At 62.0% G+C, this 56,907-nt stretch carries 51 protein-coding genes (1 of these 51 only partly in view); 23 read left to right on the top strand and 28 right to left on the bottom strand.

Going from position 1 to position 56,907, the window contains the following annotated elements; translation table 11 throughout:
• Positions 1-155: 155 nt before the first annotated feature.
• From ACQ4WM_RS22260 to ssuE, 5 genes are read right to left on the bottom strand one after another with little or no spacing between them, the layout of a single operon-like run.
• On the bottom strand, positions 156-1,013 hold the full coding sequence (locus tag ACQ4WM_RS22260; RefSeq protein WP_436548836.1) for an ATP-binding cassette domain-containing protein: 858 nt from the start codon (positions 1,011-1,013) through the stop codon (positions 156-158).
• A gap of 12 nt (positions 1,014-1,025) precedes the next feature.
• On the bottom strand, positions 1,026-1,826 hold the full coding sequence (gene ssuC, locus ACQ4WM_RS22265) for an aliphatic sulfonate ABC transporter permease SsuC (RefSeq protein ID WP_436548837.1): 801 nt from the start codon (positions 1,824-1,826) through the stop codon (positions 1,026-1,028).
• Position 1,827: 1 nt separating this feature from the next.
• Positions 1,828-2,988, bottom strand: a complete 1,161-nt coding sequence (gene ssuD / locus ACQ4WM_RS22270) for an FMNH2-dependent alkanesulfonate monooxygenase (protein ID WP_436548838.1) — start codon at positions 2,986-2,988, stop codon at positions 1,828-1,830.
• 22 nt (positions 2,989-3,010) lie between these two features.
• Positions 3,011-4,003 carry a sulfonate ABC transporter substrate-binding protein gene (locus tag ACQ4WM_RS22275; protein WP_436548839.1) on the bottom strand — a complete coding sequence of 331 codons (993 nt, stop codon included), beginning with the start codon at positions 4,001-4,003 and terminating at the stop codon, positions 3,011-3,013.
• A 30-nt stretch (positions 4,004-4,033) separates the two neighbouring features.
• On the bottom strand, positions 4,034-4,660 hold the full coding sequence (gene ssuE / locus ACQ4WM_RS22280) for an NADPH-dependent FMN reductase (protein WP_436548840.1): 627 nt from the start codon (positions 4,658-4,660) through the stop codon (positions 4,034-4,036).
• A 254-nt stretch (positions 4,661-4,914) separates the two neighbouring features.
• On the opposite strand from ssuE, the gene ACQ4WM_RS22285 reads away from it, so the two are divergent.
• The 3 genes from ACQ4WM_RS22285 to ACQ4WM_RS22295 are packed head-to-tail and all read left to right on the top strand — an operon-like array spanning position 4,915 to position 8,367.
• Positions 4,915-6,123 (top strand): acyl-CoA dehydrogenase family protein, encoded by a 1,209-nt coding sequence (locus ACQ4WM_RS22285; protein ID WP_436548841.1) that lies wholly within the window; start codon positions 4,915-4,917, stop codon positions 6,121-6,123.
• Positions 6,124-6,151: 28 nt separating this feature from the next.
• Positions 6,152-6,979: a MetQ/NlpA family ABC transporter substrate-binding protein gene (locus ACQ4WM_RS22290; RefSeq protein WP_436548842.1), complete on the top strand. Its 828-nt coding sequence runs from the start codon at positions 6,152-6,154 to the stop codon at positions 6,977-6,979.
• The gene (locus ACQ4WM_RS22295; RefSeq protein ID WP_436548843.1) at positions 6,979-8,367 is read left to right on the top strand and encodes an LLM class flavin-dependent oxidoreductase; all 1,389 of its coding nucleotides are present in this window, start codon (positions 6,979-6,981) and stop codon (positions 8,365-8,367) included. The genes ACQ4WM_RS22290 and ACQ4WM_RS22295 overlap by 1 nt, the downstream gene beginning before the upstream one ends.
• A gap of 200 nt (positions 8,368-8,567) precedes the next feature.
• Here the strand turns inward: ACQ4WM_RS22295 and ACQ4WM_RS22300 are convergent, their stop codons facing one another.
• The 3 genes from ACQ4WM_RS22300 to ACQ4WM_RS22310 form a co-directional block, all read right to left on the bottom strand.
• Positions 8,568-9,587, bottom strand: coding sequence for a hypothetical protein (locus ACQ4WM_RS22300; protein WP_436548844.1), 1,020 nt, complete (start codon positions 9,585-9,587; stop codon positions 8,568-8,570).
• Positions 9,588-9,744: 157 nt separating this feature from the next.
• Positions 9,745-9,984 carry a hypothetical protein gene (locus ACQ4WM_RS22305; RefSeq protein ID WP_436548845.1) on the bottom strand — a complete coding sequence of 80 codons (240 nt, stop codon included), beginning with the start codon at positions 9,982-9,984 and terminating at the stop codon, positions 9,745-9,747.
• Positions 9,985-10,579: 595 nt separating this feature from the next.
• The gene (locus tag ACQ4WM_RS22310) at positions 10,580-10,852 is read right to left on the bottom strand and encodes a hypothetical protein (RefSeq protein ID WP_436548846.1); all 273 of its coding nucleotides are present in this window, start codon (positions 10,850-10,852) and stop codon (positions 10,580-10,582) included.
• A 214-nt stretch (positions 10,853-11,066) separates the two neighbouring features.
• On the opposite strand from ACQ4WM_RS22310, the gene bla reads away from it, so the two are divergent.
• Entirely contained in the window at positions 11,067-11,909 is an 843-nt protein-coding gene (gene bla, locus ACQ4WM_RS22315; protein ID WP_436548847.1) for a subclass B3 metallo-beta-lactamase, read from the top strand.
• A 75-nt stretch (positions 11,910-11,984) separates the two neighbouring features.
• A complete protein-coding gene (locus ACQ4WM_RS22320; RefSeq protein ID WP_436548848.1) occupies positions 11,985-12,458 on the top strand; it encodes an META domain-containing protein in 474 nt (157 codons plus the stop codon).
• A gap of 74 nt (positions 12,459-12,532) precedes the next feature.
• Here the strand turns inward: ACQ4WM_RS22320 and epsC are convergent, their stop codons facing one another.
• Positions 12,533-13,504, bottom strand: a complete 972-nt coding sequence (gene epsC, locus ACQ4WM_RS22325) for a serine O-acetyltransferase EpsC (RefSeq protein ID WP_436548849.1) — start codon at positions 13,502-13,504, stop codon at positions 12,533-12,535.
• Positions 13,505-13,695: 191 nt separating this feature from the next.
• On the opposite strand from epsC, the gene ACQ4WM_RS22330 reads away from it, so the two are divergent.
• A complete protein-coding gene (locus ACQ4WM_RS22330; protein WP_436548850.1) occupies positions 13,696-14,877 on the top strand; it encodes a multidrug effflux MFS transporter in 1,182 nt (393 codons plus the stop codon).
• Between the two features lie 72 nt (positions 14,878-14,949).
• Here the strand turns inward: ACQ4WM_RS22330 and ACQ4WM_RS22335 are convergent, their stop codons facing one another.
• Both ACQ4WM_RS22335 and ACQ4WM_RS22340 read right to left on the bottom strand, forming a co-directional pair.
• The gene (locus ACQ4WM_RS22335; protein ID WP_436548851.1) at positions 14,950-15,234 is read right to left on the bottom strand and encodes a hypothetical protein; all 285 of its coding nucleotides are present in this window, start codon (positions 15,232-15,234) and stop codon (positions 14,950-14,952) included.
• Between the two features lie 79 nt (positions 15,235-15,313).
• Positions 15,314-15,754 carry a carboxymuconolactone decarboxylase family protein gene (locus tag ACQ4WM_RS22340; RefSeq protein ID WP_436548852.1) on the bottom strand — a complete coding sequence of 147 codons (441 nt, stop codon included), beginning with the start codon at positions 15,752-15,754 and terminating at the stop codon, positions 15,314-15,316.
• A 94-nt stretch (positions 15,755-15,848) separates the two neighbouring features.
• Between ACQ4WM_RS22340 and pdxR the strand changes: the two genes are divergently transcribed.
• Positions 15,849-17,300, top strand: a complete 1,452-nt coding sequence (gene pdxR / locus ACQ4WM_RS22345) for a MocR-like pyridoxine biosynthesis transcription factor PdxR (RefSeq protein WP_436548853.1) — start codon at positions 15,849-15,851, stop codon at positions 17,298-17,300.
• Here pdxR and ACQ4WM_RS22350 read toward each other — a convergent pair whose 3' ends face one another.
• On the bottom strand, positions 17,301-17,888 hold the full coding sequence (locus ACQ4WM_RS22350) for a DUF1287 domain-containing protein (RefSeq protein ID WP_436548854.1): 588 nt from the start codon (positions 17,886-17,888) through the stop codon (positions 17,301-17,303).
• Positions 17,889-18,040: 152 nt separating this feature from the next.
• On the opposite strand from ACQ4WM_RS22350, the gene ACQ4WM_RS22355 reads away from it, so the two are divergent.
• The gene (locus ACQ4WM_RS22355) at positions 18,041-18,532 is read left to right on the top strand and encodes a hypothetical protein (RefSeq protein WP_436548855.1); all 492 of its coding nucleotides are present in this window, start codon (positions 18,041-18,043) and stop codon (positions 18,530-18,532) included.
• A gap of 24 nt (positions 18,533-18,556) precedes the next feature.
• Here the strand turns inward: ACQ4WM_RS22355 and ACQ4WM_RS22360 are convergent, their stop codons facing one another.
• From ACQ4WM_RS22360 to ACQ4WM_RS22370, 3 genes are all read right to left on the bottom strand, one after another.
• Positions 18,557-20,215 carry a methyl-accepting chemotaxis protein gene (locus tag ACQ4WM_RS22360; RefSeq protein ID WP_436548856.1) on the bottom strand — a complete coding sequence of 553 codons (1,659 nt, stop codon included), beginning with the start codon at positions 20,213-20,215 and terminating at the stop codon, positions 18,557-18,559.
• Between the two features lie 438 nt (positions 20,216-20,653).
• Positions 20,654-21,109 (bottom strand): thioredoxin TrxC, encoded by a 456-nt coding sequence (gene trxC, locus ACQ4WM_RS22365; RefSeq protein WP_436548857.1) that lies wholly within the window; start codon positions 21,107-21,109, stop codon positions 20,654-20,656.
• Positions 21,110-21,181: 72 nt separating this feature from the next.
• Positions 21,182-21,787, bottom strand: a complete 606-nt coding sequence (locus ACQ4WM_RS22370; protein ID WP_436548858.1) for a LysE/ArgO family amino acid transporter — start codon at positions 21,785-21,787, stop codon at positions 21,182-21,184.
• Between the two features lie 221 nt (positions 21,788-22,008).
• On the opposite strand from ACQ4WM_RS22370, the gene ACQ4WM_RS22375 reads away from it, so the two are divergent.
• Together ACQ4WM_RS22375 and ACQ4WM_RS22380 are read left to right on the top strand one after the other, a co-directional pair.
• A complete protein-coding gene (locus ACQ4WM_RS22375) occupies positions 22,009-22,920 on the top strand; it encodes a LysR family transcriptional regulator ArgP (RefSeq protein WP_436548859.1) in 912 nt (303 codons plus the stop codon).
• 101 nt (positions 22,921-23,021) lie between these two features.
• Entirely contained in the window at positions 23,022-23,966 is a 945-nt protein-coding gene (locus ACQ4WM_RS22380) for an alpha/beta hydrolase (RefSeq protein WP_436548938.1), read from the top strand.
• A gap of 32 nt (positions 23,967-23,998) precedes the next feature.
• On the opposite strand, the gene ACQ4WM_RS22385 is transcribed toward ACQ4WM_RS22380, so the two are convergent.
• From ACQ4WM_RS22385 to ACQ4WM_RS22410, 6 genes are all read right to left on the bottom strand, one after another.
• Entirely contained in the window at positions 23,999-24,313 is a 315-nt protein-coding gene (locus tag ACQ4WM_RS22385) for a DUF2628 domain-containing protein (RefSeq protein ID WP_436548860.1), read from the bottom strand.
• 7 nt (positions 24,314-24,320) lie between these two features.
• Positions 24,321-25,601: a YncE family protein gene (locus tag ACQ4WM_RS22390; RefSeq protein ID WP_436548861.1), complete on the bottom strand. Its 1,281-nt coding sequence runs from the start codon at positions 25,599-25,601 to the stop codon at positions 24,321-24,323.
• Positions 25,602-25,661: 60 nt separating this feature from the next.
• A complete protein-coding gene (locus ACQ4WM_RS22395; RefSeq protein WP_436548862.1) occupies positions 25,662-26,510 on the bottom strand; it encodes a creatininase family protein in 849 nt (282 codons plus the stop codon).
• Positions 26,511-26,653: 143 nt separating this feature from the next.
• On the bottom strand, positions 26,654-28,291 hold the full coding sequence (locus ACQ4WM_RS22400) for a methyl-accepting chemotaxis protein (RefSeq protein WP_436548863.1): 1,638 nt from the start codon (positions 28,289-28,291) through the stop codon (positions 26,654-26,656).
• 65 nt (positions 28,292-28,356) lie between these two features.
• Complete coding sequence (locus tag ACQ4WM_RS22405) at positions 28,357-29,466, bottom strand: patatin-like phospholipase family protein (RefSeq protein ID WP_436548864.1); 1,110 nt, start codon at positions 29,464-29,466, stop codon at positions 28,357-28,359.
• A gap of 287 nt (positions 29,467-29,753) precedes the next feature.
• Positions 29,754-30,665, bottom strand: coding sequence for a LysR family transcriptional regulator (locus ACQ4WM_RS22410; RefSeq protein ID WP_436548939.1), 912 nt, complete (start codon positions 30,663-30,665; stop codon positions 29,754-29,756).
• A gap of 105 nt (positions 30,666-30,770) precedes the next feature.
• Between ACQ4WM_RS22410 and ACQ4WM_RS22415 the strand changes: the two genes are divergently transcribed.
• From ACQ4WM_RS22415 to ACQ4WM_RS22460, 10 genes are all read left to right on the top strand, one after another.
• The gene (locus ACQ4WM_RS22415) at positions 30,771-32,282 is read left to right on the top strand and encodes an MFS transporter (RefSeq protein WP_436548865.1); all 1,512 of its coding nucleotides are present in this window, start codon (positions 30,771-30,773) and stop codon (positions 32,280-32,282) included.
• Between the two features lie 168 nt (positions 32,283-32,450).
• Positions 32,451-33,671: a maltoporin gene (locus ACQ4WM_RS22420; protein ID WP_436548866.1), complete on the top strand. Its 1,221-nt coding sequence runs from the start codon at positions 32,451-32,453 to the stop codon at positions 33,669-33,671.
• Between the two features lie 280 nt (positions 33,672-33,951).
• The gene (locus ACQ4WM_RS22425) at positions 33,952-34,962 is read left to right on the top strand and encodes a substrate-binding domain-containing protein (protein ID WP_436548867.1); all 1,011 of its coding nucleotides are present in this window, start codon (positions 33,952-33,954) and stop codon (positions 34,960-34,962) included.
• Positions 34,963-35,184: 222 nt separating this feature from the next.
• On the top strand, positions 35,185-36,825 hold the full coding sequence (locus ACQ4WM_RS22430) for an alpha-glucosidase (RefSeq protein ID WP_436548868.1): 1,641 nt from the start codon (positions 35,185-35,187) through the stop codon (positions 36,823-36,825).
• Between the two features lie 90 nt (positions 36,826-36,915).
• Positions 36,916-38,004 (top strand): ABC transporter ATP-binding protein, encoded by a 1,089-nt coding sequence (locus ACQ4WM_RS22435; RefSeq protein ID WP_436548869.1) that lies wholly within the window; start codon positions 36,916-36,918, stop codon positions 38,002-38,004.
• Between the two features lie 101 nt (positions 38,005-38,105).
• On the top strand, positions 38,106-39,326 hold the full coding sequence (gene malE / locus ACQ4WM_RS22440) for a maltose/maltodextrin ABC transporter substrate-binding protein MalE (protein ID WP_436548870.1): 1,221 nt from the start codon (positions 38,106-38,108) through the stop codon (positions 39,324-39,326).
• A 114-nt stretch (positions 39,327-39,440) separates the two neighbouring features.
• Complete coding sequence (malF, locus tag ACQ4WM_RS22445; RefSeq protein WP_436548871.1) at positions 39,441-40,952, top strand: maltose ABC transporter permease MalF; 1,512 nt, start codon at positions 39,441-39,443, stop codon at positions 40,950-40,952.
• A gap of 10 nt (positions 40,953-40,962) precedes the next feature.
• Positions 40,963-41,853 (top strand): maltose ABC transporter permease MalG, encoded by an 891-nt coding sequence (gene malG, locus ACQ4WM_RS22450; RefSeq protein ID WP_436548872.1) that lies wholly within the window; start codon positions 40,963-40,965, stop codon positions 41,851-41,853.
• 1 nt (position 41,854) lies between these two features.
• Positions 41,855-43,483: an alpha-amylase family glycosyl hydrolase gene (locus ACQ4WM_RS22455; RefSeq protein WP_436548873.1), complete on the top strand. Its 1,629-nt coding sequence runs from the start codon at positions 41,855-41,857 to the stop codon at positions 43,481-43,483.
• Complete coding sequence (locus ACQ4WM_RS22460; RefSeq protein WP_436548874.1) at positions 43,480-44,388, top strand: carbohydrate kinase family protein; 909 nt, start codon at positions 43,480-43,482, stop codon at positions 44,386-44,388. Before ACQ4WM_RS22455 ends, ACQ4WM_RS22460 begins: the two co-directional genes overlap by 4 nt.
• Positions 44,389-44,456: 68 nt before the next feature.
• Here the strand turns inward: ACQ4WM_RS22460 and ACQ4WM_RS22465 are convergent, their stop codons facing one another.
• The gene (locus ACQ4WM_RS22465) at positions 44,457-45,011 is read right to left on the bottom strand and encodes a hypothetical protein (RefSeq protein WP_436548875.1); all 555 of its coding nucleotides are present in this window, start codon (positions 45,009-45,011) and stop codon (positions 44,457-44,459) included.
• A gap of 288 nt (positions 45,012-45,299) precedes the next feature.
• On the opposite strand from ACQ4WM_RS22465, the gene ACQ4WM_RS22470 reads away from it, so the two are divergent.
• On the top strand, positions 45,300-46,598 hold the full coding sequence (locus tag ACQ4WM_RS22470) for an O-acetylhomoserine aminocarboxypropyltransferase/cysteine synthase family protein (RefSeq protein WP_436548876.1): 1,299 nt from the start codon (positions 45,300-45,302) through the stop codon (positions 46,596-46,598).
• Positions 46,599-46,604: 6 nt separating this feature from the next.
• Here ACQ4WM_RS22470 and ACQ4WM_RS22475 read toward each other — a convergent pair whose 3' ends face one another.
• From ACQ4WM_RS22475 to ACQ4WM_RS22500, 6 genes are all read right to left on the bottom strand, one after another.
• Positions 46,605-47,636: an AAA family ATPase gene (locus tag ACQ4WM_RS22475; RefSeq protein WP_436548877.1), complete on the bottom strand. Its 1,032-nt coding sequence runs from the start codon at positions 47,634-47,636 to the stop codon at positions 46,605-46,607.
• Positions 47,633-49,000, bottom strand: coding sequence for a phenylacetate--CoA ligase family protein (locus tag ACQ4WM_RS22480; RefSeq protein WP_436548878.1), 1,368 nt, complete (start codon positions 48,998-49,000; stop codon positions 47,633-47,635). Before ACQ4WM_RS22480 ends, ACQ4WM_RS22475 begins: the two co-directional genes overlap by 4 nt.
• A gap of 5 nt (positions 49,001-49,005) precedes the next feature.
• Entirely contained in the window at positions 49,006-49,599 is a 594-nt protein-coding gene (locus ACQ4WM_RS22485) for a hypothetical protein (protein ID WP_436548879.1), read from the bottom strand.
• An 86-nt stretch (positions 49,600-49,685) separates the two neighbouring features.
• Positions 49,686-51,464, bottom strand: a complete 1,779-nt coding sequence (locus ACQ4WM_RS22490; RefSeq protein WP_436548880.1) for a vWA domain-containing protein — start codon at positions 51,462-51,464, stop codon at positions 49,686-49,688.
• Positions 51,461-52,432, bottom strand: a complete 972-nt coding sequence (locus ACQ4WM_RS22495; protein WP_436548881.1) for a hypothetical protein — start codon at positions 52,430-52,432, stop codon at positions 51,461-51,463. Before ACQ4WM_RS22495 ends, ACQ4WM_RS22490 begins: the two co-directional genes overlap by 4 nt.
• Before the next feature lie 13 nt (positions 52,433-52,445).
• Entirely contained in the window at positions 52,446-54,023 is a 1,578-nt protein-coding gene (locus ACQ4WM_RS22500) for an AAA family ATPase (protein ID WP_436548882.1), read from the bottom strand.
• Between the two features lie 270 nt (positions 54,024-54,293).
• On the opposite strand from ACQ4WM_RS22500, the gene ACQ4WM_RS22505 reads away from it, so the two are divergent.
• Both ACQ4WM_RS22505 and ACQ4WM_RS22510 read left to right on the top strand, forming a co-directional pair.
• Positions 54,294-56,474 (top strand): protein kinase domain-containing protein, encoded by a 2,181-nt coding sequence (locus ACQ4WM_RS22505; protein ID WP_436548883.1) that lies wholly within the window; start codon positions 54,294-54,296, stop codon positions 56,472-56,474.
• Positions 56,471-56,907, top strand: partial view of a hypothetical protein gene (locus tag ACQ4WM_RS22510; RefSeq protein ID WP_436548884.1) — the 5' portion only. Its footprint extends 154 nt past the window's final position; only the first 437 of its 591 coding nucleotides appear in the window; it begins with the start codon at positions 56,471-56,473; the stop codon falls past the right edge of the window. The genes ACQ4WM_RS22505 and ACQ4WM_RS22510 overlap by 4 nt, the downstream gene beginning before the upstream one ends.

The following is a 56,907-nucleotide window of genomic DNA, read 5'->3' on the forward strand; positions in this document are numbered from 1 at the left end:
TAGGTCAGCGGCAAGTAAAAAGGCAGTAGAGTCCATAACTGCCCGAAAGTTAACATTATTTGCCGCTGTTTACAATCTGTCTTGAATCGAAAGGCTTAACTTAACGGCATTAGGGTCAGACCCGGCGGGTCTGACCCCGGAATCTGGCTTTCGGGTTAATTATGCGGCTCACTTAAGGGCACCGGGGTCTTCGCCAGCGCCTGTGGCCGCAGCACCCGCCCAAGAATAGCCTGCTCCAGTGCCGCAAATGCCGCACTGCCCCGTTGACGGGGGCGCGGCAAATCAACCTGCACGTCCAGCGTAATCTGACCATCTTCAATCAGCAGCACCCTGTCAGCCAGCGCCACCGCCTCGGCCACGTCGTGCGTCACCAGCACGGCCGTAAAGCCGCGCGCCAGCCACAATGACTCGATCAGCTGCTGCATCTCGATGCGGGTCAGCGCATCGAGTGCCCCCAGCGGTTCGTCCAGCAGCAGCAGTTGCGGCTCATGCACCAGCGCACGCGCCAGCGCCACGCGCTGTTTCTGGCCGCCCGACAGGGCCGCCGGCCATTCGTCGGCACGCTCGGCCAGGCCCACCGTCCACAGCGAGGCGGCAGCAGCGCCCACGCCACGCGGCAAACCGAGGGCCACGTTTTCCAGTACGGTTTTCCACGGCAGCAGCCGCGCTTCCTGGAACATGATGCGGATATCGGGTGCGGTTTTCCCCGATCCGACCGTGATGGTGCCCTGATCGATGCTTTCCAGGCCGGCGATCGAGCGCAGCAAGGTACTCTTGCCGCAGCCACTGCGCCCGACGATGGCGACGAATTCACCGGCGCCCAGTTTCAGGTCGACGTTTTTCAGCACCGGGCGCGTGGTGTAGGACTTGCTCAGATTATCGAGCGACAGCGGCACGCCGCTACGTTCAAGCGGCGCCAGTGGCGCCACCCTGGCGCGCACGGGAGGAACAGCGTCGTCCTGTGCGTAGTGGGCAAACAAATCCGTTTCAATCTGGATTGGCGCTAACAGCATAATGATTCCTTCTTATCGGTAGGCTGGATTCCAGCGCAGGCAATGACGTTCCAGCTTGCGCGAGAACAGGTCGGCGGCCTTGCCCAGCAAGGCGTACAGCAGGATGCCGACCAGGACGACGTCGGTTTGCAGGAATTCACGCGCATTCATGGTCATGTAGCCGATGCCGGCCTGCGCCGAGATGGTTTCGGCGACGATCAGCAGCACCCAGACCAGGCCCAGCGAAAAGCGCACGCCGACCAGAATCGACGGCATGGCGGCCGGCAGGATCACGTCGCGGTACAACGGCCAGCCCGACAAGCCATAGCTCCTGGCCATTTCGATCAGGCCCTGGTCGGCCGAGCGGATGCCGTGGAAGGTGTTCAGATATACCGGAAAGAACACGCCAACGGCCAGCAGGAACAGCTTGGCCGTTTCGTCGATGCCGAACCACAGGATCACCAGCGGTATCAGGGCCAGCGCCGGGATATTGCGCACCATCTGCAAGGTGGTGTCGAGCAGCGTTTCGGCATGGCGAAAGCTGCCCGTCAACAGACCCAGCAACAGGCCCAGGCCGGCGCCCACGCCAAAACCGACGCTGGCCCGCCACAAACTGGTTTTCAGATGCAGCCACAATTCACCCGAAACGGCCAGCGTCCAGAAGGCTTTTGCCACTGCCCACGGCTCGGGCAGGATACGGCTCGACAGCCAGCCCAGCTGCGAAGCCAATTGCCAGCCCAGCAGCAGCACCACCGGCAAGGCCCACGGTGCCAGGTTGTCGCGCCATGGAGTGGGCGCGCCCTTGTCCTTGCTCCTGATGGTCGCCGCCGCCATCTCAGGCCGCCTTTTTCTGGCTTGCCGCCGGCACGATATTGCTGGCCATGACTTCGCCGAACGGGCCGGAAAGGGACTGCTCGCCGATGGCCTTGCCCTTGCCCAGCAGCGGGAACACCAGTTCGGCAAAGCGGTATGATTCTTCCAGGTGCGGATAGCCCGAGAAAATAAAGGTGTCGATGCCCAGGTCGGCGTACTCCTTGATGCGTGCCACCACCGTTTCGGCGTCGCCCACCAGGGCCGTGCCGGCGCCGCCGCGCACCAGGCCCACGCCGGCCCACAGGTTCGGCGACACTTCGAGCTTGTCACGGTTGCCGCCATGCAGGGCCGCCATGCGCTGTTGGCCAACCGAATCCATTTTCGAAAACGCCGCCTGCGCCTTGGCGATGACCTCGTCGTCCAGGTGGCTGATCAGTTCATCGGCCGCGCGCCAGGCCAGTTCGCTGGTTTCGCGCACGATCACGTGCAGGCGGATGCCGAAGCGCACAGTTCGCCCGTGGCGGGCAGCGCGCGCGCGTATGTCGGCGATCTTTTCGGCCACCGCAGCCGGCGGCTCGCCCCAGGTCAGGTAGACGTCCATCTGCTCGGCTGCCAGCTCGTGCGCAGGTTCGGACGAGCCGCCGAAATACAGCGGCGGATACGGTTTTTGCACCGGCGGATACAGGGTCCTGGAACCCTTGACCTGGATATGCTTGCCCTCGAAATCGTAGCCAGCCGCACCACCCTCGCCGGCCAGGGTGGCGCGCCAGACCTTGATGAATTCGTCCGAGATTTCATAGCGCCTGGCATGGTCGGCGAACAGGCCGTCCGCTTCCAGTTCGCCCTGGTCGCCGCCGGTGACCACATTGATCAACAGGCGACCATTCGACAAACGATCAAAAGTAGAGGCCATGCGCACGGCCAGGCCCGGTGTCGACAGGCCGGGGCGTACGGCGACCAGGAATTTGAGCTTTTGCGTCACGCTGATCAGCGAAGACGCCACCACCCATGCGTCTTCGCAGGAGCGGCCGGTCGGCAGCAGCACGCCGTCATAGCCCAGCGTATCGGCGGCCACCGCCACCTGGCGCAGGTAGTCGGCATCGACGGCGCGCGCGCCTTGCGAAGTACCCAGGTAGCGGCTGTCGCCGTGGGTAGGAATGAACCAGAAAATATTCAATGACATGGTGTGCTCTATCTGTGTTGGTTTATTTGTTGGCGACTTGCCTGGCCGGCAGCAGCGCGTCCTTGACAACGATCGGTTTGGGGATCAGCTTCAGGTTGGAAAACGCGTCGGCCACCTTTTGCTGGGCCGCGATCACGTCGACCGACACCGGCTTGACGCCGTAGGCATAGCGCGAGGCGGCCAGCGCCACGACATCCTTGCTCAAGCCCGTCTGGGCCGACAGAATGGTCGCCACTTCGTCCGGGTTGTTGCGGCCCCAGTCATCGACCTTGGCCACTTCGTCCAGCACGATGCGCAGGATCTCGGGATTTTTTTCAGCATAGGTGCGCGAAGCCAGGTAGAACTGGTAGTTCGCCACCAGGCCCTTGCCGTCGGCCAGCACGCGCGCACCAATCTGTTTTTCGGCGGCCGCCAGGAACGGGTCCCATATGACCCAGGCGTCGACGCTGCCGCGCTCGAAAGCGGCGCGCGCATCGGCCGGCGGCAGGAATACGGGCTGGATATCGGCGTAGGCCACGCCGGCCTTTTCCAACGCTTTCAGCAGCAGGTAATGCACGTTCGAGCCCTTGTTCAGGGCGATTTTCTTGCCCTTCAAATCGGCCAGGGTACGCAAGGAGGACCCCTTCGGCACGACGATCGCTTCGCTGGCCGGCGACGGTGGTTCATTGCCTACGTAGACCAGATTGGCGCCGGCCGCCTGCGCGAAGATCGGCGGCGCTTCGCCGACGGTGCCGAAGTCGATACTGCCCACGTTCAGGCCTTCGAGCAGCACCGGGCCGGCCGGAAATTCTGTCCATTTCACGCCCACGTCCTGCTCGGCCAGGCGCTTTTCAAGGGTGCCGCGGCCTTTCAGCAGGGTCAAGGTGCCGTATTTCTGGTAACCGATACGCACCTCGGCCCTGGCTTGCGCCTGCACCATGGCTGGCATGCCGGCCGCCATGACACCGGCAACGGTGGCAAACAGCAAGCCCACGGTAGTGCGGCGGGATAGGCGTTTCTTCTGGCGATCGGTCATGGCGGTTTCCTGTGAATTGAAAATGGTGTATCAGGCGGTTTGCAAAGAGGGTGTGTACGGTTGCTGCTGCAGCGAGCGCCCGTGTGCTGGGGCTACATCGTTGACTGCAAGCGGCAGGCGCGCGCCCTGCAGGATGAACAGGCCGGCCGACACTTCGGCAATACCGGCCTGCACCCGCAGTTCGATAGCCGCGTCCAGGCTCAGGCCACGCTCTTCATGCCAGTCCAGCTGCTGCGCATTGGCGTAGATACTGGTAAACACCTGCTTGGCGCCCAGCGCGTGCAGCACCGGCCGCAGCGCATAGTCGAGCGCCAGGGTGTGGGCGTGGCCGCCACCGGTGGCCAGCGGCAGCACCAGCTTGCCGGCCAGGCCGTCCTGCGGCAGCAGGTCAAGGAAGGCTTTCAGCAGGCCCGTGTACGACGCCTTGTAAATAGGGGTGGCGATCACGATGGCGTCCGCTTCGGCCACAGCGCGCACGGCGCTGGCGATCTCAAGATCGCTGTAGTCGGCCTGCAGCAGCGCACGCGCCGGCAGGTCGCGTACATCGAGCTTGCGATAGCTGTGGCCATGCAGCGCCAGCTGTTCGCCGATATGCAGCAGCAGGCGGCTGGAGCTGGAAGGTATGTGCGGGCTGCCGCCCAGTAAAAGGATACTCATGTGATGTCCGTCCCCTGAAGGTTGTCGATAGGCGTTGCTGGATATGTGTGCAGCCTATCGCCATCAACGAGCGGATAAAACGAATGCTTTCGCGCTTCGATATGTGTTTTCCGACTAAAGCGCCACCACGCCCCGGAGCACTTCTGCAATCATCCAGATCATATTTTTTTGCATATCCATGCGCGCTTTTCTTCGTGTACGGCGCTTCAATTCCGATGCAATACTGGCTGCATCGATTTTCTGAAATGACTGCCATGACCGCTGCTTTTATCTACGCCACCGCGCCGCAAGCGCCTGTCTCGCCACCTGACGCCATCGCCGTCGCCACTGCGCTTGCCGCACGCCTGGCCGACACCGCCACCGTCCGCGACCAGGCCGGCGGCCATGCGGCCGAAGAGCGTGAATGGATACGCGAATCGGGCCTCTTGACCCTGTCGATTCCCCGGCAGTTCGGCGGCCAGGGGGCTTCCTGGTCGCTGGTGTACCAGGTGATCCGCATCCTGGCACGCGCCGACAGCGCACTGGCCCATGTCTTCGGTTTTCACCATTTACAGCTGGCGGGATTGCAGCTGTATGGCAACGCGCAGCAGCAGCGCCGTTTGCTGACACTGACGGTGGAAGAGCGCCTGTTCTGGGGCAATGCCCTCAATCCGCTCGACAAAAGAGTCACCGCCACCGACAGCGGCGACGGCTTTATTCTCGATGGCATCAAGAGTTTTTCGTCCGGCTCGGTAGGCTCGGACTGGCTGACGGTATCGGCCTGGCATGCACCCACGCACACGGCGCTGATCGCCGCCCTGCCCACGCGCCAGCAAGGCATCACCGTGCAGCCGGACTGGGGCGCATTCGGCCAGCGCCAGACCGACAGCGGCAACGTGCATTTCGACAAGGTGACCCTGCCGGCGGAGCTGGTGCTGCAGGCGCCCGCGCAAGCGGCCACGCCACAGGCCACCGTGCGCTCGCAGATCGCGCAACTGATCATGAGCAATCTCTACCTGGGCATCGCCGAAGGCGCTTTCGAGGCGGCCCGCAGCTATACCAGCGAACAGGCCAAAGCCTGGTTTGCCTCCGGCGTGGCGCAAGCGGCGGACGATCCATTGGTCCAGCACCGCTACGGCCAGCTATGGCTGCTGCTGCGCCCCGCGCAAGTGCTGGCTGACCTGGCCGCCCGGGAACTCGACACGGTGTTCGGCAAGGGTGCCCTGGTGACGGCGCAGGAACGCGGCCAGCTGGCCATCGCCGTGGCCGAAGCTAAAGTTTTGTCGCACAAGGCGGGCCTGGAAATCAGCAGCCAGATGTTCGAACTGACAGGCGCCCGCTCGACCTCGACCCGCTATGGTTTTGACCGCTACTGGCGCAACGTGCGCGTGCACACGCTGCACGACCCGGTCGACTACAAGCTGCGCGACCTGGGGCGTTATGCGCTATCGGGGACCGTACCCGAGCCGACGGCCTATTCCTGACACCCTTCCAACACACGGAGACACCGCCATGACCCTGACCCGCCGCACCCTTGTTCTCAGCGCATTGAGCCTCGCCCTGGCGACCAGCCTGGCCCACGCCAAAGACCCGAAAGACATCACCATCGGCGCCAGCGCCGGTCCGTATGCGGACCAGATCAAGCTGGGCATCAAGCCGATCCTGGAAAAGCAGGGCTACAAGGTCAGGCTGGTCGAGTTCAACGACTATATCCAGCCTAACTTCGCGCTGGCCGAAGGTTCGCTGGACGCGAATGCCTTCCAGCATATCGTCTACCTGAAAAAGTTCGCGCTCGAACACAAGCTGGCCCTGACGGACCTGGTGCAGGTGCCGACGGCGCCGATCGCCCTGTACAGCAAGAAGCACAAGTCGCTGTCTGAAGTAAAGGAAGGCTCGACCGTCGGCCTGCCGAACGATCCGACCAACCAGGCGCGCGCGCTGGTGCTGCTCGACCAACTGGGCTGGGTCAAGCTGCGCGACAATATCGACCCGGTGCGCGCCTCCGAAAAGGATATCGCCGTGAACATCAAGAAAATCAAAATATTGCCGCTGGAAGCGGCGCAGCTGCCACGCTCGCTGGGCGACACCGACTACTCCTTCATCAACGGCAATTTCGCGCTGGCCTCGGGACTGAAGCTGACGGAAGCGCTGCTGGCCGAGAAAATCCCGCCCAACTACATCAACCTGGTGGCCGTGCGCACCGCCGACAAGGACAAGCAGTTCGCAAAAGACCTGGCGGCCGCTTACCGCTCGCGTGAATTCCTCGACATCACCAACCAGCACTTTGCCGGCTATGTCAAACCGGACTACCAGCAGGCGCTGCAAACGGCATCGAAATAATGAGCAAAACCATCCGCTTCAACGCCTTCCAGATGAACACCGTCGGCCACCAGTCGCCGGGGCTGTGGACCCATGCGCGCGACCGCAGCCACCGCTACACCGACCCCGCCCACTGGACCGAACTGGCGCAGCTGCTGGAAAAAGGTCTGTTCGACGCGGTGTTCCTGGCTGACGTGCTCGGCGTGTACGACGTCTACCAGGGCAGCCTCGATGCGGCGCTGACGCACGGCGTGCAAGTGCCACTGAACGACCCGCTGGCGCTGGTGCCGCTGATGGCGCAGGCTACCACCCACCTCGGTTTCGGCGTCACCTGTGCCCTCACCTACGAGCATCCATATACGTTCGCGCGGCGCATTTCCACGCTCGATCATCTGACCGGCGGGCGCATCGGCTGGAATATCGTCACCGGGTATCTGGACAGTGCGGCGCGCAACCTGGGGCTGGACCAGCAGTTAGGGCATGACGAGCGCTATGACCTGGCCGACGAATATCTCGACGTGGTCTACAAGCTATGGGAAAAAAGCTGGGATGACGATGCGGTGGTCAACGACAAGGCGCGCGGCATCTATGCCGAGCCCACGCGCGTGCATGCCATCAACCACGTGGGCCGCCATTACAAGGTACCCGGCATCCACCTGTGCGAACCGTCGCCGCAGCGCACGCCGCTGCTGTACCAGGCCGGCACGTCGCCGCGCGGCACGCGCTTTGCGGCGCGCCATGCGGAAGCGACTTTTGTCAGTGGTCCCAGCAAGACGTTGGTGAAACGCTATGCGGACGACTTGCGCGCCGCCGTGCGCCAAGCCGGCCGCGATGGCGACAGCCTGGTCATCTATGCGCAGGCGCTGATCATCACGGCCGCCACCGAAGCCGAGGCCCGTGCCAAGCACGACGACTACGTCAAACATATCGATATCGAAGCGGCGCTGGTGCTGCTGTCGGGCTGGACCGGCGTGGACTTCTCACGCTACCCACTGGACGCTACCATCGACTATATCGATTCGGAAGCGGGCCGTTCGGCGCTGGCCTCGTTCAGCCAGGCCGACCCTGGCCGGACCTGGACCGTGCGCGAGGCGGCGCAGTATATCGGCTTGGGTGGCCGCGGCCCGGTAATTGTCGGCGACGCGCGGCAGGTGGCCGATCAGCTGGAAAGCTGGATGATTGATACCGGCATCGACGGCTTCAACCTGGCTTTTGCCGTCGCCCACGACAGCATGGCCGATGTGGTTGAACATATCGTGCCCGAACTGCAGCGGCGCGGCCGCTACCGCACGCAGTACGACGAGGGCAGCTTGCGCCACAAGGTTTTCGGCAACGGCGCGCGCCTGCCGGCAAGCCACGCAGGGCGGCAAGTGAGTATCACAAGCAACGCCGCCGCGCTGGCGGCTTGACTATACACATCCACTCCATCGCCAGCGCTCAGCCGGGGGCTGCCATCACATCAGTGTTGAGGAAGGACTGCTTCCGCCCCGAAGCGGACTTTGGAATTTCTCAACGCTTGAGATGGAAGTGCCTTCGATCCAAGACTTACCCAACCGTCGAAGCCGCGTTTGCAGGACAATGACAAAAATGCGGATCTCAACCTGCATACCTATTTAGCTTCCTGCTCCGCAGTTGGAAACTTTAGACGTGAAGCGTCAACGATGAGCTCGTACTGGACAGGACACACTGGTTTGGGCTCTACTTGCACCAACATCATCGGTGGAAAATCAGGCAAGGTCGCATCAATACAGCCGACTAACATCGTTTCTGCGAATTCAACTAAGGCCTCTACGATAATCGGCATCTCCTCAGCAATAGAAGTGGGCCTTTGTCCGTCCAAATACCACAAAGGAACATGTACTTCATTGGTCGGTAGTAGCTCAAAATTCTTAATTACGAGCTTTGCTCCCTTAGTTGTGGTCCCATGTTCTTGCCCGTTTCGAAACTCGATAATCCTTCTGATTATATCGGCTCTCTCTTTGAACCAGACGACCATTCGGTGTTCGTTGCCAAGACGGGGTACCAATTCCTTGTCGAGAAGATAGTCGAGTGAACTATGAGTTTGCTTCGTGCCCCAAAAGTGAACAGGAATTTGGCAAACCTCAGTAATGATTCGCCGAGCGGAGATAAGGAAATTCGTGACCGTTGATTCGATTTCGGGAACGACAGGGAAGTTTGCGTACGCTCGGGTGCCGCCTCCTTGAACTGTATTCGCAAACACCTCAGCTTGCTCTTTCTCAGCTTCAATGTAAGTGGCCGAGGAGTGGCTGCATTGCAGAAGATTGTTCTTGATCTTATGCATTAGCAGAAGCACGTTTCTTATCTTCTCAGGATCGCTTAACGGAATACGGCTTTTCAGCATGTCATATGCCATGATAAGTGTCCTTGCCACTATGGGAGAAGACGATCCAACATCTGCAATCTTTGCTGTAACCCACATTGCATGCGGATTTGCTCTTGCGGGATCTACTGATTCGGGACTCTGAACTTTAAACGTCTCTTCCTCAGTGAACATCTCGGCAAACTCCCCAAGTGGAATCATTCGCTGAATCGTCCCTTCTTTTTTAGAGGGCAATTCAAATGAGGCGGCGCCATCCCGTGGATACATTGGAACTCGGTTCTTGGTCATATAGACAATTCGAAATTAACGCAAAGTTATCTGAGCATAATCGCTAGCGATTATGCCATGCTGGCACGCCTATCAATTGGTATCAAAAACCCGATGAAGAGGAGTTTGATGAACGACCGCTTTTGGCCGATAGCTGTCACCCCAAAGCAGCCATACCTCATCGCTCTTGATTAGTTTTTTTCTGGAAGCGATCGCCATCCGGATCCAGATCCCGGTGCTCGCGAACAACCGGAAGCTGAAGCTTGAACCAGAGGTGTCCCATCATGTCACCAAGGCCGCGTAAATGCTCAGACCGCTCGTTCTCCGGCAGCGCCCGAATGATGCTATCCGCTTCGTTCATGACCTCGCCTATACGTTTGTAGACAGCCATCAGCGTCTGCGCCGTTTTATGATCCATTTTTTAGCTATTTTCCTAGTAGCCTGATCGGGAACTTACTTGTTCCAACGACCGCTCTTGTCCGAAAACGGACGCCAGGCAAGCTACATATCCTGCTTGGCTAAAGAGGCGCGCACGTTATGGGGCATGCGAAGCTGACACTGCTGGGGAGTTGTTGTTCACGCCATTTATAAAACCTTCCGAGAAATCGTCCCATGCGCCGGAGACAAGCCACAGACATGCTGCGAAGGTAAGTAGTTTTCGATTATTTTTCCTGAAACCGAAAACGAGCAGGGCAGCACCTGCGACAAAGAATAGGGGAGCAACAATATACATTCAGAGCCTTCGATTAATTATATTGCTAATTTTTACAAACAGGTAGACGCAATGCGATACCGTCACGTCATGCCCTAGGGGCTCGTCGTTATGAAAAGCAATAGAGAGTAACAAATTGCCAAGGGGGAAAAATCACACCTTGTCACGTTGGCGCGAATGGCTGCTTCTGGCCGAACCTGGCCGTTCGACCCAGCATAGCAGCTTGCAAGGTGAAAATCCGGTGGCTGCATCGTCAAGCTGAATTCGCCCCAATGCAGGCGTTGGAAAGTTGGGCGACGGTTTAATTATTGAGCTTGTATACTCGTTCGACCTCTGCAGGGGACAGGTTCGCCAAGCTCGCTTCAATAATTTCAGGAGCGACACCGAGTGGAAAAAACATGGTGATAATTTCTCCCCCCGGTCGCTCCTTGCTGATTCGATACTCGTATGCCAAATCGCATTCTTCGCCAAGGAAGTCTTCAATGAAGTCGAAAAGTTCATAATCCTCGACGACAATAACGCACCTGTTTCCTTCGTCCAGCCCAACGCTGATATATGGAAGAATTTGCTTCATGGAAAGTCCTCTTGGTACTCAATCCTTGGTGTGACGCGCAAGCCGGCCAGGCGCTGAATGCCAGTGCCCGGCGGCGGCCTCCAATTGCTGGCAAGACCCGGGCCGAAGCATGAAGCTGCAAGACCTGCTTGCCAATGTATAACACACCACCGCATTTGCGCAGCGCCCCGTTCCATGTCAGCATGGGCTACCCTGGCCACTGACAAGGACCGCAATGCCCCCTCTCCTTCCCCGCGTACTTGCCGTGCTGCTGGCCGCGCCGCTGCTGGCACAGGCGCAAAACCCGGCGCCGTTCCGCCTGTTTGCCAACACCTATTATGTGGGCACACAGGACGCCAGCTCGGTGCTGATCACGTCAAGCGAAGGCCATGTGCTGATCGACGCCGGCCTGCCTGACTCAAGCAGCACCATTATCGCCAATATCGCCACGCTGGGCTTTCGCATCGAGGACGTGAGGATGATCATGAATTCGCATGGCCATGCCGAGCATGCGGGCGGCCTGGCCGAACTGCAGCGGCGCAGCGATGCGCTGGTCTACGCCAGCCCGTCGTCGGCGCTGGACCTGGCGGCTGGCGAAGTGGGGCCGGACGATCCGCAATACCATGCGGCCGCCAAATTTCCACCCGTGACCGACATGCGTCTGGCGCGCGATGGCAGCCATTACACGCTCGGCCCAATCAAGCTCACCGCCCACGCTACTGCCGGCCATACGCCGGGCGGCATGTCGTGGAGCTGGCAATCGTGCGAGGCCGGCCGCTGCCTGGAGATGGTGTATGCGGACAGCCTGGAAGCCGTATCGCGCCCCGGCTTCAAATTCAGCGCCAGCTGCGAATATCCGAACGTACTGGACGACTTCTCGCATAGTTTTGCGCTGCTGGAAAAGCTGCCCTGCGATGTGCTGGTGTCGGCGCATCCGCAGGCATCAATGCTGTGGCAAAGGCTGGCGGCCAGCGCCGACAAAGGGGTTGACGCGTTTGTCGATGCTGGCGCCTGCCGCGCTTATGCCGCCGCCGCGCGCAACGCGCTGGCCACTCGCCTGGACAGTGAAAAACCGTAAATGCACTGGCATGCGTACGCGCCTGCCCGGCACACTTCTGCTAATCTGCCGCCATTGTTTACGATAAGGACCGCCATGTTGACATTTTCCCGCACCCTGCCCGTGCTTGCCGCCACGCTGCTGATCGCCGGCTGCGCGCAAAACCCGCCCGCCAGCCAGGCCAGCAGCGCGCCTGCCGCCAGCGCACCGGCCAAACCCGCGCCGCCACTGGCCGGCACCACCTGGAAACTCAAGCAGCTCAATGGCCAGGCAGTGAAACGCACGCTGCCGCGCCAGCGCGACGTGACTATCGTCTTCAACGACGGCCGTGTCAGCGGCTATAGCGGCTGCAACCAGATGATGGGCGCCTACGGCACCAACGGCAGCAGCACTTTGACGTTCTCGCAGTTCGCCGGCACCATGATGGCTTGCGAAAAAGACGACATGGACCTGGAGAAGCGGCTGCTGAAAAGCCTGGGCACAGTCAATGGCTATCGCTTTGACGGCCAGCAGTTGCTGCTGCTGAAGGATGGCGTGGCGGTGGCGCGCTATGAGGCGATGGCGCGCTAAACGCAACGCAAATCCGTTGGAAAACTGTACGCAACGGCAGGCTGGGGTCAGACCCGGCGGGTCTGACCCCGGTATTAATCATGTCGGCTGTGTGCCTGCGACACATTGCTGTTCGCCGGCACGCTGTGCGTCAGCCACACATTGCCGCCCACCGTCGACCCTGCGCCGATCGTGATGCGCCCCAGCACCGTGGCGCCGGCGTAGATCACCACGTCATCTTCGACGATGGGGTGGCGCGGCGTACCCTTGATCAGCACGCCCGATGCGTCGGCAGGAAAGCGTTTGGCGCCCAGGGTGACGGCCTGGTACAGGCGCACGCGCTCGCCGATAACGGCGGTCTCGCCGATCACCACGCCGGTGCCATGGTCGATAAAGAAGCTTGCGCCGATCTGCGCGCCAGGGTGGATGTCGATGCCGGTCAGGGTATGGGCGATGTCGGCCACCAGCCGCGCCAGGAACGGTGAGCCGAGCGTGTGCAGCCGGTGCGCCAGGCGGTGGTACAAAATGGCAATGGTACCGGGATAGCACAGCATGATTTCGGCCACGGAAGTGGCCGCCGGGTCGCCAGCGTAGGCAGCCTGCACGTCGGATACCAGCAGTGCACGAATCTCGGGCAGGCTGGCAGCAAACGCGCGCGTGATGTCGCGCGCTTTTGATGCCAGCGCGTCGTCGCTGGCGTCAAGGTGCACGTCGCCAGGCACCACGGAAAACAGCAGGCCACGCCGCACTTGCTCGCTCAGGCGGTTGAGGGTGGTGTTGAGCGTGTCGCCGACAAAATAATCGATGCTTTCATCGGTCAGATTGGGGCGCCCGTAATGGGTGGGAAACAGCGCTGCCGACAGACCGTTGACGATGGTGGTCAACGCCGCGCGCGACGGCAGTTCGCGCACGCGGCCATTGTGGCGGATCTTGTGCTTTTCTTCGCGCGACAAGCGCAGCGCCGCAATCACGGGTCCGAGATTCCACTGGACCGTGTCGTCAACGCTGGCCCCAGTATCGGCTGCGGTATCGACTGCGGTATCGGCCAAAATATCAATGCTGTGCATGGCTGTTCATTCCAAGGAAAACGGCGCGCACGCCGGGTCGCCCAAGCTTAGCGGCTGCTGCCTGCCAAACCAAGGAAGCAAATCATGCATCGATATGCGAAAAACAGATATCGACAGGCTAACCAGCGCACCCACCAACAACATCGTGTCCGCTGGCGTAAAATGGCGGACTGACAAAATCACTGTAGAACATGACTAAATTATTAACCTGGATACTGGCGGGCCTGGCGATGGTCGGACCGCTGGCCATTGATACCTATCTGCCGTCTTTCCCCGCCATCGTCACCGATTTTAACGCCAGCCCCCTGCTGGTGCAGCAGACCCTGAGCTTTTTCCTGTTTTGCTTTGCCTTCATGATGCTGTTCTACGGCACCTTGTCGGACTCGTTCGGCCGCCGCCCGGTGATCCTGGTCTCGCTGGTGCTGTATGTGATCGCCTCGGTCGGCGCCGCGCTGGCGCCGTCGCTGGCTTGGCTGCTGGCCTGGCGCGTACTGCAAGGGCTGTCGGCCGGCGCCGGTTCCGTGATCGGGCGCGCCATCGTGCAGGACCGCTACTCGGGCGCCGAAGCACAAAAAATCCTCTCGCACATCATGATGGTGTTTGCACTGGCGCCGGCGATTGCACCGGTGCTGGGCGGCTGGCTGCAGGTGGGCCTGGGCTGGCGGGCGATCTTCTGGTTCCTGACTGCCTTCGGTGTGCTGATGTTTGTTGTCGTCTGGCGCGCGCTGCCGGAAAGCCTGCCGAAACAACAGCGCCACGCTTTTCACCTGGGCAGCATCGCCGTCAATTACTGGAAGGTACTGTGCCACCGCCAGTTCCTGCTGCTGTCTACCGCCATCGGCGCGGCCTTCGGCGGCTTCGCCCTGTATATCGGATCGGCCGCCTACTTCATTATCAATATCCTGCACCTGCCTGAAACGGCGTTTGCCTGGCTGTTCATTCCTTTGATCAGTGGCATGGTGTTCGGTTCTGCGCTGTCGAGCAAGATTGCTCATCGCTACAGCCAGCGCCAGATGGTGTGGGCCGGCTTTGCCCTGATGCTGGTGGCGGCCGCCGTCAATATCGTCTACAACTACTTCTTTGCTGCCGAAGTGCCGTGGGCCGTGCTGCCGCTGTTCTTCTACTCGTTCGCGCTGTCGCTGGCGATGCCGCCGATGACCCTGATGGCGCTGAATCACTTCCCCAACAACAGCGGCCTGGCGTCGTCGATGCAGTCATTTATCCAGATGCTGCTGTTCGCGCTGGTATCCGGACTGGTCGCACCGCTGCTGTTCGACAGCGCACTCAATCTCGCGTATGGCGTGATGGGTGGGCTGGTGGTAGCGCTGATTTGCTGGGTGCTGGCGCAGGGAAAAGCTGACGCGAAAGTATAAGTAAAAACCCAGCGGCAAAGATCGGGGTCGGACCCTGCAGGGTCCGACCCCAGCCCTTCGATGAGGGTTTCCTCAAGGCCAAGGCGCAGGCGTGACGTCGCGGTACTGCGCGCCGCCATCCTCCGGCTCGGCTTCAGACTGTTGCGCGGGCTGGTTCAAGGGCCCGGCCGGCGAGCGCAGGCCGAGGATTTCCTTGCGCGACTCGACGAAGTCGGCCGAGCTCAATGGATGCTGCTGGTCAGGCCAGTGGCCCACCGCCCAGTCTTGCAGGGCTTCAAAACGGCGCCATAGTTCGGCGATGAATTCGCGGCGTGCTTCTTCCTGCTGCTGCGGCGTTTGGTCGGCGTGTGCTTCCATGACTGCTCCTGGCTGGTAAATCGTGGGATGAGCTTAAGCAGCGCCAGTAAGGTCGTCTGTACGCAAACGAACGTTAGCCTCAGACAGGCATCTTGCCAAAACCTACCGCCAGCCGGTTCCAGGTATTGATGGTGCCGATGGCGAGTGTCACGTTGACCATCTCGGCCGGCGTCAGTTCGGCTGCCAGCGCTGCATAGGCGTCGTCCGACGGATGGGCTTGCGCCATCAGCGTCAGCGCTTCGGTCCAGGCCAGTACCGCCCGTTCGCGCGCGGTAAAGAACGGCGTTTCGCGCCAGACGGAAACCGCATACAAACGGCGCTCGGTTTCGCCGGCCTTGCGCGCGTCGCTGGTATGCTTGTCGACGCAAAACGCGCAGCCATTGATCTGCGAGGCGCGCAGGCGTATCAGTTCCATCAGCGAATGTTCAATGCCCAGCCCGGCGATGGCCGCTTCCAGCGCGCGCATGGCCTTGACGGCGTCGGGCGAAGCTTGCAGGAAGTCGATACGTTGCTGTGTCATGATGATGCTCCTTGTGAAAAAAGATGCATCATTGTAGAAGCGCGGCGGTGGGCTGCGGCAGGCCAATATCAACAGAAAACAGCAGACCATCACCATGGAATTACATATCAGCCTGGAAGGCAGGCGCGACCTGGGCGGCCAGTTATACCGCCAGTTGAGCGAGGCAATACGCAGCGGGCGCTTGCCCGATGGCCAGCAGTTGCCGCCTTCGCGCCTGCTGGCCAGCCAGCTGGGGCTGTCGCGCAAGACCGTATCGGACGTGTATGACAAGCTCGGTTACGAGCAACTGCTGGTGGGCAAGGTCGGCGTCGGCAGCTTTGTGCAAACGCCGCAAACCAAACCGCAGCTCCGCCCTGGCGACGCCCTGCTTGCCAGCAGCGCTCGCCTGGCGCGCTGGGAAGCCCTGGCACCGCCGCTGGCGCACGGACCGCGCAGCGAACTTGCGCGCTACGCCTTTATCGGCGGGCGCGTGACGCCCGCCCTGTTTCCGCACGACGAATGGCGGCGCTGCGTGCAGACGGCATTGCGCCAGGAACGCGGCGAGCGCGGCAACTACGCGCCGGTGGCAGGGCTGCTTGCGCTGCGCACGGCGATCGCCGGCCACGCCGCCTTCACCCGCGGCATCGTGTGCACGCCCGAACAGATCGTCGTCACGAATGGCGCGCAGCAAGCCTTGTCGCTGCTGGCGCACACCCTGCTGGAACCGGGCGATGTGGTGGTGGTGGAAGAGCCTGGCTACCCGATGGCGCGCCAGTTGTTCGAGGCCATGGGTGCGCACGTGGTGGGCGTGGCAGTGGACGAGCAAGGCATGGTCGTGGCGCAGATACCCGATGGTACGCGGCTGATCTATGCCACGCCGACCCACCAGTTCCCGCTGGGCATGCCGATGAACACGGCGCGCCGCCAAACACTGCTGGAGCGCGCGGGCCAGTTGGGCGCGATTATTATCGAAGACGATTATGACAGCGCCTTCCGCTACGAAGGCCGGCCCACGGACGCGCTGCAAAGCATGGACCGCCACGGCCTGGTGGCCCATGTGGGCAGTTTTTCCAAGACCATGCTGCCGGAATTACGCATGGGTTATGTAGTGATGCCCGCTGCGCTGGTGCGCGCTGTGCAGGCCGTCAAGCACCTGACGGACTGGCATGCGCCCACCTTGATGCAGCTGGCGCTGGCACGCTTTATTGACGATGGCCACTTGCTGCGCCATATACGCCGCTGCCATGACGTGTATGCGGGCAGGCGCGAGCGGCTGCGGCACTGGTTCGATGGCCCGCTGGCCCCGTGGTTTGCGCTGGTGCCGGCGACGGCTGGCTTTCACGCAGCAGCGCTGGTGCATGACCATGTGCCCCTTGATGTAGCGCAATTGCTGCGTATCGCACGCCGGGCCGACGTGGGGCTGCAGTCGATCGCGCCGTTTTATCACGGCGCGCCGAACCGGAAGGGGCTCTTGCTGGGCTTTGGCGCCATCGATACGCTCGATATCGACGCGGCGCTCGGCATACTGCTGGGCATCTTGCAGGATATGCAGCCCCTGCCAGCCTGATTATTTGCCCTGCCAGCGGTAATGCCCGGTAACGCGATAGGCAAACAGGATGTTTTCTTCGCGCGCGCCGGCGCCGATATTATGAATGATCAGGGGCACGCCGCCAGCGGCCTGCCGGTCGCTGACGATGCCGATATGGGTAAGATTGCCCGGCAACATCCAGGTGACAATATCGCCCGGCTTGTAGCTGGCGCCATCCTGGCTGACCGGCAAGCTGCTGCCGTGGCGACCGAAAAACGTCGCCAGATTCGGCACGCGGCGATGGTCGATATTGCGGTCCGGCGCCTTCATCTGCCAGCGCCCCTTCTTCTGGTAGAGATCCCACGCCTGCCTCATGTCCTGGTGCACCAGCACCTGCAAGTCGGCCCCCAGCTTGCGGTAGGCGCGCACCACTACGTCGGTGCACACCCCACTGTCGAGCGGCACGTCGCCACCCGGATACGACAGGCGCACGTAGCGGGGATCGTAAGACAGGGTCACGCCGACCTGGCTGCGGGCGGCGGCGACCAGATCGGTGGCAGCAGTGCTTGCCTGCACGCCGGCGGACAGCAGCGCCAGCAAGATCGTGGATAACAGTTTGACGAGCATGAAAGGTGACATGAAAGGTGGCATGAAAGGTGCCTGGACGTTGAAGGAAACATGCGGACTGTACACTATCGGCCTGCCTTGCGGCGCACTGCGCCACAGGCGCCTGGGCTATACTTCCGGCCTTCACTCCCTACCAGAAAGCCTTGCTCACCATGTCCACAGCGGCCGAATTTTTCCACACGATACTGCGCGCAGCGATCGATGAAATCAAGTCCCGCAATATCGCGGTGTACACGTTTGCGTTTTACCATGACCATGCATCGCGCGCCGTGTCGGTATGCGTCGATACGAAAGCGAGCTCGCAACGCGCAGTGCAGGAATCGAACACGGTCAGCCTTGAGTATTTCCTGGAAGCGCTGGCCGACGGTGACCTCAAGGAAGCGAGCCAGTGGCCGGCCAATGGCGGCAGGAGTCTGACGCTGGGCGACTTCGCCCTGGTCAATATCGCGCGGCAGGAAATCGGCGAGCTGCGTGTCAACAAGCAGTTTCATCTGCAGATGCTGAAGGCGGTGATGGCGTTCCAGGATGAGATTGCCACCCTGTCGCCGGAACCGGCCGAGCTGCTGCTCACCTGCTCGGGTGTGGACGAAGAAGTGGAGTATGTCTGGTCGCTGCCGCCGGCTGGCCAGCAATCACCGGCATAGCGCGCGCCATTACCATCATCAGAACTACGCTATCGCAATGCGCCGTGACGGCTTGCTCTGCGGTCTACCGGAATAGACATGGGCGGGCCTGGCGGGGGCGCTGCGAGTGCTGTCGAGCTTGAACACACCGACCACCTGCTCCAATTGGCGGGCCTGGTCCTGCATGGCCTCGGAAGCGGCCGCCGCTTCTTCTACAAGCGCGGCATTTTGCTGGGTCACGCTGTCCATTTCGCTGATGGCCTGGTTAATCTGCATGATCCCGGATTCCTGTTCAGCACTCGCGGCACTGATTTCTTCCATGATATTGGTTACGCGCCGAACACTAGCGACGATTTCGTCCATGGTACTGCCGGCGGCCCCTACCAGTTTGCTACCGGTATCGACCTTGTTGACCGAATCGTTGATGAGTGTCTTGATTTCCTTGGCTGCCGTCGCCGAGCGTTGTGCCAGGTTGCGCACCTCGGTGGCGACTACCGCGAAGCCACGACCTTGTTCACCGGCGCGGGCGGCTTCGACAGCCGCGTTCAGCGCCAGGATATTGGTCTGGAATGCAATCCCGTCGATCACGCCGATGATGTCCGAAATCTTCCGGGCGGAGTCGTTAATTGCGGCCATCGTATGCACTACCTCAGACACCACACTGCTTCCGCGCACTGCTATTTCGGTGGCGCTGGCGGCCAGCACGGTAGCCTGGCGGGCGTTGTCGGCGTTCTGCTTGACGGTGGAGGTGAGTTCTTCCATCGATGAGGCGGTTTCTTCCAGGGAGCTGGCCTGCTCCTCGGTACGCGAGGACAGGTCGAGGTTGCCAGTCGCCAGTTGCTGGCTGGCGGAAGCGATGGCCAGTGTGCCGTGGCCCACCTCGGTGATAATGTCATGCAGTTTCTTGACGAAACCATTAAGCGAATTGGCTACCTGTCCGAATTCAGCACTTTGCGACGGCAAACGGTAAGTCAAATCCCCGTCCCCACTGCGCAAGTCTTCGGTGGCGCGCAAAATTGCCCGCAGCGGCACCAGCACCATGCGCGCCAGCAGTATCGCCAGCAACACCGCCAGCGCCACGGCGAGGGTACCGCCTCCGACCAGAGTGGCATTGGTAATATTTTGCAGCGACGCTGCATCCTTGCGGCGCTCGATCAGAAGAGAATTTTCCGCATCGGCCAGCTGGCTCAGCGTGGCACGCATCTGGTCCATCATCGATTTACCTTTGGCGCTTTGTTCGAACACGATCACCGCCTCCATCTTGCTGCTGTCGGCGTTGGCAGCCTTACGTAGCGCGATGGCTGGCTCGGCGGCGGCAGCGCGCCATTGCTGTTCCAGATCCTCCAGCGTTTTCAAGCGCGCTTGCTGCTTGTCGTTGTCGGATGTCAGCGCCTTGACCTTGGCCAGGTTTTTCTGAAACTCGGCGCGACCTGCCGTGTAAGGTTCCAGCGAGGCGATGGCGCCGGTGAGTGCGAAACCGCGCTCGCCCGTCTCCATGTTGATCAGGCTCGCAAGCATGTCCTGGCTGGCGCCCAGCACTTCATAGGTATGAACGTTCCAGCCATTCGCCTGATTCAGCTTTGAGAAATTGCTGTAGGCCACAGTGAGCAATACCAGCAGGATGGCGACAATGGAGCCAAAGCCGAGATAAAGACGGGTGCCTATACCAAAATTTGAGGTGGTTTTAGAGGTTGTTGTTTGCATGATGTGCCGGCCGTTCCAAATGGGGTCCGATTTTCCGGACCCGGTTGTGATTTCACGCACATATCCACGTTAACGTCATGAGTCTTGGTAATGCCTGCTAGATCAGACGCAACAAGGATCAAGTGCGCGGTCTAATGACTCCCTGGGCCGCGCGAGTGTGGCGGGCAAAGGTCAAAGTTGAATCATCGAACGGGACGACGACACGGAGGCGTGGTGGCGTTTAACTTGAGAATCAAGCTGTCCTGGAGCAATATTGCGGTATTGCATATTAAATAGCAACAATATTCTGTCAGGAAAGATTTCTGCGTGATCGAGCAACATGGAAAATACCCACGTTTTCATTCTGAACACAGCAAAATGGCCGGTGACGCGAATTTGCCACAATGATCGAAATTCATGCAAATTCGGTTTCATGTCGGCATGGACCACCACGCATCGTCAGCCGCGCTGTGCCTTCGCGCGCGCCCAGCTGACAATCGTGTTGGCATCGACCGCGCCAGGCTGGCGCGCCACTTCCATGCCGTTCTGGAACAGCGCCAGGGTGGGGATGCTGCGGATGGCGAAGCGGGCGGCGATGTCCTGCGACGCTTCGGTATTGACTTTGACCACCCGAAACGCCGGCTCCAGGGTTTGCGCGGCCTGGGCGTAGAACGGGGTCATGGTGCGGCAAGGCCCGCACCACGGCGCCCAGAAGTCGACCAGCACGGGAATGTCGGTGCGCTCGATATGCTTCAGGAAGCGCGCGCTCGACAGGTCTACCGGTGCCCCCGTAAACAAGTCCTTCTGGCACTTGCCGCAGGTGGGCTGCTCACGCAGCCGCGCGGGCGGCAGGCGGTTGACGGCGTCGCAATGGGGGCAGACGATATGCAGGGATACTGGCGTGCTCAAGGTCATGATAATGGCGCTGTGGACTGATTCATAAAACCCTACCTTAGCAGAAATCCCTGCCGCCTTCAGCGGGCCTGCTTACAGGAACAGCGAGGCCGCAATCGCCCACATCACGAGCGCGATAATGCCGTCTAGCACGCGCCAGGCCATGGGCCTGGCAAACACCGGCGCCAGATAGCGCGCACCAAAGCCCAGCACGAAAAACCACAGCGCCGAGGCCATGATGGCGCCGCCGGCAAAGTACACGCGGCCGCTGCCCTCGTGCTGGCCGCCAATCGAGCCCAGCAGGATCACCGTGTCGAGAAAGGCGTGCGGGTTCAGCAGGCTGAACGCCAGCGCCGCGCCGATCACGGCCCAGTAGCCTTCCGGCGCCTTGGCGGTCGAGGCCGTCAAGGCGGCAGGACGCCATGCCGATTTGGCCGCCCGCAGCCCGTAGGCGATCAGGAAGGTGGCGCCGCCAGCCTTGGCCCACAGCAGGAAGTTGGGGTTGTTGGCGATCACCGTGCCCATGCCGGCCACGCCGGCCGAGATCAGCAAGGCGTCGCACGCCAGGCAAACCAGAATGCAAGTCAGCACATAGTGGCGTTTCAGGCCCTGTTTCAGCAAGAACGCGTTTTGCGTGCCGATGGCCACGATCAGGCTGGCGCCCAGGCCCATGCCTTTCAAGAAGATTGCGCTATCCATGTTCATTCCTTTATCGATGCTTTCCCCTGGCGCGCAGCCGCCCACGCCAGGCCGGCAGGACGCTCGGCGAGGCTGTAAAAGGTAGAAGGACGGTGGGCGCGATGATGTCAGCGTTGCTGACTGTGCCGCGCGCGGAGGAAGTTGTTACCCTAAGACAGCAGTGTAAAGAAAAAGTAAATATAAGTATAATCAATGATTCTAAACATATATAAGAGATGCTTATGCGCGTAGTCGATTACCGGGGGCTGGCGGCGCTCGATGCCGTGATCGGCCTGGGCAGCTTTGAAAAGGCGGCGCAAGCACTGGCCATCAGCCAGCCGGCAGTCTCGCAGCGCATCCGCACGCTGGAGAACCTGGAGGGCACGCTGCTGGTTATCCGTAGCCACCCGCCGGCACCGACCGAAGCGGGCCAGCGCCTGATCGCCCACTACCGGCAAGTCAAGCTGCTGGAAGCGGCGCTCGACGCCCAGCCCGGCCCGACCACCCGCCTGCCCGAGCTGGCGATTGCAGTGAACGCCGACAGCGCCGCCACCTGGATCCCGGAAGCGCTGGGGCCGCTGTTGACGCCGCCCTCGTGCCTGCTCGATATACGCCTCGATGACCAGGACCACACCCTGAGCCAGCTGCGCGAGGGGCGCGTATTTGCCTGCGTCACCAGCGCTACCGACCTGGTGGCGGGCACCACTGCCACTGCGCTGGGCGGCATGCGCTATCTGTGCGTGGCCTCGCCAGCGTTTGCCGCACAGTGGTTTGCCGACGGCTTTACTGCCGAGGCCGTCAACCAGGCACCCGCCATCACCTTCGGCAGCAAGGACGCGCTGCACGAACGCTACCTGGAGCACCGGCTCGGCTATACGGGCCGCTACCCGCACCATGTGCTGGGCTCGGCCCGCGACTTCGTGCGCCTGATCGAGATGGGCTACGCCTACGGCATGGTGCCCTTGCTGCAGGCGGAAACGGCACTGGCCGCCGGCCGGCTGGTCGACGTGGCGGCCGGCCAGGCGCTCGACGTGCCGTTGACCTGGCATGCCTGGGATATCCAGACGCCGCTCACGCGCACCTTGTCCGACGCGGTGATCGCCACGGCCCGCAGATGGCTGCTGCAGCCTTCGGATAACGATCATGAGCATTGACTCATGAGCGTTGACCCCAGCAGTGTGCGCCTGCCGCCCTGCTTGACCTACACTGAGGCAACTATCACAAACCGACCGGTCCCATGAGTATGAGTATGAATATGAGCATTGCGCGCGCCACCAAGCTGGCTTTGCTGGCCATCATCCCCTTGGCAGCCGGCCTGGTCGCCTGCTCGCCGCTGGGTGCCATCAACGCGCTGTCGTCCGGCAGCGCATCGACGGTCACGCTTGCGCTGCCGTATGGACCATTGCCGCGCCAGAAACTCGATGTGTATGCGCCAAAAAACCACGCCGGGCTTTCACCGGTGGTGGTATTTTTTTACGGCGGCAACTGGAGCACGGGCGAGCGGGCAGACTATGCTTTTGTCGGCCATGCGCTGGCCTCGCGCGGCTATGTGGCCGTGATCGCCGACTACCGCTTGTACCCTGAAGTGCATTACCCGGAAATATTGCAGGATGCGGCCAGCGCCGTGGCCTGGACGACGCTTGAGGTACGCCGTTATGGCGGCGACCCGGCCCGCCTGTTCGTCATGGGCCATAGCGCGGGCGCCTATAACGCGGCCATGGTGGCACTCGACGCCAGCCTGCTGGGCCGCCACGGCATGCGCCCGCAAGACTTGCGCGGCTGGATCGGCCTGGCCGGCCCGTATGACTTCTTGCCGATCGAGAACCCGGACGCCAAGCCCGTGTTTTTCTTTCCCGACACCCCTGCTTCCTCGCAGCCGATCAACCATGTAACGGCGGCGCCGCCGCCGGCGCTATTGATCGCCCCGCGTCCTGGCCGCGACAAGCTGGTCGATCCGCAGCGCAATACCGGCGGCCTGGCGGCAGCCTTGCGCGCGCAGGGCCGGCCCGTGACGGAGCAGTATCTCGATGGCGTCAGCCACGCCACCCTGGTCGCCTCGCTGGCCGGCCCCTTGCGCATGCTGGCGCCCACGCTGGACCGTGTCAGCACCTTTATCGATGCCAACAGCGCGCCCGTGGCGAACGCCGGCATCAACGCTCGACCCCAGCCGGCGCCGCAAACAACAACGCCCGTCCGGTAAGGGACGGGCGTAAACATACCGTTACTGTTGCTTCAGCCGACCCGCGTATAGCCCTGGCGCTCCAGCGATGCCGCCAGCCAGCGGTTGCCATACCAGCCGCGCATCAGCAGGTAGGACAGCTGCGCGCAGCTGGCCAGCAGCAACGCCGCCTCCCTGCCCTGGCTATCGGCCAGTTCGGCGCTGGCCGACAGGACGACGTCCAGGCAAAACATCGGCAACAGCCACCACCAGCGGCGCTTGGCGACCGCCCACAGTGGACCGAGGAAGAAAGCGGGCCAGGAAAAGCCCGCGCTGACATACGCATAACGGCCGTTGCCGTCAGCGTACAAGGTACTGCCTCGTTTCATGCCATCCTTAGCGCAGATTGCCCGTATGGCCCAGCGAATAGCGGCCCGGCTGCGGCCACACGGTCAGGCCGTGCGGCTCCTGGCCCACTTTGACCTTCGACACTACACCGCTGGTGGTGTCGATGCGGTAGACCACGTCGTCGAAGCGGCCGGACAACCACAGGTATTTGCCGTCGGCCGAGACGTTGCCCATGTCGGGGCTGCCGCCGCCCGGGATCACCCACTGCGTCACCACTTTTTCGGTGGCGAAGTCGATCACGCTGACGCTGCCCTTGCCATTGCGCTTGCCATGGATGCGGTGCGTACCGCGGTTGGCCACATACAATTTCTTGCCGTCACGGCTGGGGTACAGGCCGTGCGCGCCGACGCCGGTCTGAATAAAGCCGATTTCCTTCAAGGTGGCGCCATCGACGATGTGCACGCCGTCAGCGTCCATGTCGGCGATAAAGAATTTCTTGCCGTCCGGCGAAATGCGTATGTCCTGCGGCATGCCCTTCTTGACGCTGCAAATCTCATTCGCCGGACCGCCTACCGGGCCGGACTCGGCAAAACGCTTGGCCGGCATCTGCAGTTTCAGGTAGCCATCGACCTTGCGGCCCACCAGGTCGATCTTGGCGATGGTGCCGTCGAACTCGCAGGTGAACATGGCGTAGCGGCCATCGTTCGAAAAGTCGGCATGGTTGATGCCGCCGCACTGAGGCGTGTCGATCGAATACTGCACCGCCATGGTCTTCGGATCCCTGAAGTCCAGGCGGTGGCGCGCTTCGGCCACCACGATGGCCGACTTGCCGTCCGGCGTGTAATACATATTGTAGGGATCGTCGACCGGCACTTCCTTGCCGTGCTTGCCCGTCAACGGGTCGATCGGCGTCAGGCTGCCCTTGTCGGTACGCTCGGCATTGTTGGCCACCCACAGGGTGCGCAAATCCCACGACGGCACCACGTGCTGCGGGCCCATGCCGACCTTGAACTTGTCGACGACTTTCAGGCTTTCCTGATCGATCACGTATACATCGTTCGAGCGCAGGTTGGGCACGTAGACGCGCGGCAAATGGTCTTTGACCACGGCGTTCATATTGGACGGGCCGATGCTGCCATAAACATTTTTGGGATCGACCAGCGGCGGCATGCCGGGCAGCGGCGAATAGGCAGGCGCGGCGGCAGGCGCCGCTGCTGGTGCCGGGGCCGGGGTTGCGGCGCCGATGACCTGGCTGGCCACGCCCAGGCCGGCGAGTGCGGCGGCCAGGGCAGTAACGGTGACGATGGTGCGTCGTTGGAGTATTTTCATGTCGGTTCGCGTATTTTCGTTGCAAATGCCGGACACCTGCTGGCGGCCGGGTGGAAAGAATTATTTGTGCTGCAGCAATTGCTTGATGGCCGCTACCGAGGTGTCGACCTGCAACTTGATGCCGATCTGGCCAAGCTCTGCCGTGGCTCGCGTGGCGTCACCGCGCACGCCGTCGGCCACACCGGGCCTGGCGCCATGAGCCATGGCTTCGCTGCGCACCAGCGACGGGTCGGTCGCCAGCATCAGCGCCGCGTCCGCCAGTCCAGCATGCAGGCCGATCTCGGCGGTGCTGAAACCGCGCTTCTGCAGTTCGGCAATATATTTGGTTTGGGTAATGTCGTAGTAGTCGAGCAAGGCCCAGGCGCGTGCATCCGCACCCTTGCCACCCTTGCTCCAGGCGCGGTTCAGTTTGGTCGCGACATTCTGTTCATTCTTCTGGTAGCCGCCATGGTCGCCGATAAAGATAATGTCGCGAAAGCCATGCTGGCGCAGGCTGGCGGCCGCGCCTTCGAGCACGGCTTCAAAGGCGGCCGGCGGTATCGAGATGGTACCCGCATGGCGCATATGGCCGGCCGGCGGGGAAATGCTGCCTTCAGGCACGTAGGACACGACCGGCGCGACGATGGTATTGCCCAGTTTTTGCGCGATCTGGCGCGCCAGCATGCCGGCACGCACATTGTGCTTGCCCAGCGCGATATACGGACCGCTCTGCTCGACGCCGCCGATCGGGATCAGCACCGTGGTGGCGCCGTGATCGATGCGATCGCGCAATTCGGTACTGGTCAGCTCTTCCAGCACGACGCTGGATGACGGTGCGGCCAGGCACGACAAGGGCAAGGCAAAAGTCAGGGAGAGGGCAAGCAGGCAGGCGCGTGGCGCCAGTGGCAGGCGGTACTGCAAAGTCATCATCAAACATCTTTCGTGGTCATCAGGCGTGACGCCCTGCCTGGCGAGACCAGGCAAGCTGCTGCCACAAGGAATTGTATTCCATCGGGGCAGCAACAGCACGTTAATTTGACACGATTTGGTGCGAATTGACTACAGGCAAATTTTTAGGCCAGCAGGCGCTGCGCACGCTCCGATGGACGGCGTGGCGCTTTTTGCGCTGGCAGCCCACCGACCACGCCCAGCTTGCGGCCAGCCGCTTCGCCGCGCAGGCGGAACACGGCCACCACGTCGACCAGTTCCACGGCGCGGTCCTGCAGCGAGACGGCAGCGGCGGCCGCCTCTTCCACCAGCGCCGCGTTTTGCTGGGTAACCTGGTCCATCTGCGAGATGGCCTGGTTGACCTGTTCGATGCCGGCGCTCTGCTCATGGCTGGCATTGGCGATCTCGCCCATGATATCGGTCACGCGACGGATGCTGGTAACGATCTCTTCCATGGTGGCGCCGGCCTGGTCGACCAGCGCGCTGCCGGTGTTGACTTTCTCGACCGAATCCTCGATCAAGCCCTTGATTTCCTTGGCTGCCGCCGCGCTGCGCTGGGCCAGGTTGCGCACTTCGGTAGCGACCACGGCAAAGCCACGGCCCTGTTCGCCGGCACGCGCCGCTTCAACCGCTGCGTTCAACGCCAGGATATTGGTCTGGAAAGCGATACCATCGATCACGCCGATGATGTCGGCGATCTTCCTGGCCGACGCATTGATCGAGCCCATCGTGCCCACCACCTGCGCCACCACGGCCCCACCCTTGCTGGCCACTTCCGAGGCCGACACGGCCAGGGTATTGGCCTGGCGCGCATTGTCCGTGTTCTGGCGTACGGCCGCGGTCAGCTCTTCCAGGCTGGACGCGGTTTCTTCCAGCGAGGAAGCCTGCTGCTCGGTACGTACCGACAGGTCGGCATTGCCGGCCGTGATCTGGCCGGCGGCCACGCTGACCGTATCGGCCGAGGTGCGCACGGTGGCAATCACTTCGACGATACGCTCAAGGAACTGGTTGAAGGCGGTCGCCGTGCGGCCCACTTCATCCATGCGCTCGACCGGCATCGCCGACGACAAGTCCAGGGTCGAGCTGACGCGTTCGAGCGTGCTCTGGATATTGCCCAGGCCACCGCTGATGGTGCGGTAGATATGCCAGGCCAGGCTGCCGGTCAGCAACACGGCCACAGCCAGCACGGCCAGCATGGTGTACAAGGCGGTATCGTAGGCGGCCAGGCTTTCGGCCTTGACGTCCGACACCAGTTTGTTGTTGTAGGCGATATGATCGTCGAGGCTTTTCTTGGCGGCGGCGGCCGTCAGGGCCAGCGGCGTGCCGGCGAGCAAGGTCGCGCGCACGCCCTCGATGTCGTCCGCGTAGGCGGCGGCAAAAAATGGCGCCAGCGCGCGGCGATATGCTTCCATCGCGGCCTGGTCGGCGTCGAGCATCTTGCGGTCGGTTTCATCGTAGATGCGTTCGGCGCGGTAGGTGGCGACCAGATCGTCGAAATTTTTGTTGGCGGCGGCCAGCGCCTTGTCGAGCGCGCTCTTGTCGGCCAAATTCGAAAACACCGACAAACGGTAGCCGGCCAGGCGCGAATCGGTCAGCGCGGCCTTGGCAGCGTTCAGGCCCTGGATGCTGGGAATGATGCGGTTCTGGACCGTATCGAAACGTTCCTGGGCACGCTTGAGCTGGAAGGCGCCGCCGGCGCCCAGCAACAGCAGGGCCAGCAAGGCGATGGATAAAGTCAGTATTAATTGCTTGGTGATATTCATGTGTGCCCGTCAGTGAAGCAAAACTGGATTGGTGAAGTTAATTAATGGTTGATTGCAGCGACCGCTCATGCAGCCAGTGCCGCGTCTTGCGACGTGCGGCGCAGCAAGCTGCCATGCTCGCGGCAAAAAGCGGCGCCGGCCTTGTAGCCCACATCGAACAGCAGTTGCATGTTCGAGCTCGACCAGTCGAGGGTGTCGGGCCAGTGTTGTTCCGGTATGCCGTTCATCAGGTCGAGCTTGAGCAGACGGCGCTTGGGCTGGCCCGTATGCGCGTCCGTGTTGTGCTCGAGCTCGAACAGGCGCAACTCGGTTTTGGAAATCTTCACCAGCGGCGTGATGATGGAACGCACCCAGGCGTCGTACAGGTTGCGCGGCTTGCGCAACAGGCGTTCATCGCCGAGGATGTCGAGAATGACCAGGGTATCGGCATCGTGGTGCTCGCCCTTGCCTTCAATAAATGGATCGAAATTGAGGGTATCGAGCGCTGCGCCTTCGATATAGTCGCTGCCGGCGATATTGGTCGGCGCGTACAGGAACGGAAAGGACAGCGCCGCGCGCACATGCTCGGGGCCGATTTCATGCTTGCCCCAGTTCTGCATGCGGTGCTCGGTCAGGTTGTAGGCATTGATGTAGAACTGCGGGCGCATGGTTTTCACGCCCGAGAAATCCACTGCTTTTTCCAGGAAGGGCAAATGCGCGCACAGACCCAGGCTTTTCGATGACAGGTCCGATGGCGACAGGGAAGACATCATCAGCTTGCCCCAGTCCGACCATGCCGCAGGCGCCCCCGCAAACGTTTGCTTGAATGCTTGCACGAAAGGATTGCTGGCTGGTGGCTGGAATGCATCGCGAAAGGTGCTGGCCTGCATGCCCGGCTTCTGGAAAATCTTGTAGTTAATCGGGATCATCTTGTAGATGCTGTCGGCCACGCCCGTATCGGCCCAGCTTTGCAGCGCCTGGCGCGGCGTGGCCTCGTGCGGCGTGGTGTACAGCAGCCCCATCAGCACGCCAGCACCGGACGCCGAAATCACGTCGAACTCGACACCCTCGTCGACAAAGGCGGCCAGCGCCCCCGCGATCAGGGTGGAATTGGGTGCGCCGCCACCGAGCAGCAAACCGGTCTTGCGCGCTGGCATTGAGGTCACGGCGGGGGCGTTTACGTTCACAGATTTCATGTGTACTCCTTTATGGCGGAGCAGTCCTGCCCCTGGGGATCAATCGGCGCTCGGCTTTTATGCCGCACTTTTCAGTGAAAGAATGTTGCAAAAGAAGATATTAAATTAACATAAATAAATTCCACATGGCAATTTAGTTAACGCATGTATGACATTCAGAAAGGCCATAAGTCGCGCCCATGCGGCTTGCGAGTGTTGCAGTGCAACAAAAAATATTATGGGGCCTGACAATAAGTGTTGCTACATGGAAAATTTGACAACTTCGGAAGGATGGCAGAGGCGCAGTCTCAAGGACTGGCGGAAAAACGCAGATGAGCACACAGGAAGTCGACAAACACCCGCAATTTGGGAGACAGGTGGCGGCTCGATGGCCACAATATCCAGAATTTGCTCGACGTGAGCAGATATCGCTGCAATACCTGCCGCAGCTCGCCGCGCGCGACGGAATCGGCCACGATAAAGTCTGGCAGATAGGCCAGGCCGACGCCCTGAATGGCCGCGCCGATCAGCGCTTCGATATTGTTGCAGGTCAGCGCAGTACGCAAACGTAACTCCGGCGAGCTTGCCGCTTGGCCATGCTGCAGCGCCCACTCCTGCAATTTGCCGGTACTGGGGAATTTGTAGCGTACGCAGGCATGCGAATCCGACTCCAGCGCCTGCGGCGTGGCCGGCACGCCATGACGGGCAAAATACGCGGGCGAACCGACGATGGAAAACGCGAATGGCCCCAGCTCGCGCGCCATCAGGCGCGAATCGGTCAAGGTGCCGCTGCGCACGGCCACATCAACGCCCTCGGCCACCACGTCGACCAGGCGGTCGTTGAAATCGAGGTCGAGTTCGATTTCGGGATACAGGCGCGTAAATTCTGCCAGCAGCGGCAGGATGATGCGGTAGCCAATCACCGGCAGGCTGACCTTGAGCTTGCCGCGCGGCGCCTCGGCCAGGTGCGACAGTTCCGCCTGTGCATCCTCAATATCGGCCAGGATGCGCAGGCAGCGCTCGTAGAACAACGCGCCTTCGTTGCTCAGGCTGATCCTGCGCGTGCTGCGGTTGAGCAGCCGCACGCCCAGCTTTTCTTCCAGCCGCGCCACGCTCTTGCCCACCGCCGAGGCCGATACGCCCAGCAGGCGCCCGGCCGCCACAAAACTGCAGGTTTGCGCTGCCTGCACGAAGGCGGCAATACCGTTGAGCTGATCGATGGCCATGATTAGAGCGTTTTTGTCCGTTATGAGTGGATTTTAAGCTACTTTTTCTGTAATTAAAGCCATCCTATCATGGAATCCCTTGCTTACTGAATGCTTCCCATGACCTCTGTTTCCTCACAAAAGCGCCGCCTGCTGGTGTTGGCCGCCATTTGCCTGGCTGCGCTGTGCATGCCACTGAGTTTTACCGGCCCCGCGATTGCCATGGTGGCAATTGCCCTTGATCTGCACGGCAGCCCGCTGGCGCTGGCCTGGATCAGCAATGCCTTCATGCTCAGTTTTGGCGGCTGCCTGATGGCTGCCGGCGCGCTGGCTGACCGCTATGGCCGCAAGCGACTGTTCCTGCTCGGCTTGGCGGTGTTTTCTGTGGCGGCCGTGGCGCTGGCCTGTGCACCCACCATCGAAGCGCTGGGCATGCTGCGCGCAGTGCAGGGACTCGGTTGCGCACTGGCTCTGTCCAGCGGACTGGCGGCGCTGGCCCAGGAATTCGACGGCGCTGCCAGGGCGCGCGCCTTCAGCCTGATCGGCACGGCGTTCGGCGCCGGCCTGGCCTTCGGCCCCATTGTCGCCGGCAGCCTGGTCGCCTCGCTCGGCTGGCGCAGCCTGTTTGCGCTCACGGCGCTGGTGGGCCTGGTGGCACTGATCGTGGGGGCGCGCACCCTGCGCGAATCGCGCGACCGGCAGGCGGCCGCACTGGACTGGGCCGGCGCGCTCGGTTTCACCGGCGCCCTGTCACTGTTGACGTATGGCTTGCTGCAGGCGCCGCACAGCGGCTGGACCAGCCTGGCCAGTTGCGCCCTGCTGGGCGGCGCGGCGCTGCTGCTGGCGGCTTTCGTCGCGATCGAAAAACGCCAGCCGCGCCCCATGCTGGACCTGTCGCTGTTCCGCTTGCCCGCGTTTGCCGGCGTGCAGCTGCTGGCCGCCGCGCCGGCGTTTTCCTATGTCGTGCTGCTGGTGCTGCTGCCGGTGCGCCTGATCGGCATCGAGGGCTACAGCGCAACGAAGGCCGGCGCCATGATGCTGGCCCTGTCGGCGCCCATGCTGGTACTGCCGATGCTGGCCGGCCTGGCCGCGCAACGCCTGCCTGCCGCCCATATCTGCGGCGCCGGCCTCCTGGCCACCAGCGCTGGCCTGCTGTGGCTGTCCCACTGCGCGCCGGGCCTGCCCGCCACTACCCTTCTCGGCCCGCTGCTGCTGATCGGCGCCGGCATCAGCCTGCCCTGGGGTTTGATGGATGGCCTGGCCGTCAGCGTGGTGCCGGTGGAACGGGCCGGCATGGCAGCCGGCATCTTCAACACCACGCGCGTGGCCGGCGAAGGCATTGCGCTGGCGATTGTCGCAGCACTGCTGGCCAGCTTCACTGCCGCGGCGCTGCGCAAGCTGCCCGGCGTGAATGCGCAGGAAGCGGCGCTGGCGGCGCCGCTGCTGGCCATTGGCGAGCTGCGCCAGGCTGGCGCGCTGCTGGCGCACGCCAGTGCGCAGGAACTGGCGCAGGCTTACGGCTTGGCGTTTCGCCACTTGCTGCAGGTGCTCGCTGCCATCAGCACAGCCTCGGCACTGTTGATCCTGGTCTTCCTGCGCCAGCCTGCCGCCGGCCCGGCACCCGCGCGCTGACGTTTCTTCGCAACACGCATCGCAATCTTCCGCGGAAAACGAGTTTACTTGTCAAAGCGCTTTGAACTATACTTCAAAGCGCTTTGAAACATAATTAAAGCGCTTTGGCTTCGTCGATTAATGCAATGACCGGCGCCAGCCCGCCCCTATAAAAATACTGGAGATACGATGAACAAGCATTTCTTGAAAACCTTGCCAGCCGCCGTTGCCCTGACCTTGAGCGCTACGGCCGCCCAGGCCGCATTGCCGATTGATTTTGGCGGTTACTTCCGCTCGGGCTTCGGCACCAGCAGCGAAGGCGGCAAGGAATCCTGCTTCGGCCTGGCCGGCGCCTCGTCGAAATATCGCCTCGGTAACGAGTGCGAGACCTACGGTGAATTGAAATTCGGCGGCGAAGCCTTCAAGGCCGCCAACGGCACCACCTTTCGTATCAATACCCTGGTGGCGTTTTCCGTCAACCAGAACTTCGACTGGGAACAATCGGACCCGGCCTGGCGTGAAATGAACGTGGTGGCCGACAAGATCGGCACCGGCGCCTTCGCCGAAGCGCGGGCCTGGGTCGGCAAGCGCTACTACGACCGCCAGGACGTGCATATCACCGATTACTACTTCTGGAATAACAGCGGTCCCGGCGCCGGACTGGAAAACATCGACCTGGGTGCGGCGAAGCTGGCCTACGCCATCGTGCGCACCGCCGACGACACCGACAGCAAGCGCATGGTGTTCTCGCATGACCTGCGTTTTTCCGGCATCAAGGTCAACCCGGACGGCGAGCTGACGGTCGGTGCGCAGTTCAACCAGAAGCGCAACGCCGACGGCGCCGCGCCAGTCGCCAGCGGCCATCTGCTGACCCTGATGCACACGCAAGGCAACTTGCTGGGCGGCTATAACAAGGTCGCGCTGCAGTTCGGCAAGGGCAGCGGCGCCAACACGGGTGGCGCCACCCTCTCCGCCGACCGCGACGACAAGGTCGTGCGCCTGACCGAGCAACTGATGGTGCAGCCGAAAGGTTCCTGGTCCGGCATGGCCACCTTTGTCTACGAAGACAAGGAAACGTCAGGCGTGAGCAGCAAGTGGACCTCGCTCGGCGCGCGTCCGATCTACCATTTCACCGACAACTACAGCCTGGCAGTTGAGCTGGGTCATGACATCGTCAAGCCTGAAGGCGACAAGACGCGCAACCTGACCAAGCTGACCATCGCGCCGCAACTGTCGGCCGGCAACAGCTTCTGGTCGCGCCCCGTGCTGCGCGCCTTTTACACCTATGCCAAATGGAACAAGGCAGCCCAGTCGGCGGCCGTGGCCGAATCGGCACTGTCGTCGACTGGCGTGTTTGGCGGAAAAACCAACGGTAGCTCGATGGGTTTCCAGGTCGAGAGCTGGTGGTAAGAAACGTGGTCCAGGTTTGACCTGGCCTCTGGCAGCAACACCGCCCTCAGTTTTGGGCACGTAATACCGGAATCACCATCGCACCGCTGCATGCCATGGCCGGCAGTTTCATTGTAGTGATTCAGCAATCCTCTTTTTGCGCGGGCACCCTTCGGGTTGGCCCGCGTCTTTTTTTGCGCCGGCGCATGCAACAGGTCCCTGTGCAGTTCCCTGATCAAGCTTGCCATTATCAGATAAACTACCTGCCATTACACCAAGATCCACCCCTGACGCAGCATCCATGAACCTCAAAAATCTCGCCAAAACGCTAGGAATTTCCGAAACCACCGTCAGCCGTGCCTTGAATGGCTATCCGGAAGTGAGTGAGCGCACGCGCGAACGGGTGCTTGCCGCTGCGCAGGCAGCCGGCTACCGGCCCAATCCGATGGCCCGCAGCCTGGCCGTGGGCCGCACCAATATCGTCGGCATCATCTACCCGCTGCTGCCGAATGACCTGGCCGACCCGATGTTCATCGATATCGTCGGTGGCATGTCGGAAGCGCTCGAGGCGCAACAGATGGACATGATGATCTCGCCCGCCTCGGCCACCAATGAGTTCCATACCTATGAACGGATGGTAAAGGGCCGCCGCATCGACGGCCTGATCGTCGGGCGCACCAAGCCTTTCGACGAGCGCATCGCCTACCTGGCGCAGCAGAACATGCCGTTCGTCGCCCATGGCCGCACCCAGCTGAACCAGCCGCATGCCTGGTTCGACTACGACAACGAAGCCGGCATGCGCCTGGCTGTCGAGCGCCTGATGTCGCTCGGGCACCAGCGCATCGGCCTGATCAGCGCCACGCCCGACCTGAACTTCGTGCGCCAGCGGGTCGACAGTTTTCAACATGCCATGCGCGATGGCGGCCTGGCTGTCGACCCCGACAATCTGGTCGACAACGCCCATGACCGGCGCGCCGGCTACCAGGCCATGCAACGCCTGCTGGCCCGCTCGCAGCGTCCCACCGCTATCATCGTCGACAACCATATGTCGGGCGTGGGCGCGGTGCGCGCCTTGCTCGACGCCGGCGTGGCCATCGGCAGCGAGATGTCGCTGATCGTCTGGGGCGTGATGGAGGATTCCCTGGCCGGCCACAATGTCACCACCGTGGTCCAGCCTGACCCGCGCGGCGCCGGCGCGAAGATGATCCAGATGCTGCTGGCCTTGCTGGACGGCACGCCGGCCACCGACCTGCAGGAGCTGTGGCCTTGCGAGTTGCTGCCGGGAGAGTCGGCGGGGGTTGTACTCAGCTAGCAGGTTGAAAAACTTGCCGTAGTCCGCAGCGGAAATATGGGGTCAGACCCGGCGGGTCTGACCCCGGCCCTTCTCACGCATTCCCTGAAACTAAAATTTCGCCACTTCGCCAACCGATTCACTTTACTTTTCAAAGCGCTTTGAACTATACTCATTCCAGACCCAAAGCGCTTTGAACTTAAAATAAGACGCCGCCTACCAACCAGCGTTCAGAAATCATTCATGCCGACCATCAAGAACAATCTCGCCAACCTGCCCGCCGACTGGTGGCGCAGCGCCGTCATTTACCAGGTGTATCCACGCAGCTTCCTCGACAGCAATGGCGACGGTATCGGCGACCTGCCCGGCATTACTTCGAAACTCGATTACATCGCTGCTTTGGGCGCCGACATCGTCTGGATCTCGCCCTTCTTTACCTCGCCGATGAAGGACTTCGGCTACGACGTGGCCGACTTCTGTGATGTCGACCCGATGTTCGGTACCCTGGCCGATTTCGACCGCCTGGTCGCGCGCGCCCATGAGCTGGGACTGAAAGTGATGATCGACCAGGTGCTGTCGCATTCGTCCGATCGTCACCCGTGGTTCATCGAAAGCCGCGAAAGCCGCGACAATCCCAAGGCCGACTGGTATGTGTGGGCCGACCAGCAGCCCGATGGCACGGCGCCGAACAACTGGCTGTCCGTTTTCGGTGGTTCGGCCTGGCAATGGGAACCGCGCCGTGGGCAGTATTATCTGCACGACTTCCTTGTCAGCCAGCCCGACCTGAATTTTCACAATCCGGCAGTACAGCAGGCGCAACTCGATAACCTGCGCTTCTGGCTCGAACGCGGCGTCGACGGCTTCCGTTTCGACTCCTGCAATTTCCCCTACCACGATCAGCTGCTGCGCAATAATCCGCCAGCCGTCCAGCGCGACGCCAGCAGCGTGTCGGCCATCAACCCGTATGGCATGCAGTCCCACGTCTACGACAAAACCCAGCCGGAAAACATCGCCTACCTGCAGCGCGTGCGCGCCGTGCTCGACGAGTACCAGGCCATCTCGATCGGCGAAGTCGGTGACGACGATGCGCTGGCCACCATGGCCGCCTACACCACCGGTGGCGACAAGTTGCACATGGCCTACAGTTTCAACCTGCTGACGGCCGAATTTTCGGCCGCGCATATTCGCAAGCAGGTGGAAGAATTCGAAGCGAAAGTGACCGACGGCTGGGCTTCCTGGTCGGTCGGCAACCACGACAGCGTACGCGTGATGACGCGCTGGGGCGGCGCCCATCCATCGCCATCGCTGGCCAAGGTGGTGCTGGCGGTGCAAGCGGCGCTGAAAGGCACGCCTTGTTTGTACCAGGGCGACGAACTGGCGCTGACGGAAGCGGACATACCTTTCGAGGCGCTGCAAGACCCGTACGGCATTCCGTTCTGGCCGCAGTTCAAGGGCCGCGACGGCTGCCGCACGCCGATTCCGTGGGCCGGCGATGCGCCAAACGGCGGCTTCAGCAGCGCCAGGCCGTGGCTGCCGGTGCCGCCGGAACACCTGGCGCGCGCGGTTGACGTCGAAGAAAAAGACAGCACCTCGGCCCTGCAATTTGCACGCAATATCCTGGCCTGGCGCCGCACCCAGCCGCAGTTGCTGCGCGGCGAGATCGTCTTCTTCGACGCGCCGGAACCGGTGCTGGCTTTCCGGCGCGAACTCGATGGCCACCGCGCCATCCTGGCCGCCTTCAACCTCGGTACGCAAGCTGTCAGCTTCAGCTGGCCAGCCGCAGCGCAAGCGGTTGAACTGGCCGGTCACGGCCTGAGCGGCAGTGCGCAAGGCGCCAGCATCACCCTGCCTGCCCACGGCGGCTGGTTCAGCAAGCTGGCATAAGTACCCGACGTACCCAAAGGCAGCAATGCCGGCAACTACAATAATGAGCCCCGCGTTTCAGCGGGGCCGGATTGACATAGTGAGGACGACATGGCAGGACTGAAGTTAACGGGCTTGAAAAAAGCCTATGGCGACGTGCAAACCCTGCACGGTATCGACCTGGAGATCGCCGACGGCGAGTTCATGGTCTTCGTGGGGCCGTCCGGTTGCGGCAAATCGACCCTGCTGCGCACTATCTGCGGACTGGAAGAAATCAGCGGCGGCGACCTGTATATCGGCAAGACGCGCATGAACGACGTGCCACCCGCCAAGCGCGGCATCGCCATGGTGTTCCAGAGCTACGCCCTGTATCCGCACATGAGCGTGGCGCAGAACATGGCGTTTGGCCTGAAACTGGCCGGCATGAGTAAAGTACAGATTGCCGACGCCGTGCAACGCGCCGCGCAGATCCTGCGCATCGAGCCGCTGCTCGAACGTAAACCGAAAGACCTTTCGGGCGGCCAGCGCCAGCGCGTGGCCATCGGCCGCGCCATCGTGCGCAAGCCCGATGTGTTCCTGTTCGACGAACCGCTGTCCAACCTCGACGCCTCGCTGCGCGTGCAGATGCGCATCGAACTGGCGAACTTGCACCGCGAACTGCGCTCGACGATGATCTACGTCACCCATGACCAGGTCGAGGCGATGACCCTGGCCGACCGCATCGTGGTGCTGAACGCGGGCCGCATCGAACAGGTGGGCGCGCCGTTGGCCCTGTATCACCACCCCGCCAACCTTTTCGTGGCCGGCTTTCTCGGTTCGCCACGCATGAATTTCCTGAAGGGCAAAATCCAGTCGTACGCCGACGGCGTGGCGACCATCGCTACCACGGCCGGCGGCCTGCTGAGGGCGAACCTCGCGCAGTCGCTGCCGAATAGCGCTGCCGTCACGGTCGGCGCGCGTCCCGAACATGTGCAGGCTTGCGCGCCGGGCACGGTGGCCTCGGCCATCACTGCAAGCGTGCAGGCGGTGGAAAAACTGGGCGACATCAGCTATCTGTATGTGATGGTGGCCGGCGCCGAGGAGCCGCTGGTGGTACGCGCCGACGCCGAAACCGACTGGGCAATAGGCCAGCAGGTGGCGCTGCAGGTGGCGGCCTCGCGCGTGCATGTGTTCGACGAACACGGCCAGGCACGCACCTGATTATCTCTTTTCGGATCAGGCGCCATGGGCGCCGCCTGGCCAGTTTTATTTCAGCCTTGATGCAAATTGACACACCCATAAAAACAGCACTGGAGATCGACATGTCTTTACTGAACACCAAACGCACCCTGATCAAAACCACCCTGCTCGCCGCCGCGCTGGCCGGTATCGGCAACCTGGCCACCGTCACCATGGTGAACGCGGCCGAAGCGGGTACCCTGCTGATCTGGATCAATGGCGACAAGGGCTACAAAGGCCTGGCCAAGGTCGGCGAGGAATTTACCAAAAAGACCGGCGTCAAGGTCGTGGTCGAGCACCCGGAAGACGCGCCGAACAAATTCCAGCAGGCGGCAGCCGCCGGCAAGGGCCCGGATATCTGGATCTGGCCGCATGACCGCCTGGGCGGCTGGATCGACGCCGGCCTGTTGCAGCCGGTCAATCCGAGCAAGGAAGCGCGCGCCGCCATCGCGCCGCTGGCGTGGAACGCCTTCACGGTCACCGGCAAGACCTGGGGCTACCCGATGTCGATCGAAGCGGTAGCGCTGGTCTACAACAAGGACCTGGTGCCGACCCCGCCGAAAACCTTCGAGGAAATCGCCGCACTGGACAAGAAATTGTCCGCGCAAGGCAAAAAAGCCATCTTGTGGGATTACACCAATACCTATTTCACCTGGCCGCTGCTGGGCGCCGGTGGCGGCTTCCCGTTTGAAGTCAAGGCCGATGGCCGCTACGATGCGTCGAAAACGGGCGTCAACAATGCCGGTTCCGTGGCCGGCGTGAATGCCGTCATGAACCTCATCAACAGCGGCGCCATGGCCAAGGGCGCCGGCTACGCCGAAATGGAAGCCGGTTTCAACCAGGGCAAGATCGCCATGATGATCAACGGTCCATGGTCGTGGGACAATGCGCGCAAGTCGAAGATCAATTTCGGCGTGGCCACCATTCCTACCGTGGCCGGCAAGACTGCCACCCCGTTCGTCGGCGTGCTCGGCGCGATGATCTCGAAAGCCAGTCCGAACAAGGACCTGGCCGTCGAATTCCTGGAAAACCAGATGTTGCAGATCAATGGCCTGAAAACCATCAACGCCGACGTGCCGCTGGGCACGCCCGCCAACAAGGCGCTGTTTGCGGAACTGAAGTCGAATCCGAATATCCAGGCCACCATGGAAAGCGCGCAGGCAGGCCGCCCGATGCCGAACAACCCGGAAATGGGCCGCTTCTGGTCGTCGATGCAATCGGCGCTGGAAAACATCACGCAAGGCCGCCAGAGTACCAAGGAAGGCCTGGATGCAGCGGCGAAGCGGATCACGACAGCGAATTGATATAGCTTTGCGGTAGTGCAAGCAAATCCGGGGTCAGACCCGTCGGGTCTGACCCCAGCCCTCCGCTGCGTCCCCGCTCGACGCAAACAGCACCACTTTCACAGGTATCCCATCGTGCGCAAGTTTATCGGCCCTACGGTACTGACCATCAGCATGGCGCTGGGTCTGTACCTGCTGTTCCTGTTGTATATATCCGGCCAGACCATGCTGGCTGCCGTTTTCCTGGGCCTCTTGACGCTGACGACGTTTGTCTTCACGTCGCCGCGCGCCTATGCCTATCGCTATCTGTTCCCCGGCATTACGGCGGTCATCGTCTTCGTGCTGCTGCCGCTGGTATACACGGTGTCGATCGGCTTTACCAATTTCAGTTCGCGCAACCTGCTCACCTACGAGCGCGCCACGCAATACCTGCTGGACGAAACCCAGCGTGTGGAAAGCGCCGGCTATGCGATGACAGCGCACCGCGATGACAAACAATACCGCTTGCGTCTGGAAAGCCCCGACACGGGCGAAGTGCTGCTCACCGCCCCGCTGGCCCTGAAGCGCGCCGTGCCCCTGACAGTGGAAGTGGCGCCTGTCGATCCGGTGCAAGCGCCGGTGCTGGCCGAGCCGCTCGGCATCAAGGACATTATCGCGCTGCAAAAGGATTTGAAGCTGCTCACCTTGGTGCTGCCCAATAAAATCGAACTGCGCATGGTGGGCCTGCGCGAATTCGGCCCGGTCGCGCATGTCTACAAGCAGCTGCCCGACAAGACCCTGAAAAAAGTCGCCACCGGAGAAATCGTGCAAGCCAATTTCAAGACGGGTTTCTATGAAATGGCCGATGGCACGAAGCTGGAACCGGGCTTCAAGGTCAATGTCGGCTTTGCCAATTTCGTCAAGATCTTCTCGGACGAAGCGTTCCGCGGCCCCTTCCTGCGTATTTTCGTCTGGACCATCGTGTTTGCCCTGATCAGCGTGGCCACCACCACCGGCCTGGGCATGGTGCTGGCCGTGCTCCTGAACTGGGATGCACTGCGCTTTCGCGGGCTGTACCGCACCCTGCTGTTCCTGCCATACGCCGTGCCGGGCTTTATTTCCATCCTGGTATTCAAGGGCCTGTTCAACAATAACTTCGGCGAGATCAACCTGGTGCTCGACGCCCTGTTCGGCATCAAGCCGGCCTGGTTCTCCGACACCACCCTGGCCAAGGCCATGATTTTGATCGTCAATACCTGGCTCGGCTACCCCTACATGATGGTGGTCTGCATGGGCCTGATCAAGGCGATTCCGTCGGACCTGTACGAAGCCTCCGCGCTGGCCGGTGCGGGTCCCCTGACCAACTTTTTCAAGATCACCCTGCCGCTGATCATCAAGCCGCTGACACCGCTGATGGTGGCCAGCCTGGGCTTCAACTTCAATAATTTCGTTCTGATCAGCTTGCTTACGGGCGGGCGTCCCGACTTCCTTGATACCACGCTGCCGGCCGGCACCACCGATCTGCTGGTGTCGTACACCTACCGCATCGCGTTCGAGGATTCGGGCCAGAACTTCGGCCTGGCCGCCGCCATCTCGACCCTGATCTTCTTCCTCGTGGCCGCGATCTCGCTGGTCAATATGCGCCTGACGCGCATGAACAAAGCTTAAAGGACAGCATATGGCTATCGTTGTCGACCGTTCCAACCGCTGGCGCATTGTCGCCGCCCACGTCGCCGTCATCGCGCTGATCGCGCTGGTGATGTTTCCCTTCCTGATGATTTTGTCGATTTCGCTGCGGCCCGGCAACTTCGCCTCGGGCAGCCTGATACCGCCCGAGATCAGTTTCGAGCACTGGCGCCTGGCGCTGGGCATGTCCTGGCAGGCGCCCAACGGTACCCTGGTCGAACCGGACTTTCCCGTGCTGCTGTGGCTGTGGAATTCGATCAAGGTGGCCACCATGAGCGCGACGCTGACGGTGCTGCTGTCGACCACCTGCGCGTACGCGTTCGCGCGCATGCAGTTCCGCTTCAAGTCGCAGACCCTGTCGGCCCTGCTGCTGTTGCAGATGTTCCCCGCCGTGCTGGCACTGGTGGCCATCTACGCCATCTTCGACCTGCTGGGCAGCTATGTACCGTGGCTGGGCATCGACCACCACGGCAGCCTGGTGTTGGCCTACACGGGCGGCATCGCCATGCATATCTGGACCATCAAGGGCTACTATCAAACCATTCCGATCGAGATCGAGGAAGCGGCAAAGGTCGACGGCGCTTCGCAGTGGCAGGCCTTTGTGTACGTGCTGCTGCCGATGACAGTACCGATTCTGATGGTGGTGTTTTTGCTGTCGTTTATCGGCGCCATCATCGAATACCCGATCGCCTCCGTGCTGCTGCATGAACAGAATAACCTGACCCTGGCGGTGGGTTCCAAGCTGTTCCTGTACGAGCAAAAATACCTGTGGGGCGACTTCGCCGCAGCGGCCATTTTGTCCGGCCTGCCGATCACGGCCGTATTCCTGCTGGCGCAGAAATGGATGATTTCCGGCCTGACGGCTGGCGGCGTGAAAGGTTGATATGCGCCGCGCTCTGACCACGCTGGCCGCATTGATGCTGGGGATGTCCGCTCAAGCTGCAAGCTTCGCGGACAACCCGATCGTCTACTTTGCCATCACCGACAGGTTCGTCAACGGCAATCCCGGCAACGACCATAGTTATGGGCGTGCTGCCGACCCGGAAGGCGCCGATGGCGGCAGCTTCCATGGCGGCGATATTGCCGGCATCACGCAGCAGCTCAAAGCCGGCTATTTCAAACAGCTGGGCATCAACGCGCTGTGGATCACGGCACCGTATGAACAGATCCACGGCTGGGTGGTTGGCGGCAAGCAGGCGTTCCGGCACTATGCCTATCACGGCTACTGGGCGCTCGACTACACCACCATGGACGCCAATATGGGCACGCGCGAGGAACTGCGCGAGATGATCAATACCGCGCACGCGCAGGGCATCCGCGTGCTGTTCGACGTGGTGCTCAATCATCCGGGCTACGCCGACCTGCGCACCCTGGCCGAGTACAAGGTAGCGGTGCTGTGGCCAGGCCATGAAAAGGCGACCCTGCGCGACTATCACAGCTTTGTCGACTACAACAATTTCGACTTCAGGCAGTGGTGGGGGCCAGACTGGGTGCGCGCCGGACTGCCCGGCTACCGCGAAGGCGGCCAGGATGACTATTCCATGCAACTGGCTTTCCTGCCGGACTTCCGTACCGACAGCGCGCAGGCAGTGGGGCTGCCACCCATCCTGCAGCGCAAGAGCGACACGCGCGCTACCGCCCTGCCCGGCACCACCGTGCGCGGTTACCTGGTTGGCTGGCTGGCCGACTGGGTGCGCGAATTCGGCGTCGATGGTTTCCGGGCCGACACCGTCAAGCATGTGGAACCGGCCAACTGGCTGGCCCTGCGCGCAGCCGCCACCAAGGCGCTGGCCGACTGGAAGGCGCGCCATCCGCAGCAGAAAATCGACGATGCGCCATTCTGGATGACGGGCGAAGCCTGGGACCATGGCCCCGAGCGCAGCAGCTGGCACGATGCAGGGTTTGATTCGATGATCAATTTCGATTTCCAGCATCGCGCCGGCAGCAACTGGAAGACCATCGACGGCGTGTATCGCCAGTATGCAAGGCTGCTGGGCAAGGCGCCCCGTTACGATATCCTGTCGTATGTCTCCTCGCACGACACCAGCCTGTTCCCGCGCGAGCAGCTGAAACATGGCCTGTCCGCCCTGCTGCTGGCGCCCGGCGGCGTGCAGCTGTTCTATGGCGACGAAAGCAGCCGCCCACGCGGCAAGGCGCCTGCTGGCGATGAACAGCAGGCCACCCGCTCCGACATGAACTGGCAATCGCCCGACACCGCCATGCTGGCCCACACGAGGAAACTGGGCCAGTTCCGCTTGCGCCATCCTGCGCTGGCGCGCGGCGAGCATCGCCTGGTCGATGAGGCGCCGTACGCATTTGCACGCTTGACGGACGGTGACCGTGTCATCGCCCTGCCTGATGCGCAAGGCGAGGTAACGCTCAAGGTGGGCGGCGTGTTTGCCGAGGGCGCCACTGTGCGCGACGCGTACGCCGATCAAACTTATACCGTCATCAACGGCGCCGTCACCATCAACGCGACCGGCACCGTTTTGCTGGAAACAACAACACCATGAGCAGCTACGATATTTTAGTTGTCGGCGGCGCCGGCATCGACACCATCGTGCGCGTACCCAGCCTGCAATTGCCGCTGGCAGACGCCGTGCACGTACCGCCCATTCTCGATTATGTGGCCCATACCGGCAATGGCGTCGCACAGGGCTGCCATGCGCTGGGACTGCGCTGCAAGTTCATCGACTTTATCGGCGACGATGCGCAAGGCGCAGCCATCGTGCAGCGCTACAAGGAGGTCAAGCTCGATTTCAGTTACCTGATCGAGCCGTCCGGCACGCGCCGCAGCGTCAATCTGGTTGACCGGCAAGGGCGGCGCCTGTCGCTGTATGACGGCCGCCATCCGGAAACGCTGCGCATGCCGCCCAACTTCTACCTGCCCTACCTGGGCCCGGCGCGCCATGCGCACTTTTCCATCATGGGATGGGTGGCACAGCTGTTTGACGATGCTTTGGCCAGCGGCACCACCGTCTCGACCGATCTGCACGACTGGGACGGCGTCAACCCGCACCACCGGGTGTTTGCATTGCGCTCGGACCTGGTATTTCTCAGCACCGCAGCGCTGGGCGAGCGCAGGGACACCGTCATGCGCGCCATCGTGGAGCAAGGACGCGCGCAAGCCGTGATCGCCATGGCTGGCGGCGATGGCGCGTATCTGCTGGAACGGGGCAAAGATGAGGTACGCCATTTTGCGTGCGCCGAACCGGAGCTGCCCGTGGTCGACACCAACGGCGCGGGTGACTCGTTCGTGGCGGCCTTCCTGCATGCCTGGCTGGGCGGCGAAAGCCTGGTAATCGCCATGCGGCGCGGCGCCATCGCTGGCGCCTTTGCCTGTGCCCGGCATGGCACGCATGAGCGCTTCGTGACGCGGGAAGTACTGCTGCGCTCAGATCAAGGCTACACTGGCTGATGACTCAAGCAGCTCTCAGGCATGCCGACCTGGCGCTCCGCTTCTGATCCGGTAACCGGCAAGCGGAGTCATGACGATTTGCTTTTCACACATTGATCGTTGATTTGACGAATTTTTTCGTCCAGTGCCCATTGCACGACTTCCCTGGCCAGACCAGGCGCAGCGGAAACCGGGGTTCCGTCGAGCCGTCCATAAATGCTGCCGGCTCCCGTATATGCACGGTCCAGCAGCATGGTTTCATGGGTGCCACCTTTCCTCGCAAGGTACAGTGCATACCTTGGTTCCACCATCGCGTCGTTATTTGCCTCGCCATGCAGAGGAAATTTATCGAGAATATCGCGCAACTTCTGGTTCTTTTCGCTGTTTTCAGTAACGTATGTGCAACCCGCTTTCAGCAAGGTCGATTCAGTCAGCCGTACCCTGAACAACATTGAATCGGAAACATAGACCAGCTTGCTCTGGACGATTTCATCGTCAGCACTGCCAGTATCGTTCAAAGCGGGCGCTGCGCCGCAAACCCCGGCAGCAGCCAGCGCCACCGCAAAGACGGTGGCGCTAAAAATTCCATGCGATACCATGCGTGGCACAGTCGGGCTTGCGGAATTGGCTATTTTTGACGACATATCACCTCCATAAACAAGTTTGAACCAATCAAAAAGTGAATTCGCTGAGAATTCCACCCGGCAAACGATGGGCAAACACCGGCATCTCCATGATCTCACGCTGTCGCGTGTCATTGACCAGCAACGAAACAGACGGTAACAATTGGCATCAGCAAGTAAGGGACACCTATGCCGGAACCGCACTAGCTTATGACTTAAAATTCTATCAAGCCTGCCGGCACGGCAACGCCCTCATGGCACAATGGCTGCGGATTTCACCACACCAGAATTTGAGACCGGAGACCTGCAATGAGAATCGAAACCCTGGCCGTGCATGCCGGCTATTCCCCCGACCCGACCACCAAGGCCGCCGCCGTCCCGATCTACCAGACGGTGGCCTATGCTTTTGATAATGCCCAGCATGGTGCCGACCTGTTCGACCTGAAAGTGGCCGGCAATATCTACACGCGCATCATGAATCCGACCCAGGACGTGCTGGAAAAACGCGTGGCTGCACTGGAAGGCGGCGTGGCGGCGCTGGCCGTGGCCTCGGGCATGGCGGCGATCACCTATGCGATCCAGACGATTGCCGAAGCGGGCGACAATTTTATTTCGGCCAGCCAGCTGTACGGCGGCACCTACAATCTGTTTGCCCACACTTTGCCGCAGATCGGCATCGAGGTACGATTTGCCGATGCACGCCAGCCGGACACCTTCGCCGCGCTGATCGACAGCCGCACCAAGGCGATTTTCTGCGAATCGATCGGCAACCCGCTGGGCAATGTGACCGACGTCGCCAAGCTGGCCGAAATCGCCCATGCGCATGGCATTCCGCTGATCGTCGACAACACGGTGCCCAGCCCCTATCTGTTCCGTCCGATCGAACACGGCGCCGATATCGTGGTGCACTCGCTGACCAAATACCTGGGCGGCCACGGCACCACGGTGGGCGGCGCCATTGTCGACAGCGGCAAGTTTCCCTGGTTTGACCACAAGCAGCGCTTCAAACGCCTCAATGAACCGGACGTGTCGTATCACGGCGTGGTCTACACGGAAGCGTTCGGCCCGGCTGCCTTTATCGGCCGCGCGCGGGTGGTCCCGCTGCGCAATATGGGAGCGGCCATTTCCCCGCTCTCCGCCTTCCAGCTGATCCAGGGCATCGAAACGCTGGCGCTGCGCATGGACCGCATCTGCGACAACACGCTGGCGCTGGCCAAACACCTGAAGCACCATCCGAAAGTCGCCTGGGTCAATTACGCGGGCCTGGAAGACCATGCCGACTACGCGCTGGTGAAGAAATACATGAACGGTCGCGCCTCGGGCATTCTGTCGTTCGGCCTGAAACTGGCCGACGGCGCGAATGTCAACCCGGACCCGCGCGCGGCCGGCGCCCGCGTGCTCGACGCCCTGAAACTGTTCACGCGCCTGGTCAATATCGGCGATGCAAAGTCGCTGGCCACCCATCCTGCTTCGACCACGCACCGCCAGCTCAATCCTGAGGAGCTGGCCAAGGCGGGCGTATCGGAAGACATGCTGCGCCTGTCGGTCGGCATCGAGCATATCGACGATCTGCGTGAAGACCTGGAGCAGGCGCTGGCGGCGGCATAAGCCGGCTTACGCCAGCAGGCGGGCCACCTGTCCGATACGCTCGTCCACCGTGCCCGCCACATCGATATACGCTATTCCCCGCCGTGCCAGCTCGGCCTGATACCAGGCATGCTGGCGCGCGCGAAAGCCCTCGTCGCGGCGCGTGCCATCCTGGATAAACGGGAAGTCCGGCGCGCACAGCAGCACCAGGTCGTAGCGGTGCTCGGCCAGTTGCGCCAGTTCGGGTTCAGCCTCGCCGAACATCTCGATGCAGTAGAAAAGCGTGGTCATCGGCGAGGTGTCGCAGAACAGCCAGCGACGTGCCTGCCCTGCTGCTGACTTCTCGCGCCGCAGCTGTTCGCGACCGATTTTGAGCAAGTCGTCATAGTCCAGCACCCCATCCTGGCTTTCCCACAATTCGCGGCCGTATTCGGCCACCCAGCTGGTATCGAAATGCGCGGCCAGCGCGGCGGTGAGCGTGGTCTTGCCGCTCGATTCGCCGCCCAGCACGCAGATGCGCGTCACCAGCCCTGCGTACACCAGAGTATCCAGAAAGGCCCGGTGCGCGTGCGGATCGCTGCGCACGGCCGTGCCGGATACAGGAATCCGTGTTCTTGCCTGGTCGACGCTGACATGGGCCACCGGCGAGCCGGCATAAGACTCGCCCAGCACGGCGGCAAAGCCAGGGCCATAGTCCTCGCTGGAGAACACGGCGTCGACCGGCAGGTCCAGCAATGTCCAGCACAGCCAGCCCATAAAGTGGCGATGCACATCACCGTCATCGAGATCGTTATGCGGTAAAGTGCGGGGCGCGATGCCGCGCGCCGCGCAAAGAGCAGCCAGACGATCATCATCGAGCACCACGATGGCCGCTTGCGGATACAGCGCACGCAGCCACTCTTCGCGGCGCGCAGGCTCCAGGCCAGGAAACTCGGGCCTGGTATAGCTGACGATCAGCAGTTCCTCGCTGCCAGCCTGCGCGCGATCAAGCAGCAGTTGATGGCCACGGTGCAGCGGACAGAACTTGCCCACCACCAGCGCCCGTTTGAATTTTCTCATGCCAGAGCTTCCTGCAAATCCGAGGTGTATTGAATGATTTTGTCTTCCGCCAGCAGCACTTCCACCGTGACATCGCCGAAAAACGGCGCCAGCAGGTCGCGCGCCTGCTGCGCCTGGGCCATGGCGCCGGCAGCCAGGCGCAGCACGATGGTGCCATCATGCTGCTGGTGCACGCCGAACAGTGCGATGGCCAGCGGTTTGAGCGCGTGCGTGATATCGATATTGTTGATCCAGGCGCCGCTGGCCGTACGATAGCGCAGCGGACTGCGCCCGGCCAGCCCGACCAGCACCGGTCCATGCGGGCCGTGTGCCAGCGAGGCATAATCGCCGGTGCGATAGCGCAGCAGCGGCAGGCAGAAGTTGAAGCCGCCAGTGACCGTAATTTCGCCGCGCACGCCATCGGGTACCGGTTTGCCTTGTGTGTCGAGGATTTCCACGTACAGCCGGTGCTGCAGCAGCACATGACCGCCAGCCGCTTCGTCATACACGGCCACCGGCCCCACTTCATTGAGCGAATAGATATCGAGCAAGGGACAGTTGAAGCGCTGTTCGAGGCGCGAGCGCATGCCAGGCAACAGCATCATCGAGACCGACATCAGCGCGGCCGGGCGGTGCGTCATCGGCACATTGAGCAGCTCGGCAAACGAGATCGGGTCGCCGGCGATCAGTTCGGGCGCCATCGCATCAAGGTAGCGCGCGCGGTCGTCAGGATGGCGCCAGTCGTCCACGTGCAGGTTCAGCTTGGCCAGGCCCGATTCGCCCATGGTGGGCGTCACCGAGACATACGTAAAGCAGCGCCGCTGGTGGCCCAGCAGCATCACGCCCACCTGGCCGGCGCCATGGCGCAAGGTGACGCCGAAACGATGCAATGCGCGCTTGTGGAAGGCCAGGTAGCGCCCCGCCACCACCGGGTGCGAAGCGATCAGCAGGGGGTGGCCTGTGGTTCCCGTGGTGTGGAAATTGATCATGCGCGCCAGGTCGGCGTCGTCCGGCACAAAGGCGGCGATATCTTGCGACAGGTCGGCGCGGCTGATCAAAGGCACGTCCACCAGCCGCGCGGGCGGCGAACCGCAGGCGCGGTAATGCGGCACCATCGCATAGGCATGGCGCAGGAAACCGGACATCCAGGCCGGTGGCTGGCCAGGCTGCCAGCCGATAACGGCGTCCATCACTTCGCGTTCATGGGCAAGCAGCGCCGCCACCTCCGCTGCCAGCAGCTTGTTGCCACTGCGGTTGCGATAGACCGGTGCGGCCGGGTGAGTGCGCAACCGGGCCAGCATGCGCCGGCCCGCGTCCGTCAAGGTAGGACAGTATTCGAGGTCGCTGTCCCATGCGCCGGCAGGCAGGTTTGCGTCACTGCGCAACAAGCTCATTCACGCGACCATTTGTCGGCCGATTCCTGGGCCGCTTTTTTGGCCAGCGCTTCGCGGATCTCGCGCGAGCGCTGTTCGGCCGCGCGGCTCGCCTCGAGCAGGCGACGCCGCTCGGTACCGCTGATGGCCGACAATCTGTCGATGGCCTGCGCCTCGCTTTCGCCATCGGGCCGAAAGCCCAGCCGCGCCAGCACGATGCGCGCCAGTTCCTCGCGCCGCTCGGGGTCTTGCGTGTATTGATGGGCCGGCGACGCCGCCGCCAGCTCGCGCGCCGCCTCGCCCAGCACCTGCAGCAGATCGTCTTGCGCCAGCTGCTGCGCGACGAACCAGTCGTCGGCCAGCAGCCAGCACATGATCATGGCCAGCGCCAGGCGGTTGCGGTCGGCCTTGACCTGGACGCCGTGAAAACCCTGCAAGGAAGTGGCCGGTGCACGCGCGCCATGCAAATGCAAAATGTCGTTGACCAGCGCCGCCACCGCCACCGCTTGCGGGTTATGCACGCCGGCGATGCGCGGCTCGCGCAGGAATTCCGCAGGCGTGTCGGCCAGGCGGTGGGTCAACATTTCAAGGTGAGGGCCTGATTGATTCATGGTGACGTTACCTCGACCCAAGACTCAAAACTGGGGTCAGACCGGACGGGTCTGACCCCTGATTTTTGCTGTGTATACTCTTCATCTTAACTCTTCACATAATGCCGCTGGCTGAACAGGCGAGCAAATTCCAGCAGATCCTCGTACTGCTCCACGGCATGAATATCCCACCCCTGTTCGTCACGCGCGCGTTGCAGGGCGCCGTAAGTATCGCGCATCCACTTGTTGTCGACATGGTCGTTCCAGTCCGTGGCGATATTGAGCGCCATGGTGCCGCCGGCGCCGCCGTTTTCCATCGCTTTGGCCGAAATATCCCAGCCGCTGTTGCCCAGTTCATCCTGGTCGAACATGGTGGTAATGCCGCTGTCGGAAATCTGCAGAATATGCGTGGGCCGCTTGCGTCTGGCGGCATAGGTCTCGCGCAGGCAATGAATGGGAAAGGCCGTGCCGCCGCCAAAAAAGTCGGTCAGCACGCCGAGTATCATGTCTTCATCGCGCACGAAGCCGGGCGTGCGCATCACCTGGCGCTTGCCGCTCCATAAGGTGACCTGCACCTTTGAGCCGGCGCGCAGCGCCGACAGCGCGATCACGGCGCCGGCCAGCGCCAGGAACGAGGTGTGCTGCTGGGGGTTAGGCATGGAGCCGGAACTGTCGACATACATGTCCAGGTCAACGGGCATCGCGTCGATATCGCGCGCCGGCTCGCGCCCGTATTCGCGGCGCACGGTGGTCACGCCTGGAATCGGCCGAGGTGACTGCATCACCGACTGCAACCAGTCGATTTCATCGAGCGGGTCGCCGATCTCCCACGGCGACAAGCCTTCCATCTGCGGCTCGTTCGACTCGGGCGCGGGCCGCGAGGGAAAGCGCACCAGGTGAGGCAAGGCACGCTCGCGGTAATAGCGGATGGCGATTTCATGGTCGCTCAGGTCAACCCCCGACGCCTTCAGAATATCGCCCAGTTCGAACGGTTCGCGCAACTGGCCGCCGCTTTTTTTCTGCGCTGCTTCGTCGGGTGCCTGGCCCACGGCGTCGTCATCGAGACCAGAAATACGCTTGTCATGCACCGGGTGAATGGCGCCGTTTTCCTCGTCGTCCTCGATCTGCTGCGCACCATATGTCTGGCAACCGCGCGCCGCGTCGCGGGTGTCGTGGAAATAGCGGCTCGGATCATCGGCTTTCAGCGCCCCGGTATCATCGACCAGGTAAGGCAGCAGCAAAGTGGCAAAGCGCCCTGCCGCCAGCATCCAGTCGTTGGCGTAGACGCGGATCAGGCGCGCGCCCAGCCAGGCGTCCGTGTCCAGGCGTTCATCTGCCGCGCCGCCTCCCAGGTCACCCTTGGGCAGCTGCCACAGATTCTCATAAATGCGCATGTACAGCAGCCAGACCTTGCCGGATGCCGGGCTGTCTTTCGCCTTGCCCTGCTCGAGCTTGCGGTAGATATCGGCCATGCGCAGGCTGACCTGGCGCTGCAGCCGGTCGTTGATAAACAGGTCGGTGTACAGATTGGCCACCATCGGTGCGTGCTGCTCCAGGGTCGGCAGGGCCCGGCGCATGCGCGCCAGCAGGCGGAACTGGTCGCTGGCGCTGCCCGGCGCCAGGATATGGTGACCGATCTCGTGCGCAAGGATTTCCAGGCCGTAGTCCTGCAGCCCAAGTTCGGCCACCAGCGGCAGGTCGACCACCACGCTCTGGTCGAGCAGCCGTATCATCGCAAAGCTGCCGCTCAGGCCCTCCTTGCTGGCCTGCACGCGGCTGGCACACAGGGCCGGGTCGCGCAGGCGCGTGAATTTGCTCCAGACGCCCAGCGCCTGCGGCCAGGCAGCGCGCCATTGTTCGATCAGTTCGGCGTGCGGGCTTTTCATGGCAGCGGCAGCAGGCGGATCGCATGCGTATAGGGCGAGGTGATGGCCAGCGTGTGGGCATTGGCGGCCAGCGCGATCTCGCCGGCCGGCAGGTCCAGCGCCAGCGCACGCCCCTCAAGATGCACGGTACTGCCGTGCAGACGCACACTGGATGGCACACCGGTGCTTGCCTGCACATACTCGTCCTCGGTGGCACCATGCAGCACGGCGCCATGGGCATCGGCCAGCAGCAGATAAAAGCGCTCGCCGGCGCTGACAACAAAGCCATCGTCCGTGGCACGTACCTGCGGCGGCGTGGCGAACTCGCCGCCCAAAGCGGTAAACGCGCCGAACTCGATGCCGTCCGCATTGCCGCGCCAGGGCTGATTCAATAGCTGCTCGCGCAAGGAAGGCCAGTCCAGCTGCGACTCACAGTATGCTGCCAGCGCCAGCGCAGATGGCAAGGTATCGGCAGCAGCAATCGCCCCCATGCGAAAATGCGCCACGCCGGCGCGCCACGCCAGCACCTGGCCGACGGCGCGCATTTGCGACAGCGTGCCCACTTGCGGCGCAATGGCGGCCATCTCGTCCTGCCATTGCTGCGTGCGTGCACCGGCCACGCCGGCCAGGTGAATGGCCGCGTTGCTCAGCATGCCCAGCGCATCGACCGGGCTGGTCGCCAGCAGCGGTGCAAAGTGCGGCGCCAGCTCACGCCAGACTGCGCCCAAAAAGGGATTTTTCGCCGCAGGTCCGGCCAGGCCATGACCGACCAGTTCGAGGGCCATATCGTAGGCGGCCAGGGTAAAGCTGCCGGCGCGCTCGGGCGCCGCGTTGGCCACGGCCTGCACTACCGGGTCGACGCCGTCCTGCAAAAAGGCGCCAAAGGCCTGCATGTCGAGCGAAGGAAAGCTGCGCCGCGCTTCCACCCCGCGCGCATTGAACTGGGCGCGGCCACTGGCCAGTATCGCGGCAAAGGCAGGGGAAATCATGGGCGCGCGCAATTCATTGTGAGCGCAGCCACGTGCGGTAATTGGTATAGCGCTGGTGCAGGTACTTGAGCTTCAACAGGTCGTCGTACAGCGGGCCATACAGCTTGCGCCCCTTGGTCCGTTCGCCGATCAGCTTTTCGATGCGGTTCAGGCGCGCCAGCGTATCGCGCTCGCTCAGACCGTCGAGGCCCAGGTCGAATTCGGCCGACAAGACGCCAACCGGATCGTCGCGATCCAGGTCCAGGCGGTTGAATTCGTCGTTCGACAGGTCGAACAGCCGGCGCAGCCAGCCCAGCCTGTCGCTGCGGTAGGCGGCGTTTTCGGGCAGTGCAAAAAACGGCGCATCGAGGTCCGGCTGCAGCTTGTTGTGCAAGACGAAGGGCAGCACCTGGCGCAGGTCTTCCAGTTCGACTTCGCCATTGCCGCGAAAATAAGCCATGGCTTTTGCATAGATCAACAGCGCCATCAGAGTGCGCACCGAGATGCCGTTGAGGGTCTGGCAGCCAAGGTCTTTCAGCCGGTCGCGCCCGTTGTCGGCCGCCTGCGCGGCATTGCGGTCGGCCCCCGACAGGCGCGCCGTATCCTTGGTCATGTATTCGAACTGGCCACCGGCCGTTTCAAACAGCTCGAACTGGCTGGCGAAAAACTCCAGGCGGCGGCGCACGGCGTCGGGCACGCCGACCTGGCGGATAGCGTCGCCGATCTGGTCAACTTCGCTTTCGGTGAAGATGATATCGGGCGGCACCAGCTCTTCGGGGCGCACGTTTTCCTCCACGCGCAGCAGCAGCTCGTTCAAAAAGCGCGGATTGAAGGCCAGCGCCTGCACCGTCACGTCGACCCGGTCGCGCAGCGCTTCGATCACCTGGTAAGTGCCACCACCCTGGTCGTCATTGGCCGTCAGGTACCAGGCCGCTTCCGGGCACTCGTAGATATGGTTCAGCACTTCCGCGTAATTGTCGCCCATGACGGTCAGCAGCGCGCTTTGCGTGCGCGTGGGGATGCGGTTGTATTCATCGACGATTTTCACGCGCATGCCCAGCCAGGCGCGCCAGGCGATGCGGATCTCGTCCATGCTTTGCGCGTTGACCAGGTCCGCCGGCAGCGGATTGCCGAGCAAATCGGCTATCGTCATCTGCGGATGGCCATGCTGCATGGCGCGCTTGACCTCTTTCACGGACGATCCGGCCAATACCCCCATCAGCAGCGCGCTGGCCGTCTTGCCGCGGCCGGGACCACCGACAAACAGGCATTTGCGGCGCGTGGCAAAGGTCAGCAGCGGCAGCAGGATAAAGCTCGAATAGCTTTGCGCCGAAGGCAGGTTGAGGGTGCGCCGGCTGTCGCCCACCATATAAGTTTGCGACGGCCCGTCGTTGTATTCGATATCGTAATGGGGACTGATAATGGCATGGTTGACGATCCAGAAATACGCCTGGCGCAGCTTCTCGTCAAACGGCCGCGCCGCGCTTTCGCCCTCTCCGCTCAGGGCCACCGGCCCCTGGTACAAATCCGCCACATCGAACTGCCGCGCGGCGGGCGCCGCCCTGGGTTTGGTGGGGGCCTGGGAAAGGCGCTGGAAAAGGTTGAAAGCCATGGGCAATTTTCAGTAAGTCAGTCATTTCAAGGCCAGCCCTTTGCTGGGTCACATAAGTAAAATTATTGCATAAACTATCAACTAGTATTGTTCAGTTCGCCAGCAACGCAGATATCATCAACGATAGTCAAGCGTGCAGGGCATTGCCAAGGGCGGCACCGCGTGGCGGTTATTCCTTCCAGAAAAAAAATTTTGCTATAAAGTAATTGAAAGTGATAATCTTCTTGCCATTCCCTTATTTCTGATCTGAAGCCGACAAGGAGCAGTACCATGGCCCTTACTCTGGCGCCCGGTTCAAACGTAGCCAGAGTTGGACATTACGAGTTGCGACAGTGCCTGGGCGAAGGTGGCTATGGCCAGGTCTACGAGGCCTGGGACCATCTGCTGTATCGCAGCGTCGCACTGAAACGGCTGACCCTTGCCGGCCGCGACGCCGACGGCAGTAAGTTGCTCGGCGAAGCGCGGCTGGCCGCCTCGCTGCAGCATCGCGCATTCGTCAGGATATTCGGCTATGAGGACCATGGACAAGCCCAGTATATTGTCATGGAACTGGTGCGCGGCCAGGCCTTGGGGCAGCACGCGGCCGAATTCACGGCAGAGCCGGAACGTGTACTCGATATCGTCGATCAGGTCGCCGCCGCCATGGCGGAAGCGCATGCCTCGGGTCTGGTGCATGGCGATCTGAAACCTAACAATCTGATGCTCGAAACTGACGGCACTGTGCGCATACTGGACTTCGGCCTGGCGCGCCAGATCGACCCGCTGGCCACGCAGTCGGGAACGACAGAAGATCCCCAGGGCACGATTGCCTATATGGCCCCAGAGCGCTTGTCTGGCCGTCCCACTTGCACGGCCAGCGATATTTACTCGCTGGGCGTAGTACTGTACCAGTTGATGACAGGAACACGTCCGTTTGCTTCCTTGCACGGCCTGGCGCTGGCCAGCGCACACCTGCACTCCAACGCGCGGCAGTGGGAATATCCGGCCACGCTCGCTCCCGGCCTGCTGCAACTGATATTGGCGATGACTGCGCGCGACCCGGCCGTGAGACTGGCAAGCATGCATGCCGTGCGCGAGCGCATTGCGGCGATGCGCGGCATATCCGCAACCGCAGTAACGCAAGCCTCGGGATTTTCCATGCCAGCGGCCGCGCGCGTGCCGCAGCCAAAACATGGCAAGCATCGCCGATGGCCGCTGCTGCTGGCCGGCGCCGTATTGCTGGCCACCAGCGTGTTCGGCCTGACAAAACTGCCGCCGTCCTGGCCCATTCCGCTGGCTTCGGACGCCGCGCTGATGCGCTCCGGCATGGAGGCCTTGCGCCACACTGATCGTGACGGTGCCATCGAACAGGCGCTGCAGTCTTTCGGCACCATCCTTGCCCGCTCCCCTGGCCATGCCGCCGCGGCCGCCGGACAGTCGCTGGCGTACAGCCTGCGCTACGTCGGCGACGGACGTGACGAAAGCTGGTTGCTGCGCGCGGCGACAGCAGCCAGACTGGCGTTGCAGGAAAATGACCAGTTGGCACTGGCTCACGCCGCCCAGTCTTGGGTGGCGACGCTCGAAGGGCATGGCAGCGAAGCCCTTGACGCCGCCAATCGCGCACTGGAACTTGATCCCGAAGATATCGCCGCATTGCACGCCAAGATCAATCTCTTGCTGCGCATGCAGCAGCACACGACTGCGCAAGAACTGATCCGCCAGGCCCAGAGCCACTGGCCAAACGAGCGAATTTTTGCCGATCTCGAAGGCACCCTGCACTTCCAGCAAGGTGACTATGTGCATGCCGAACAGGCTTTCCGCCGCAGCCTGCGACTTGAACCGGATGCCGTGCTTGGCTATGCCAACCTGAGCGCCACGCTGCTGCGTCTGGGACGCAGCGACGATGCACTGGTGGTGCTGCAGCAGGGGCTGCGCATGCAACCGAGTGGCGTGCTGTACAGCAACCTGGGTGCAGTACTCTTTGCTCGCGGCAATTTTCTAGGTGCAAGTACCGCCTTCGAACATGCGGTTTCAGCAGCCAAGGGCGGTCCGAACGACTATCTCAAGTGGGCCAATCTGGCCGATGCCTTGCGCTGGATACCAGGCAGAGAAAAGGCGGCGCGTGACGCCTACCGGCGCGCCACGCAACTGCTACAACCGATACTGGCGCGTGCGCCGGACGACGCCACCTACCTCACGCGCATGGGACTGTATGCCGCCCACCTGGGCAACAAATCCGATGCCTTGCAGTGGACCGAGCGTGGTGCCGCCGCCGCACCGTCCAACCCCGACGTACGTTTTCGCGCGGCACTTGCCAATGAGCTCAGCGGCCGGCGCAGTGCCGCCCTGGCCCATCTGGAACGCGCCACAGTCTTGGGCTACCCGTTTTCATCCATCGAAAGCGAACCCGAGTTGGTCGCGCTCCGGCGCGACACCCGTTATCAAACTCTTGCCATGGAATATAAACGATGAATCAACATATTACGCTCACGCCCCCTGCCCAGTCTCTGCTGCACCTGTCATTCGATGCCGACCAGCGCGGTTCCGGCCTGGGCCACACCCTGACACGTATCTCCTCCACGACACCTGATCCGACGCCTCGCGTCGGGGTACATGCCGACGGCCTGTATTTTGCGCCTGGCGAACAGCTGCTGCTGAGGGTCACGGCCAGCGGCGCTGCAGAGAAGAACAATGCCGATGCGTTTGATTCCTTCCAGATCATCGATTGCGTCATCATCACGCGCCCACAAGTGATACAACGCGGTGCCGGGCTCGCGTCCAAATATTCTCCGCCTTCGCCATTCCTCCAAGCCATCGGATCGTGCTATCCCCTGCAACTTGATTTTCGCGCTACCGTCAATCCGCTCACGCATGACAATGTGCGCATCGTCAGCCAGGATTGGAA

Source organism: Janthinobacterium longum, assembly GCF_051380735.1.
Lineage (GTDB): Bacteria > Pseudomonadota > Gammaproteobacteria > Burkholderiales > Burkholderiaceae_D > Janthinobacterium.

Bases quoted from the DNA above. Each gene is read 5' to 3' on its own strand.
- ACQ4WM_RS22260 (WP_436548836.1), bottom strand. From the start codon at position 1,013: ATGCTGTTAGCGCCAATCCAGATTGAAACGGATTTGTTTGCCCACTAC.
- ssuC (WP_436548837.1), bottom strand. From the start codon at position 1,826: ATGGCGGCGGCGACCATCAGGAGCAAGGACAAGGGCGCGCCCACTCCA.
- ssuD (WP_436548838.1), bottom strand. From the start codon at position 2,988: ATGTCATTGAATATTTTCTGGTTCATTCCTACCCACGGCGACAGCCGC.
- ACQ4WM_RS22275 (WP_436548839.1), bottom strand. From the start codon at position 4,003: ATGACCGATCGCCAGAAGAAACGCCTATCCCGCCGCACTACCGTGGGC.
- ssuE (WP_436548840.1), bottom strand. From the start codon at position 4,660: ATGAGTATCCTTTTACTGGGCGGCAGCCCGCACATACCTTCCAGCTCC.
- ACQ4WM_RS22285 (WP_436548841.1), top strand. From the start codon at position 4,915: ATGACCGCTGCTTTTATCTACGCCACCGCGCCGCAAGCGCCTGTCTCG.
- ACQ4WM_RS22290 (WP_436548842.1), top strand. From the start codon at position 6,152: ATGACCCTGACCCGCCGCACCCTTGTTCTCAGCGCATTGAGCCTCGCC.
- ACQ4WM_RS22295 (WP_436548843.1), top strand. From the start codon at position 6,979: ATGAGCAAAACCATCCGCTTCAACGCCTTCCAGATGAACACCGTCGGC.
- ACQ4WM_RS22300 (WP_436548844.1), bottom strand. From the start codon at position 9,587: ATGACCAAGAACCGAGTTCCAATGTATCCACGGGATGGCGCCGCCTCA.
- ACQ4WM_RS22305 (WP_436548845.1), bottom strand. From the start codon at position 9,984: ATGGATCATAAAACGGCGCAGACGCTGATGGCTGTCTACAAACGTATA.
- ACQ4WM_RS22310 (WP_436548846.1), bottom strand. From the start codon at position 10,852: ATGAAGCAAATTCTTCCATATATCAGCGTTGGGCTGGACGAAGGAAAC.
- bla (WP_436548847.1), top strand. From the start codon at position 11,067: ATGCCCCCTCTCCTTCCCCGCGTACTTGCCGTGCTGCTGGCCGCGCCG.
- ACQ4WM_RS22320 (WP_436548848.1), top strand. From the start codon at position 11,985: ATGTTGACATTTTCCCGCACCCTGCCCGTGCTTGCCGCCACGCTGCTG.
- epsC (WP_436548849.1), bottom strand. From the start codon at position 13,504: ATGCACAGCATTGATATTTTGGCCGATACCGCAGTCGATACCGCAGCC.
- ACQ4WM_RS22330 (WP_436548850.1), top strand. From the start codon at position 13,696: ATGACTAAATTATTAACCTGGATACTGGCGGGCCTGGCGATGGTCGGA.
- ACQ4WM_RS22335 (WP_436548851.1), bottom strand. From the start codon at position 15,234: ATGGAAGCACACGCCGACCAAACGCCGCAGCAGCAGGAAGAAGCACGC.
- ACQ4WM_RS22340 (WP_436548852.1), bottom strand. From the start codon at position 15,754: ATGACACAGCAACGTATCGACTTCCTGCAAGCTTCGCCCGACGCCGTC.
- pdxR (WP_436548853.1), top strand. From the start codon at position 15,849: ATGGAATTACATATCAGCCTGGAAGGCAGGCGCGACCTGGGCGGCCAG.
- ACQ4WM_RS22350 (WP_436548854.1), bottom strand. From the start codon at position 17,888: ATGCTCGTCAAACTGTTATCCACGATCTTGCTGGCGCTGCTGTCCGCC.
- ACQ4WM_RS22355 (WP_436548855.1), top strand. From the start codon at position 18,041: ATGTCCACAGCGGCCGAATTTTTCCACACGATACTGCGCGCAGCGATC.
- ACQ4WM_RS22360 (WP_436548856.1), bottom strand. From the start codon at position 20,215: ATGCAAACAACAACCTCTAAAACCACCTCAAATTTTGGTATAGGCACC.
- trxC (WP_436548857.1), bottom strand. From the start codon at position 21,109: ATGACCTTGAGCACGCCAGTATCCCTGCATATCGTCTGCCCCCATTGC.
- ACQ4WM_RS22370 (WP_436548858.1), bottom strand. From the start codon at position 21,787: ATGGATAGCGCAATCTTCTTGAAAGGCATGGGCCTGGGCGCCAGCCTG.
- ACQ4WM_RS22375 (WP_436548859.1), top strand. From the start codon at position 22,009: ATGCGCGTAGTCGATTACCGGGGGCTGGCGGCGCTCGATGCCGTGATC.
- ACQ4WM_RS22380 (WP_436548938.1), top strand. From the start codon at position 23,022: ATGAGCATTGCGCGCGCCACCAAGCTGGCTTTGCTGGCCATCATCCCC.
- ACQ4WM_RS22385 (WP_436548860.1), bottom strand. From the start codon at position 24,313: ATGAAACGAGGCAGTACCTTGTACGCTGACGGCAACGGCCGTTATGCG.
- ACQ4WM_RS22390 (WP_436548861.1), bottom strand. From the start codon at position 25,601: ATGAAAATACTCCAACGACGCACCATCGTCACCGTTACTGCCCTGGCC.
- ACQ4WM_RS22395 (WP_436548862.1), bottom strand. From the start codon at position 26,510: ATGATGACTTTGCAGTACCGCCTGCCACTGGCGCCACGCGCCTGCCTG.
- ACQ4WM_RS22400 (WP_436548863.1), bottom strand. From the start codon at position 28,291: ATGAATATCACCAAGCAATTAATACTGACTTTATCCATCGCCTTGCTG.
- ACQ4WM_RS22405 (WP_436548864.1), bottom strand. From the start codon at position 29,466: ATGAAATCTGTGAACGTAAACGCCCCCGCCGTGACCTCAATGCCAGCG.
- ACQ4WM_RS22415 (WP_436548865.1), top strand. From the start codon at position 30,771: ATGACCTCTGTTTCCTCACAAAAGCGCCGCCTGCTGGTGTTGGCCGCC.
- ACQ4WM_RS22420 (WP_436548866.1), top strand. From the start codon at position 32,451: ATGAACAAGCATTTCTTGAAAACCTTGCCAGCCGCCGTTGCCCTGACC.
- ACQ4WM_RS22425 (WP_436548867.1), top strand. From the start codon at position 33,952: ATGAACCTCAAAAATCTCGCCAAAACGCTAGGAATTTCCGAAACCACC.
- ACQ4WM_RS22430 (WP_436548868.1), top strand. From the start codon at position 35,185: ATGCCGACCATCAAGAACAATCTCGCCAACCTGCCCGCCGACTGGTGG.
- ACQ4WM_RS22435 (WP_436548869.1), top strand. From the start codon at position 36,916: ATGGCAGGACTGAAGTTAACGGGCTTGAAAAAAGCCTATGGCGACGTG.
- malE (WP_436548870.1), top strand. From the start codon at position 38,106: ATGTCTTTACTGAACACCAAACGCACCCTGATCAAAACCACCCTGCTC.
- malG (WP_436548872.1), top strand. From the start codon at position 40,963: ATGGCTATCGTTGTCGACCGTTCCAACCGCTGGCGCATTGTCGCCGCC.
- ACQ4WM_RS22455 (WP_436548873.1), top strand. From the start codon at position 41,855: ATGCGCCGCGCTCTGACCACGCTGGCCGCATTGATGCTGGGGATGTCC.
- ACQ4WM_RS22460 (WP_436548874.1), top strand. From the start codon at position 43,480: ATGAGCAGCTACGATATTTTAGTTGTCGGCGGCGCCGGCATCGACACC.
- ACQ4WM_RS22465 (WP_436548875.1), bottom strand. From the start codon at position 45,011: ATGTCGTCAAAAATAGCCAATTCCGCAAGCCCGACTGTGCCACGCATG.
- ACQ4WM_RS22470 (WP_436548876.1), top strand. From the start codon at position 45,300: ATGAGAATCGAAACCCTGGCCGTGCATGCCGGCTATTCCCCCGACCCG.
- ACQ4WM_RS22475 (WP_436548877.1), bottom strand. From the start codon at position 47,636: ATGAGAAAATTCAAACGGGCGCTGGTGGTGGGCAAGTTCTGTCCGCTG.
- ACQ4WM_RS22485 (WP_436548879.1), bottom strand. From the start codon at position 49,599: ATGAATCAATCAGGCCCTCACCTTGAAATGTTGACCCACCGCCTGGCC.
- ACQ4WM_RS22490 (WP_436548880.1), bottom strand. From the start codon at position 51,464: ATGAAAAGCCCGCACGCCGAACTGATCGAACAATGGCGCGCTGCCTGG.
- ACQ4WM_RS22495 (WP_436548881.1), bottom strand. From the start codon at position 52,432: ATGATTTCCCCTGCCTTTGCCGCGATACTGGCCAGTGGCCGCGCCCAG.
- ACQ4WM_RS22500 (WP_436548882.1), bottom strand. From the start codon at position 54,023: ATGGCTTTCAACCTTTTCCAGCGCCTTTCCCAGGCCCCCACCAAACCC.
- ACQ4WM_RS22505 (WP_436548883.1), top strand. From the start codon at position 54,294: ATGGCCCTTACTCTGGCGCCCGGTTCAAACGTAGCCAGAGTTGGACAT.